A 55303-nucleotide genomic window follows, 5' to 3' on the forward strand; every position below is an offset into this window, starting at 1 on the left:
CCGCGATCACCGACGCGCATGCCCGTCTGCTCGCGATATTCGAACGACGCGGTGATATGGCCGCGATCGAAGACCTTGCCGGCCACGACCGAGGCGCGATAGTTGCGGCCGCCGCCGCCATGCTCGACCGGCTGGTCGGTGAAGACGTCGAAGGTCAGGCCTTCCACCTTCGGGTCGGTGATGACGTTGACGACGCCCGCGATCGCGTCCGAACCATAGACCGACGAGGCGCCTTCGCGCAGCACTTCGATGCGCTGGATCACGCCGGTCGGCAGGACGTTGAGGTCCGCCGCGACGAGCTGCGGGCCGACGCCGGCCGGCGCGAGGCGGCGGCCGTTGAGCAGGACGAGCGTACGCGACGAGGACAGGCCGCGCAGACCGACCGTGCTGGCCGCCGGACCGCCTTCCGAAACGAAGCCGAGGAACGAGCCGTTGATCTGCGACGTGCCCGAGGTGATGCTCGAGCTCTGCAGGACGTCCGCGGTCGAGCGCGAACCCGCCAGAACCGAATCACCGCGGGTGATCACATTGACCTGGTTCGCCGTTTCAAAATTCGGGCGACGAACGCGCGAACCGGTGACGATGATCGTGTCGCCGTCCGACGACGACGCGGTGTCGCTCGTGATCGTGCTATCGGCGTCGCTCTGCGCGAAAGCCACCGACGACGTCAGTGCGATGCACAAGGCGATCGGTGCGGCAGCGGCCCTCAAAACGGCTTGGGTAGAATTTATTTTCACGAGCCAGTTCCCCTGAATCTGTTGGCTGAAATCGATCCGGGAACTAGCGCGCACGGGCAGAATCATCGCCCCTACACTTTATTCCCCGGTTAAGCCGGGGATGGAGCCTCGCTTCCTGCGGGTAAAGGAAAATTGCCGCCATCTCTGCGGTTTCCGGGGCCATTGTGACGAATTTGCAACAGCTTTGAGAAAAGGCGAAACGCAATAACCTTGCGCGCTCCGATTACGACATTTTGTTTCACGCGAAACGAGTTTGCGCTGGTGACAGCGGCGCTTAATTGCTCATCGGCCCAGCGAGCTTGCCGGGATCGAGGCGCGCGTCGCGCCATTTGAGGCCCCAATGAAGATGCGGTCCCGTCGCTCGCCCCGTCCGTCCGACGAGTCCGAGTTGCTGCCCCTGCATCACCCGGTGGCCGACCTTCACGTCGAGACTCTGGCAATGGAGGAAAGCGCTCGACAGCCCCATACCGTGATCGACGATCAGCAGATTGCCCTCGAGCGTGAAGGGCGACGACGCCGCAAGCGTCACCACCCCGTCGGCGGGCGCGAAGAAGGGCGTTCCCGCGGGCACCGCGACATCGGTGCCGCTGTGATAGCTGCCGGGCTTGCCCTGGTAGACGCGCTGCGACCCGAAGAAGCCCGAGAAGCGCCCGGTGACCGGCCAGCGGAATTTTTGCCGCCAGCCGTCCGATTCGACCGGCGTGGCCCGCGCCGCGGCGATCTGCGCGAGCTCGGCCGGGCGCCGCCGCGCAAAGTCGGCGTCGCTCGACGCGCTGCCGCGATACGGCGCGTTGATATGCTCGATCCGCCAGTTTCCCGCGGCGACCGTCAGCGTCCGCTCGACCCGCTGCCCCGACGCGAGCGTCGCGACGAGCAGCGCCGAAGGGCCGGCGTCGCGGTCGAAGGCGATCAGGAAGCTCTCGTCGCTCGCCAGCGGCACGCCCTGGCCGTCGAGCGTCAGCACCTGCGTCCCGCCCGGCGCCTGCCCCAGCATCACCGCGCCCTGTTCGGGCGTTCCGCGCAGCAGGAAATCGGCGCGCATCGGCGGCGCGGCGGGCGGCGGCAACGGCGGCCCGGGGTCGGTGAAGGGCGAAGGCGCGGGCTTCGCCGGCGCGTCCGAAGCCGGCACGCATCCGGCCGCAACCGTCAGCAGCGCCAGCGCGGCGAGCAGGTGCGGCGCCCGCATCGAATGCATCATGCCTTGCTGTCGAGCGCGGCCTGCACCGAAAGCGCGGCGGTCGCATAGGGCTCCTGCCGCGCGACCGACCAATAGCGAAGCTCGTCGAGCCCGATCGGCACCCCGGTCACCGCGCACAACACATGGTCGCCCGGCGACAGCACGCGAAAGCTGTTGGGGCCATAGTGCAGGCGGGCGAGGCGGTTGCGGCTGGCGATCAGCATGATTCAAAATCCGTTGCGAGAGAGAGAGACTATCGTCCCGACTATAGCAGCCGGGCGGACGCGGACCACCCCTGCCGTCACAACACGCCGGTCAGAATAACTCGCCCTGCCCCCGGCCCGGCGCCGGCGGCGCCTTGCGCGTGGGGCGCCGCGCGGGCGGCGGCGCGTCGCCATCGGCGACCTCGGCGGGCACGTCGCCGTCGGCGAACTGCAGCCGCAGATGCCCTGCGGCGCGCGCCTTGGCCGCGCTCGTCACGATCGCCCCCCCGGCATCGCGCACCATCGCATAGCCGCGCGACAGCAGCGCACGCGGGTCGAGCGACGCGAACAGCCGCTCCAGCCCCTCCAGCCGCGCGCGGTCGCGGTCGAGCCTTCGTGCGAGCAGCGACGGCCGCAGCGCCCCCGACCGCGACGCCAGCCGCTCGGCGACCACCGCGAGCCGGTGCCGCTGCGCGCGGTCGAGCCGCCCCTGCGCGTCGTCGAGCCGCTGGCGCTGCGGCGCATAGAGCGCCTCGCGCTTCGGCAGGTGCCGCGCCAGCGCGACCAGCCGCTCGCGCGCCAACGCGGCATGGCGGCTCGCCGCGCCGATCATCCGCCCGCCGCGCGCCGCCAGCTCGGCGGCGAGTTCGGCGCGCACCGGCACCGCCAGCTCAGCGGCGGCGGTCGGGGTCGGCGCACGCACGTCGGCGACATAGTCGGCGAGCGTGACGTCGGTTTCATGCCCCACCGCGCTGATCGTCGGGATGCGGCAGTCGGCGATCGCGCGCACCACCACTTCCTCGTTGAACGCCCACAGATCCTCGATCGACCCGCCGCCGCGCGCGACGATGACCAGATCAGGACGCGGCACCGGCCCGCCGGGCGCGAGCGCGTCGAAGCCGCGCACCGCCTTCGCGACCTGCGCCGCCGCGCCCTCGCCCTGCACCAGCACCGGCCAGACGATCACATGCGTCGGAAAGCGGTCGGCGAGGCGGTGGAGAATGTCGCGGATCACCGCCCCGGTCGGCGAGGTGACGACGCCGATGATCCGCGGCAGGCGCGGCAGCGGCTGCTTGCGCTCGCGGTCGAACAGCCCCTCGCCGCCAAGCCGCGCCTTCAATTTCTCGAAGAGCAGCATCAGCGCGCCTTCGCCCGCGACTTCGAGGCTGTCGACGACGAGCTGATATTTGGAGCGCCCCGGATAGGTGGTGAGCTTCCCGGTCGCGATCACCTCGATCCCGTCCTCGGGCCGGAAAGCCAGACGGCCCGCCTGTCCCTTCCACATCACCATATCGATCAGCGCATTGTCGTCCTTCAGCGCCGCATAGAAATGCCCCGACGCCGCGCGCTTCGCGCCCGACAGCTCGCCGCGCACGCGCACGCGGGAAAATCCGTCCTCGACGGTGCGCTTGATCGCCGCGGACAATTGGCTCACCGACAGCGCGGGAGCATTGTCCCCCGGTGCGGCCTCGGCTAACAGCCGCGCTTCACTCTCGTCGCCGGACGCCATATCGGGAAAAGGGACTGCCATGAATATCCTGCTCATCGGGTCGGGGGGCCGCGAACATGCGCTGAGCTGGCAACTGGCACAATCGCCAAGCTGCGCCAAGCTCTATGCCGCTCCGGGCAACCCGGGGGTCGAACTTCACGCCGAGTGCGTGCCGATCGCCGCCGACGACCTCGACGGGCTGATCGGCTTCGTCCGCGCCCATGCGATCGATTTCGTCGTCGTCGGGCCCGAAGCGCCGCTCGTCGCCGGGCTCGCCGACCGCCTGCGCGAAATCGGCGTGCCGGTATTCGGGCCGGGCGCGGCCGCCGCGCGGCTCGAAGGGTCGAAGGGCTTCACCAAGGACCTCTGCGCGCGCGCCGGCATTCCCACCGCCGCTTACGCCCGCGCGACCTCCGCCGAGGAAGCGCTCGCGCTGCTCGACGGCTTTTCGATCCCCGTCGTCATCAAGGCCGACGGCCTCGCCGCAGGCAAGGGCGTGATCATCGCCGAAACCCGCGCGGACGCCGAGGCCGCTATCGAGGATATGTTCGACGGCGCCTTCGGCGGCGCGGGCGCCGAAGTGGTGATCGAGGAGTATATGACCGGCGAGGAGGCGAGCTTCTTCGCGCTCTCCGACGGCACGAACGTCCTCGCCTTCGGCAGCGCGCAGGACCATAAGCGCGTCGGCGACGGCGACACCGGCCCCAACACCGGCGGCATGGGCGCCTACAGCCCCGCGCCGGTTCTGACCGCCGAACTCGAAGCGGCGGTGATGGACCGCATCGTCCGCCCGACGGTCGCGGCGCTCGCCGCCGAGGGCACACCTTATGTCGGCGTCCTCTTCGCCGGGCTGATGCTCACCGATGCGGGACCGAAGCTGATCGAATATAATTGCCGCTTCGGCGACCCCGAATGCCAGGTGCTGATGATGCGCCTCAAGGGCGATTTCGCCGCGCTGCTCCACGCCGCCGCGACCGGCGCGCTCGCCGATGCCGAACCGCCGGTCTTTTCGCACGATTATGCGCTGACCGTCGTCATGGCGGCAAAGGGCTATCCCGGCACCCCCGAAAAGGGCGGCGCGATCCGCCGCATCGCCGATGCCGAGGCGGGCGGCGTGCGCGTCTTTCACGCCGGCACCGCGCGCGACGACCGCACGCTGGTCGCGGCGGGCGGACGCGTCCTGAACGTCACCGCGACGGGCAAGAGCGTCGCCGAGGCGCAAGCGCGCGCCTATGCCGCGGTCGACAAGCTCGACTTTCCCAGCGGCTTCTGCCGCCGCGACATCGGCTGGCGCGAGGTCGCGCGCGAGACCGAGTAGAGCCAGCCCGTCATCCCGGCGAAGGCCGGGATCCCACCCTATCGCCATGACGCATCGGCGAGATCCCGGCCTTTGCCGGGATGACGAACGGGTAGACGCCGGCAAAGCCCACGAATAAGTTGATGCGAAATCAGGGAGAGCATCATGGCATGGCTTCAGGAAAATATGATCATCGCGGTCGTCGGCCTCGTCGTCGCGGTCGTGCTTCTGTGGTGGCTGTTCGGCCGCAACAGGCCCGAGGAGATCGCTCCCCCGGTCGCGCCGCCCGCCGAACCGAAGAAGCCGCTCGAAGCGGTGAAGCCCGAAATCGTCGCCGCCGAACCCGCGCGCTTCAAGCCGAAGGAACCGGCGCCCGCGCCAGCCGCACCGCCGCCGCCCGCGCCGACGCCCGCCGCACCGGCGCCCGCCGCCGAAACACCGCCTCCTCCCGCGCGCCCCGCACCGGCGGCGGAAATTCCCGAAGAGCCCACCGTCCCCGCCACTCCCGCGCCGGAACCAGCCGCTGCCGCGCCGCCGCCCGCGCCTGCACCAACGCCCGCGGCGAAAACCGACAATCTCCAGCTCCTGAAAGGCATCGGCCCCAAGCTCGCCGGCCTTTTGAACGGCCTCGGCGTCACCAGCTTCCAGCAGATCGCCGACTGGACCGACGCCGACATCGCGGCAATCGATCCGCAGCTCGGCGCCTTCCAGGGCCGCATCGCGCGCGACAATATCGTCGACCAGGCAAGCTATCTCGCGCGCGGCGACAAGGCGGGCTTCGAGGCCAAATACGGCGCGCTGGGTGGGGAATTATAGGGGCCGTGCGGACTTACCTTACATCGTCATCCCGGACTTGATCCGGGATCCATTCTCTCAGCGCCGGATGAATGGATCCCGGATCAAGTCCGGGATGACGAGAATCTGAAAGTCGCGCTCAGCGTCTCTTATCTTCGTCATTCCCGCAAAAGCGGGAACCCAGAGCGTGCGTCGGCTGACCCCACTCTGGGGTCCCGCTTTCGCGGGAATGACGAAAGTCAGGAAGGGGCCGCTCCCCACCCCGAAACGGTCTACCCCTCACCCGCCAGATAATCCTTTCCTACATTGTTCCGCCATGCTCCAAGCTGGCGGATGGAACGCACCGCTTCACCTCCGCCCGCGCGGCTGCTCGCCGATAGCTGCCTCGCCTTCGCTCCGGTGCCGCAGCAGCGCAACCGCGCCGACGGCTGGACGCCCGAAACGCAGGCGCGCTTCGTCCGCGCGCTCGAAGCCATGGGTTCAGTGGGAAAGGCCGCGAAAGCCGTCGGGATGGGCCGCGCCTCGGCCTATCGCCTCCGCGATCGCCCCGAAGCGGCCAGCTTTGCCGCCGCGTGGGACCGCGCGATTTCGATGGGGCGCACGCATCAGTACAGCATCGCGATGGATCGCGCGCTCAACGGCGTGACGACGGTTCGCGTCCTCAAGGGCGGCGCGATCGACGTCAGCGGCGGTCCCGACATGGCCATTATCCACGCCGCCTTGCGCGACGAAGCGACGCCGCCCAATCCCGCTAAAGCGACAAAGGAGACAGAATGACGGCGCACGTCCGTATCTTTTGTCGCTTTAGGCGCGACAAAAGCGGCGCGTCACTCGCCTTCGTCCTCCTTCGGCTTGCGGATTTCGCTGACCAGCAGCTTGTCGATCTTGCGCCCGTCCATGTCGACGATCTCGAACTTCCAGCCGCGATCGGTGAAGCTCTCGCCCTCGGCGGGCAGATGCTTGAGGATCGCCAGCGCATGCCCCGCCGCGGTCGCATAGTCGCGGTCGTCACCCAGTTCGATTCCCAGCCGTTCGGCCATCTGGTCGGCGGGCATCGACCCCGCGATCAGCAGGCTACCGTCGTCGCGCTCGGTGACGAAAGGCTCGCTGCCGATGTCCTGATCCGACGCGAATTCGCCCGCAATCGCCGAGAGCAGGTCGGCGGGCGTCACCAGCCCCTCGAAATGCCCATATTCGTCGTGGACGAGCAGCATCGGCACCTCGGCGGCGCGCAGACCTTCCAGCGCGTCCATCGCGTCGATCTGGTCGTGGATCACCTTCGCCGGGCGAATCAGCTTTTCGAGGTCGAGCGTCTCGCCCCGGAACAGCGCGCCCGCGATGTCGCGCGCCTGGACGATGCCGGCGATATCGTCGACCGAGCCGCGCGCGACGGGCAGCCGCGTGTGCGGGCTTTCGAGCAGCTTCGCGCGCACCGCGTCGTCGTCCGACGCGATGTCGATCCAGTCGACGTCGATGCGCGGCGTCATCACTTCGCGCACCGGCCGGTCGGCAAGGCGGACAACGCCCGAGATGATCGCGCGCTCGCTTTCCTCGATCACGCCCGATTTCGACGCCTCGGCGACGATCAGGTGCAATTCCTCGGCGGTCACCCGATCCTCGGACTCGCGGTTGAGACCGAGCAGGCGGAACACGATCGCCGAGCTGTTGTCGAGCAGCCATACGAGCGGCGCCGCGACGCGCGACAGCCAGAACATCGGCGTCGCCATCGCGATCGCGATCGGTTCGGGCGCGCGCAGCGCGAACTGCTTGGGCACCAATTCGCCCACGATCAGCGAGAAATAGGTGGTAACGCCGATGACGACCGCAAAGCCCGCCGCCTGGGCATGTTCGGCATCGATCCCGAACCATGCCGCGAGCCGGTCGGCGACCGGCTGCCCGAGGCTCGCGCCCGAATAGGCGCCCGCCAATATGCCGATCAGCGTGATGCCGACCTGCACCGTCGACAGGAAGCGCCCCGGATCGGCAGCGAGCTGGCGCGCGATCTTGGCGCCGCGGCTTCCGCGTTTCTCGGCCGCCTGCAAACGCGGCCCGCGCGCCGAGACGATCGCGAGCTCGGACAGGGCGAACAGGCCGTTGAGGAGGATCAGCACCGCGATGATCGCGACGTCGGACCAGGGGAAAGGGCTCATCGGGCGGTCATCGGGGGGCGGCCATGCGGCGCGCGAGCGCCCGGCCCCTGTCGGCTTGGGTCATTTCCGCCCTATAGGCGATAGCGGCGGCAAAGCACAATGACTCCGCTTTGCGGCTCCGCTCAGCGGGGGTTCAGCCGGATTCTGGAACCAGTTGGCGCGGCATATGTTATCGACACGGACGGCGGTGCGCAGGGCCAGCAAGCGGCCGCCACTATAAAGGGAGCCAAAGACATGAACAGCAAGACGATCAAGCTCGCCGCCCTCGCCAGCATCGGCGCACTCGCGCTCACCGGCTGCGTGACCGATCCCGAAACGGGCAAGCAGACGATTTCCAAGGCCGCGATCGGCGGCGTCGGCGGCGCGCTCGGCGGCTATCTGCTCGGCGATCTCGTCGGCGGGCGCCACGACCGCACCGAAAAGATCGTCGGCGCCGGGATCGGCGCGGTCGCCGGCGCGGGCGTTGGCTATTATATGGACCAGCAGGAAAAGAAGCTGCGCGAGCGTACGGCGGGCACCGGCATCGACGTCGAGCGCCAGGGCGACCAGCTTGTGCTCAACATGCCCGGCGACGTCACCTTCGATCTCAACAGCGCGGTGGTGAAATCGCAGTTCCGCAGCGCGCTCGACAGCGTCGCCTCGACCCTGTCCGAATATCCGAGCACCTATATCGACGTCTACGGCCACACCGATTCGCAGGGCAGCGACAGCTATAACCAGGGTCTGTCGGAGCGCCGCGCCTCGTCGGTCGCCGACTATCTCTCCAGCCGCGGCGTCAACCGCGCGCGCATGGCGACGATGGGCTATGGCGAATCGCAGCTCAAATGCGCGCCCGAGCGCAGCGAGGCCGATTATCAGTGCAACCGCCGCGTCGAAATCCGCATCGCCCCGGTGACGCAGAACGACGTCAACAACGCGCGGTAAGCCATTTCCCCGGCTGACGCCGCTTTTCGCTTCGCGGAAAGCGGCGTCAGCCCAAACTCGGGAAGCTCGCCTTCAGCCCGTCGATCACGAACTGCGCCGCGAGCGCCGCGAGCAGAACGCCGAGCAGGCGGGTGATCACCGCCTCGGCCTTGTTACCGATCAGCCGCATCAGCGGCCCCGCCGCAAGCAGCGCCGCAAGTGTCAGCGCGAGCACCAGCAGCAACGCGCCAAAGATCACCAGCGCCCGGTCGAGCCCATTGTTCTTGGCGACGAGCAGCATCACCGAGGCAATCGACCCCGGTCCCGCGAGCATCGGCATCGCCATCGGAAAGACCGAGACATCCTCGACCTCGGGGGTTGCCTTGATCTTCTCGGCGCGCTGCTCGCGTCGCTCGGTGCGCTTCTCGAACACCATGTCGATCGCGATGATGAACAGCATGATGCCGCCAGCGATGCGGAAACTGTCGAGGTCGATGTGCAGGAAGGACAACAAGGCTTCGCCGAACATCGCGAAGAAGATCAATATGCCCCCGGCGATCAGCGTCGCGCGGATCGCCATCGACCGCCGCTGCTGCACGCTCGCGCCGGTCGTCAGGCTGGCATAGATCGGCGCGCAGCCCGGCGGGTCGATGACGACGAACAGCGTCACGAAGGCCGAGATGAAGAGGTCGATCATGGCTGTTTCGGGGCCGCGACCTGATTGTCGATGACGGTCTTCATATCCTTGCCGTCCCACAGACGGACAGTGACGCGCCGCGATTGGTCGGGATGAACGGTCGAGGTCCAGCTCAGCGTCTGGTCGGGCGACAGGCCGACCGCCATGTCGTCGCCTTCCTCGCCCACTTCGATCGGCACCGCCGGGCGCGAGCCGCATTTGGCCTGCTTCGATTCGATGAAATCGGGCGCGGCGAGCGGCGTCGCGAGGTCGTCGCCATGGTCGAGCACCCAGTTGATCTTGCCGCTCATCGGATCGCGGACCCAGGCGGTGGTGAAATAGCCGTTCGCTGGCCCCTTCTGCCACGCGCCGGTCGTCACTCCGGCATTGCCGTCGCAGCTTACATAGACCGCATGCGGTTGCCACCGCACCGCCTCGGCCGGATCCTTCTGTCCTTTCAGCCAGTCGCGGGCCTTGACCCGCTGCGGCACGAACATCACGGCCTCGGGCGCCGCGGTCTCACGGAACGCCGTCCATTGCCCCTTGTCCTGCGCCAGCCGCGCAAAGGCGAGTTCGGCGGCGATATAGCCGCTCGGGTTCGCCGACAGCGGGCGCTTCCGCGGATCGGGCCCGCTCGCGCAGCCCGCGAGGAGCGAGACCATCACGGCGGCGGCGAACATATGGCGCATCAGACCCCCTCCGGATCGGCGAGCCCCGCGCGGCGATGCGCGGCGACGAGCGTGTTGCGCAGCAGGCAGGCGATCGTCGTCGCGCCGACGCCGCCGGGAACGGGCGTGATCGCGCGGACGTGCGGCAAGGCTTCGTCGAAAGCGACGTCGCCGACGATCCGCCCCTTGGCTTCGCCCGGCGCGGGCGGCAGCCGGTTGATCCCGCCGTCGAGGACAACCGCGCCGGCCTTCAGCCAATCGCCGCGAATATATTCGGGCTGGCCGATCGCCGCGATCACGATGTCGGCGCGGCGCAGCACCGCAGGCAGGTCGCGCGTCCGGCTGTGCGCCATCGTCACCGTGCAATTGGCCTGGAGGAGAAGCTGCGCCATCGGCTTGCCGAACAGGATCGAGCGGCCGACGATCACGGCATCGAGGCCGCTCAGGTCGCCGAGCAAATCGCGCAGCATCATCAGGCAGCCGAGCGGCGTGCACGATACGAGTGCGTCGGCGCCGAGCACGAGCCGCCCGGCATTGGTCGGGGTGATGCCGTCGACATCCTTGTCGGGGTCGATCGCCGCGATCACGCGCTTTTCGTCGAAACCCTTCGGGAGCGGAAGCTGGACGAGGATGCCGTCGACCGCAGGGTCGGCGTTGAGCCGGACGACCAGCGCCAGTAGTTCATCCTGCGCCGCGTCGGCGGGCAGACGATACTCGAAGCTCTTCATCCCCGCCGCAACGGTCGCCTTGCCCTTGGCACCGACATAGACTTGGCTCGCCGCATCGTCGCCGACGAGCACGACGGCGAGGCCGGGAACGCGGCCCGTCGCGGCCTCGAATGCCGGGACCGCCTCGGCAATCCGCGCACGCAGCCCCGCCGCGAAAGCCTTGCCGTCGATGACGTCAGCCGTCATTTCAGATCGCTCCCGAATTGACGCCGAGCGTGTAGAGATAGGAAATCACCGGCCCGCGCAGGATGATGATCAGGATCAGCACGACCATCGGCGTCAGGTCGAGCCCGCCGAAGTCGGGCATGATGCGCCGGAACGGGCGATAGAGCGGCTCGGTGATCCTCTCGAGCACATACCAGAGCTGGCCGACGAAATCATTGTGGGTGTTGATGACGTTGAAGGCGATCAGCCACGACATCACCGCCTGCACGATGATGATCCACCACAGCACATTGAGGAGGATCGACAGGATTTGCAGAAACATCAGATACATCAAATTCTCCGGCGAGAAGCGTCGGTCACGGCCCGCACCCTAGCGATGAATCAGCGTGCCCGCACCCCGTGCGGTGAAAATTTCGAGCAGCATCGCGTGCGGGATGCGCCCGTCGAGGATGACTGCCGCCTCGACCCCGGCGTCGACCGCCGCGACGCAGGTTTCGACCTTGGGAATCATGCCGCCGGTGATCGTCTCGTCGGCCTTCAGCGCGTCGATCGCCGCGCGGTCGAGATCGGTGAGCAGCGATCCCGCCTTGTCGAGCACCCCCGCGACGTCGGTCAGCAGGAAGAAGCGCTTCGCCCCCAGCGCCCCCGCGATCGCCCCCGCCATCGTGTCGGCATTGATGTTGTAGGTCGCGCCGTCAGCGCCGAGCGCGACGGGCGCCACCACCGGAATGAAATTGTCGTTCGCAAGGTTGGTGAGGATCGTCGGGTCGACCGCGACCGGTTCGCCGACGAAGCCCAGGTCGACGTGGCGCTCGATCCCCGAATTGGGGTCGGGCTCGCTGCGCGTCACCTTTTCGGCGAGCACCAGATTGGCGTCCTTGCCCGAAATGCCGACCGCGCGGCCGCCGAGTCCGGCGATCCAGCCGACGATCTCCTTGTTGATCTTGCCCGCGAGCACCATCTCGGCGACCTCGGCGGTTGCGGCATCGGTGACGCGCAGCCCGCCGACGAAGGTCGATTCGATCCCGAGCTGCTTGAGCATCCGGCCGATCTGCGGGCCGCCGCCATGGACGACGACCGGGTTGATCCCGACGGCTTTCAGCAACACCACATCCTCGGCGAAGTCGCGCTGCGCCTCGGGGTCGCCCATCGCGTGGCCGCCATATTTGATGACGAAGGTCTCGCCGGCATAGCGTTGCAGATAGGGCAACGCCTCGACGAGCGTTTCGGCCTTGGCGAGCAGGTCGGGCATTTTCGAAGGGTCGGTCACGGGCGTCATCCAGGGTTGTTCGCGTCGAGTTTGCGGCCGATGGCGACGACCGCCATCACGAGCAGCGGCACCATCACCGCCGACAGCACGACCTTGGCGATCATCTGGCCGAGCATCAGGTCGCCGATCGGACGGACGCCGTAAAAGCTGATCGTGATGAAGATCAGCGTGTCGACGATCTGGCTCAAGGCCGCGGCGATGAAACCGCGGAGCGGCAGCAGCCGGCCGTTGTTCGCGGTCATCCGCGCGAAGATCCAGACGTTGAGGCTGACCGAAACGCCATAGGCGATGATTCCGGCCGCCATCATCCGCCAGCTTTGCCCGACGATGATCGGAAAGGCCTCTTTCGCAGGCTCGTACATCCCGGCATCGGTCGGAAGCTGGAGGACGAACAAGGCAAGGATGATTGCGAGCACCAGCGGGATGAAGCCCAGCCGCACCATCCGGTCCGCCACGACGCGCCCGTGCAGTTCGGCGATGCCGCTCGATATGGCGATCAGCGTCAGGAAGGGGAAAATCCCGGCCTCGACCGCGAGCGGCCCGAGCGCGACCTGCTTCGCGCCCAGAAAGCCGCCGAGCGGAACCATGCCGCCATAGAGGATCGCGAACAGCAGCAACGAGGGCGCGATGACGCGCGAAGAGCCAGTTTCCATCGGCGCCCGATAGTCGGTTTTGCGGACGCTGGAAAGACCGGGAAACAATGGCGCGGACACGCGTCGAGACAATGGAGGCTGGCTGGATTGCGAAGCCCCTGCGAATATCCGCCTTGGGGTGGGGAGATGCCCTGCCTTCGTGCGTCGTCGTGGCGCGGAGCCGGTCTGTACGAAGGCGACGTCGCAATTCCAAAGTTCAGGAAAGTTCAGCCTATTGCAGCCTTCGATTGGGGCTTCGCGCTGTGCTGAACGCATCCGGTTCCCGCTTTCGCGGGAATGACGACGATAAGAGATACTGAGCGCGACTTTCAGACTCTCGTCATCCCGGACTCGATCCGGGATGACGATGTAAGGTCGGTCCGCTTCCGGTCGAAAACGGCCGTTCCCAATCTTCGCCTTTCCTGGCGCCATCCCGAACCGGCACCGCGCCATGCCGCACACTCTTGCCCCGCCGCCAAAGCCCGCTAGACAGGGCCAACAAACTTGCGGGGGGACGCACTTTTTTCATGGAACGCCTGATCGGTCTGCTCGGCATCGTCGCACTGCTTGCGATCGCCCTGCTCTTCTCTTCCAACCGCCGCTGGATTCGGCCGCGCATCGTCATTCCCGCCTTTCTGCTGCAGGCCGGTTTCGCACTGCTCGTGCTCGGCACCCCCTGGGGGCGCAGCATCATCCAGGCGATGTCGGGCGGCGTCTCCAACCTGCTCGGCTATGCCAAGGCGGGCACCGACTTCATCTTCGGCCCGCTCGCCGGACCCGAGATGGGCGGAACCAGCTTCGCGATCTCGGCGCTGCCCGTCATCATCTTCTTCGCCTCGATGATCTCGATCCTCTATTATCTCGGCATCATGCAGCTCGTGATCAAATGGGTCGGCGGCGCGATCCAGAAGATCACCGGCATCACCAAGGTCGAAAGCCTGGGCGCCGCGGCGAACATCTTCGTCGGGCAGAGCGAAAGCCCGCTCGTCATCCGCCCCTATCTCGCCAGCCTGACGCCGTCGCAGCTCTTCATGGTGATGACCGTCGGCATGGCAGGGGTCGCGGGGACGATCCTCGGCGCCTATGCGAGCATGATCGGCGAGCAATTGCTGCCTTACCTCCTCGCCGCCAGCTTCATGTCGGCGCCCGGCGGCATCTTGATGGCAAAGATCATGATGCCCGACGATCCCAAGGATCTGGGCATCGAACCCGTGATCATGCCCGAGGCGAGCCACGACGAGGAAAAGCCCGCGAACATCATCATGGCGGCGGCGCAGGGCGCCCAGACCGGCGTCCGGCTCGCGGTCGCGGTCGGCGCGATGGTGCTCGCCTTCGTCGCGCTCGTCGCGCTCGCCAACGGCCTGCTCGCCGGGATCGGCGGCTGGTTCGGATACCCCGACCTGTCGTTCCAGGCGATCATCGGCACGATCTTTCGCCCCGTGATGTGGCTGATGGGGGTGCCGTGGGACGAAAGCGGCGCGGTCGGCGGCTTGTTCGGCACCAAGATCGTGCTCAACGAATTCGTCGCCTTCATCGACCTCGGCAAGATGCAGGCGGGCCTGTCGCCCGCGTCGATCGCGATCGCGACCTTTGCCCTCTGCGGCTTCGCCAATTTCAGCTCGATCGCGATCCAGATGGCGGTAACGGGCGGCCTCGCGCCCGGTCAGCGGCCGATGATCGCCAAGCTGGGCCTGAAAGCGCTGCTCGCGGGCAGCCTGTCGAACCTGATGTCGGCGGCCCTCGCGGGACTGATGCTGGGTATCGCTCCTCCTGCCGCGCCGCCGCCAGCTGCTGCGGCGGCGGCTATCGCGGCTCCGGCCCCGGCCGCCCCTGCAAAGTCACTATAGCGCCATTTTCGCCAGCGCTGTCCGCACCTCTTCCACGAACAGATCGGGCTGCTCCCACGCGGCGAAATGACCGCCGCGGGGCAGTTCGTTCCAATGGACGATATTTTTGTAGCGCCGGTCAGCCCAGCGGCGCGACAGGCGCATGATTTCGTTCGGAAACAGACTGCATCCGGTCGGGACTTGGATTTCGCCCGCTGCGAAGCTGCGGAAACTATGCCAATAGAGCCGTGCCGACGACGCCGCGCTGTTGGTCAGCCAATACAGGCTGACATCGTCGAGCATCGTATCGCGCGACAATGATTTTTCAGGGTGCCCGCCGATCGACTGCCCGCCGGACCCGTGCCCGCAATCGGTCCAACCGTGGAATTTCTCGACGATCCAGCACATCTGCCCGACCGGCGAATCGGCAAGGCCGTAACCGAGGGTCTGCGGCCGCGTCGCCTGCTGCGTCGAATAGCCGCTGTCCTTCGCCTGATACCATTGGAAGCGCGCGAGATAGGTTTTTTCGGCGTCGGTCAGGTCGGCCATCAGATCGGGTGGCGGCGCGCCGACGACCATGTTGACGTGGATGCCCGCGCAATGGTCGGCATGATTCATGCCGATCGCACACGTCACCGCGCTGCCCCAGTCGCCGCCCTGCGCGAAATAGCGCGGATAGCCGAGCGCGCGCATCAGCGCGTCCCACGCCGCCGCGATATGCTCGACGTTCCATTTGGCTTCGGTCGGCTTGCCCGAGAAGCCGTAGCCCGGCAGCGACGGAATCACGAGATGATAGTCGGCCGACAGCGGCGCGATCACGTCGAGGAATTCGAGCACCGACCCCGGCCAGCCATGCGTCAGCACGAGCGGCCGCGCCGCGGGATTGGCCGAGCGGATGTGCAGGAAATGGATGTCGAGCCCGTCGACCGTCGCAAGATAATTGGGCAGCGCATTGAGGCGCGCCTCGACCTTGCGCCAATCATAATCCTGTCGCCAGTAAGCCGCGAGCTGCTGCGCATAGGCGAGCGGGACGCCCTGATCCCAGTCGTCCACCGTCTCCTTCTCGGGCCAGCGCGTGTTCGCGAGCCGCGCCGCAAGGTCGTCGAGCGCCGCCTGCGGCACGTCGATGGTGAAGGGACGGATGTCGGCGACCTGCATCACATTCTCCCCGCTCAGGGCCGCGCCGGAGCCTTGCAGCCACGTTCGAGCCCGACGCCCTTCAAAAAGCCGCGCCGCACCGTCCCGGCATAGACCGCCTCGGCATAGCGGCGGCGTTCGGCATTGGCGCCGGTGACTTCGCCGATCAGCCCGCGCAAGGGGATGACCGAACCCGCGACGCTGCCCGCGACGCGGCCGGCGGTCTCCTCACGCTTCTTGGCCAGACTTTTGTCGACCTGCTGGTTGACGTCGGGGCCGAGCACGGCGTCGAGTTCGGTGATCTCGCGGATGATCGCCGCGCATTTGCCGAGCCCGGCGAGCGAATAGGGCGCCCCGACGACCGCCTGCAGCTTGGGCGGCACCTCCTTGCCGTCGAAGGGTTCGGTGACGCTGTTCGCGGTGCCCTTCACCGTCGAATCCTCGGGCGCACCCTCTTGGGCGTGGAGCGGCGCGGCGGCAGCGAAAGCGAGAAGGGGCAGGCTGGCGGCGAAGACGCGAATCATGGCGAATCTCCCTTTGCCCGTCATCATATCCCCGGCCGCGAAGACCGCGCGCCCTTTTTAGCGCGTCGGCACCGGCTCCAGCCCGGTCCAGTCGTAGAAGCCGCGTCCCGCCTTCTTGCCGACCCAGCCCGCCTCGACATATTGGACGAGCAGCGGGGCGGGGCGGAATTTCGGGTCGCCGGTGCCCGACTGCAACACGCGGATGATTTCAAGGCAGGTGTCGAGGCCGATGAAGTCGGCGAGGGTGATCGGCCCCATCGGATGGTTGAGGCCGAGGCGGCAGCCGGTATCGATGTCCTGCATCGTCGCGACGCCTTCGCCGAGTGCGAAGATCGCTTCGTTGATCAGCGGCATCAGCACGCGGTTGACGATGAACCCCGGCGCGTCGTTCGCATGGACGATCTCCTTGCCAAGTCCGCGACCATAGGCCTCCACCGCCGCGAGCGTTGCGTCGCTGGTGGCGAGGCCGCGGATCAGCTCGATCAGGCCCATCACCGGCACCGGGTTGAAGAAATGAACGCCGATGAAGCGCGCCGGATCGGGCGCTGCCTGCGCAAGGCGGGTAATCGGGATCGAACTGGTGTTGCTGGCGAGGATCGCGGTGTCCGAAAGATGCTGGCCGACGCTGGCGAAGATCGCGCGCTTGATCTCCTCGCGCTCGGTCGCGGCCTCGACGACGAGGTCGGCGGGGGCGAAAGCGGCATGGTCCGCGACCGGCGTGATGCGGCCGAGCAGCGCGTCGGCGTCGGCCTGCGTCATCTTTTCCTTGGCGACAAGGCGGCCGAGCGCCTTTGCGATACCGGCCTTGCCCGCTTCGGCGCGGGCGATGTCGATGTCGGCGAGCAGCACGTCGTGGCCGGCACCCGCCGACACCTGCGCGATCCCCGCGCCCATTTGCCCTGCCCCGATAACACCGACGATCATGATTCAATCTCCCAAAAAAAGAAGCCCTTGTCCGTCATCCCGGCGAAGGCCGGGATCTCACCGATGCGTTCTACGGAAACGGCAAGATCCCGGCCTTTGCCGGGATGACGATAGTGGATGGCTGCCCTAAGTGATCGGTCGATGGCGTCAAGGGGCGGAGCGGAACTCGGTCGCTTCGGCCAGGATCAGCGCGAAAGCAGGATCGACATCGTCCCAGGTCCGCACCGGGGTCCAGCCGCCCGCGCGGAGCAGCAGGTTTGCGTCGCGGGGGCCGTATTTATGGCTGTTCTCGCTGTGGATCGTTTCGCCCTTCGCCATCGCATAGGCGCTTCCGTCGACCGCGAATTCCATGTCGCACGCGGCGACGAGATGCATTTCGATCCGCGCGTGCACATCGTTCCAGCTCGCCCGATGCGTGAAATTATCGACCGGGATCGTCCCGTCCAGCTCGCGATTGATGCGTTCGAGCAGGTTGATGTTGAACGCCGCGGTGACTCCCGCAGGATCGTCATAGGCCAGTTCGAGCGTCGTGACATCCTTGATCCGGTCGACTCCGATCAAGAGCAGCGCCCCGTCGCCGAGCGCGGCGCGCCAGCCGCGCAAGAGGTCGATCGCGGTGCGTGCGACCATGTTGCCGATCGTCGAGCCGGGAAAGAAGCCGAGCTTGGGCAGCGCGGCGATCTCGCGCGGCAAATCGACCTTGTGGGTGAAATCGGCCTCGACCGGATAGATGGGAAGCCCCGGAAAGCGCGCCGCGAGCGCGGTCGCGCTGTCACGCAGGAAGTCGCCCGAGATATCGACCGGAACATAAGCGGCAGGATCGATCGCCTGGAGCAGCAAGGGCGTCTTGGTCGAGCTGCCCGAGCCGAGCTCGACGACCGCGCGGCCCGGCCCGATCGCCGCCGCCATGTCGGCGGCGTGGCGCGTCAGCAGATCGGTCTCGCTGCGCGTCGGATAATATTCGGGCAGCGCGGTGATATCCTCGAACAGCGCCGAGCCGGTCGCATCGTAGAACCAGCGCGCGGGAATCGCCTTCTGCCGCTGCGCCAGACCGGCATGGACGTCGGCGCGGAAAGCGGGGTCGACGCCGCTGTCGTCGGCGGAAATCTGCCGAAGTTGACGCACGATACCCATGATCAGAGGTCTTTCGCGAGCCGAACGCCGGTGAATTGCCAGCGCTGGTGGGGATAGAAGAAATTGCGGTAGCTGGCGCGCATATGCCCGCGCGGGGTCGCGCAGCTCCCGCCGCGCAGCACGAACTGCCCGCTCATGAACTTGCCATTATATTCGCCGACCGCACCCGGCGCGGCGCGGAAGCCGGGATAGGGGCGATAGGCGCTGCCGGTCCATTCCCACACGCTGCCGAACATCTGTTGCAAGCCTGTGTCGGCGGAGGCGGTTTCGGGCTGCACCGGCCCGGCCGCGCCGAGTTGCTGGCCACCCTGCGGGTCGCAGGCCGCCGCCGCGGCCTCCCACTCCTGTTCGGTCGGCAGACGTGCGCCGGCCCAGGTAGCGAAAGCATCGGCCTCGAAAAAGCTGATGTGGGTCACCGGCGCCGCGGGGTCGATCGCCTGCCAGCCCGACAGGGTGAAATAATGTCCGTCGCGCCAATAAGCGGGCGCTTCGACATCCTCCGCCTGCACCCACGCCCAGCCGTCGCTGAGCCACAGCGACGGGGTATGATAGCCGCCGTCGGCGACGAATTCCTGCCATTCGCCGTTCGTCACCGGGCGGCTGGCGAGCGCGTGCGGGGTCAGCAGCGACGAAAAGCGCGGGCGTTCGCAGTCGAATGCGAAGCCATCGCCGTCGTGGCCGACCGACACCACGCCTTCCACGCCGCGGACCCATTGGAGCGCGCCCGCGCTTTTGGCTGCGGGTGTGAGAGGCGCAGAAAACTGCGCAACTTCACTCGCGATTGCGGTTTCGCGCGGCCATACCGCCGGACCGAGCGGGTTCTGCGCGAACAGATGCTTGATATCGGTGAGCAGCAATTCCTGATGCTGCTGCTCGTGGTGGATGCCGAGCTCGACCAGCGCGCGCGCGGCGGGGGGCAGATCGGGCAGCGCGCTCTGCACCGCGGCGTCGACATGCGCGCGCCAGATGCGGACCTCGTCCAGCGACGGCCGCGTCAGCAGGCCGCGGCGCGGGCGCGCATGGCGCGGCCCCTCGGCCTCATAATAGCTGTTAAAGAGATAGGCGTAGCGATCGTCGAACGCGCGATAGCCGGGCAGATGGTCGCGCAGCACGAACGTCTCGAAGAACCAGCTCGTGTGCGCGAGGTGCCATTTCGCGGGCGAAGCGTCGGGCATCGACTGCGCGCTCGCATCGGCATCGGAGAGCGGCGCCACGAGGTCGAGCGACAGCCGCCGGGTCGCGGCGAAGCGCCGGGCCAGGTCGCCCTGCGGGTCAATAGCGGGCGATGCGTCGGTGCGGCTGGCCATAGTGAGACAATCCCCCGGAAGGTGATTCGGTTTCGCTGCGGGGGCGAATATGGTTACGGCGCGGGGGAATGTCTAGAACATTTAGGGAACATGATTCATTGCCCCCCACGCAGTCGGGGGCCACGGCGTGTTTAGCGCGTCGCGCCGGGTTTCCAGAGAATGTCGCCGCCCACGGCGGCGTTGATGTGCCGCGTCAGCACGAAGAGATGGTCCGACAGGCGGTTGAGATAGGAGAGCGCGAGCGGGTTGAGGTCGCGCTCCGCACCGGCGGCGACCGCGGCGCGTTCGGCGCGGCGGGTGACCGCGCGGGCGAGGTGGAGCCGCGCAGCGGCTTCGGTGCCGCCGGGGAGGATGAAGCTGCGAAGCGATTCCAGCGCTTCGTTCATGCGGTCGATCTCTTCCTCCAGTCGCGCGATCTGGCCGGGAACGATGCGCAGCGCCATGTCGTGCGGACCGAAGCCGCGTTCGCTGTCGGGCGGCGTCGCGAGGTCGGCGCCGAGGTCGAACAATTCGTTCTGGATGCGCGAGAGCATCGCTGCCTCGTCGCTCGCCGGGTCGAGCGCGGCGGCGGCGAGGCCGATCGCGCTGTTCGCTTCGTCGACGTCGCCGACCGCCGCCATCAGCGGTGCCGACTTGGCGATGCGCGAGCCGTCGACGAGGCCGGTAGTGCCGCCGTCGCCGGTGCGGGTATAGATCTTGTTGAGTTTGACCATGTCGGACAGTCCGGAAGTTTAGACGATCATCCCACTCCGTTCGCATCGAGCGAAGTCGAGATGCCCCTCGGGCCGGCGCAAGGTCGATGGGTGTCTCGACTTCGCTCGACACGAACGGGAAAAGGAAGCGCCTCGATCAGCTGCCGGCAGCGGTCACGCCGATGATGATGAGCAGGATGATGGTGATCGCCTGCCACTTCACGCGGGCCATCATCATCCGGTTCTGCATCACCTGATTTTCGTGGATCGTGCCGTCGAGCGCGGCCTGATGCCCCTTGGCGAAATAGATGAGCCCGCGCGCAAGCGAGAAGAGGACGAGGCCGGCCGCCACGACGACCGCAAGGACGAGCAAGATCTGCATGAGATCCTATTTAGGGAATTTGCAGCGAATATCCAGCGGGAAGCCGCTCGCGAAGCAAATCGGCCGCGAGCGCCGGCCCATCGACCCCGGCGTCGCGCAATGCGGCCAGCGAGGCGGCGGCGTCGCGCTTCGCGAGCCGCCGTCCGTCGGGACCGCAGACGAGACCATGGTGGCGATAGACAGGGGTCGCGAGCCCCAGCAGCGCCTGGAGCAGCCGGTGGACGTCGGTCGAGGCGACCAGGTCGGCGCCGCGAATGACATGCGTCACCCCCATCGCGGCGTCGTCGATCGTGCTCGCGAGATGATAGCTGGCGGGGGCGTCCTTGCGCGCGAGGACGACGTCGCCGTGCGCGGCGGGATCGGCGGCGCGTGTCCCCCGCCCCGCCTCCTCCCAGCCAAGATCGCCCGCGAGCGCTGCGGCGCGCGCCATGTCGAGCCGCCAGCAATGCGCCTCGCCCGCGAGGCGGCGCTCGCGCTCGACCGCCGGCAAGTGGCGGCAGGTGCCGGGATAGACGGCGGCGCCGTTGGGCGCCCCGTGCGGCGCGGCGAGGCTCGCGGCGATGTCGGCGCGGGTACAGAAGCAGGGATAGACGAGGCCGCGCGCGCGCAGATGGTCAAGCGCCGCGGCGTAGTCGCCGAGATGACGCGACTGGCGCACCGGATCGCCGTCCCAGTCGAGCCCCAGCCATTCGAGGTCGGCGAGTGCGGCGGCGATATGATCTTCGCGCGAGCGGCTGCCGTCGATATCGTCGATGCGGATGCGGAAACGCCCGCCCGCCTCGCGCGCCGCACCGTGGGCGAGCGCCGCGCTATAGGCATGGCCGAGGTGCAGTTCTCCCGTCGGGCTGGGCGCGAAACGGGTCAGCATGGGCGCGCGCGCGAATCCATATGCTGTGCCGCGCCTGCGCGAATCATTCCATATCTTGCGGCAGATGCCCCCTTGACGTCAGAATCATATGCGTGATGTAATGACGCTGTCACTTGGGAACGGCAGTGGCGCGCCATCCCGCGCAGCAAAGGGGGCAGCGTCGTAAAGCCATGTTCCATCCCGATCTCGCCCGGCATCCCGATTCGTGTCCCGCGCTGGTGCTCAACGCCGATTATACGCCGCTCAGCTATTACCCCTTGAGCCTGTGGCCGTGGCAGACCGCGGTCAAGGCGGTTTTCCTCGACCGCGTCACCATCGTCGAGAATTACGAGCGCGAAATCCATTCGCCGACGCGAACGATGCCGATCCCCAGCGTGATCGCGCTCCGCCAATATGTGAAGCCGTCGCAGCACCCGGCCTTCACCCGCTTCAACCTGTTCCTGCGCGACCGTTTCGCGTGCCAATATTGCGGGTCGGGCAAGGATCTGACCTTTGACCACGTCGTGCCGCGTCGGCTCGGCGGGCGGACGACGTGGGAGAATGTCGCAACCGCCTGCGCCCCGTGCAACCTCAAAAAGGGCGGGCGCACGCCGCAGCAGGCGCACATGCCGCTTTATCGCCAGCCGTGGCGGCCGACGAGCTGGCAGCTTCAGGACAATGGCCGCGCCTTTCCGCCGAACTATCTGCACGAAAGCTGGATCGACTGGCTTTACTGGGATGTCGAACTGGAAGGCTGACGGGAACCCGAACGGGGCGGACAGAAGGATATTCGCGCAGAGGCCGCAGAGAATTTTGGTTCACGCGGAGACACGGAGACGCGGAGATTTTGGCTCAGGCTGACAGGCCTCTTTCCTGTCTCTCCATCCCGGTCTTCCAATAGGTCGCAAGATAAGGCCGCTTCGCGGCAGGCCCTAACCTCTCCGCGCCTCCGCGTCTCCGCGTGAACCAAATCCAACCTCTCTGCGATCTCTGCGTCTCTGCGCGAATATCGTCCTCTTCACTCCTGTTCCCTGCCGTTCACGCCGCAGAAGGGTTACGCAGAGCATAAGCAGGCAGGAAAGGAAAAGATCATGCTCCGTTTCGCCGCCGCCCTCGTCACCCTGCCGCTTGCCGCCTGCGCGACGCTCATGCCGTCCGAGCGGCCGGTCTCGGTGACCGGCACCATCACCTATCGCGAGCGCATGGCGCTGCCGCCGACCGCGCAGGTCGAAATCCGGCTCGACGACGTCAGCCTGATGGACGCGCCGTCAAAGACGATCGCACAGCAGTCGTTCACCGCCGACGGGCGGCAAGTGCCGTTCGCCTTTTCGCTGACCGTCGATCAGCGCCTCCTCGACCCGCGGCACAGCTATGCCGTCTCGGCGCGGATCAGCGATGCGTCGGGGCGGCTCATGTTCATCACCGACACGCGCAACTCCGTTACGTTCGACGGTCGGCCGACGATCGACATGGGTATGTTGACCCTCGTCAAGACGAACTGATCTTTCGCGGCATAGCTATGCGCCGCTTGACGTAGCGTCTGCTGCGGTGCAGCAACCTCGGCCCATGGGCCCACCAATCCAGATCAGCCAGAACCCCGACATCCGCTATCTCGGGCGCATCCTCGGCGACGTCATCCGCGCCTATGGCGGCGAGAAACTGTTCCGGCAGACCGAATATATCCGCTCGTCGAGCGTCGACAGGCATCGCGGCATCGCGGGGGCGGAGGCGATCGATCCGGGGCTCGACGCGCTGAGTCTTGACGACACGATCGCTTTCGTGCGCGGCTTCATGCTCTTTTCGATGCTCGCCAACCTTGCCGAGGACCGGCAGGGCGTCGCCGCCGAGCCCGAGGCGACCGTCGCCGCGGCACTCGACAAGTTGAAGGGTGACGGGATCGGCCGCGACGCGGTGGCGGCGCTGCTGGACGCCGCGCTCGTCGCGCCGGTGCTGACCGCGCACCCGACCGAGGTGCGGCGCAAGTCGGTGCTCGACCACAAGAACCGCGTCGCCGAATTGATGCGGCTGCGCGACGCAGGGCATGAGGAGACCCCCGAAGGCGATGGGATCGAGGATGCGATCCGCCGCCAGATCGTGCTGCTGTGGCAGACGCGGCCGCTACGCACCGAGAAATTGTTCGTCGCCGACGAGATCGACAATGCGCTCACTTATTTGCGCGATGTCTTCCTGCCCGTGGTGCCGCGGCTCTACGCGCGCTGGGAAAAGGAGCTGGAGACGCGCCCGGCGAGCTTCCTGCGCGTCGGGAGCTGGATCGGCGGCGACCGCGACGGCAACCCCTTTGTCACCGCCGAGACGCTGCACATGGCAACGAGCCGCAATGCCGCCGCGGTGCTCGGCCATTATGCCGACGCGGTCCATGCGCTCGGCGCCGAGCTGTCGGTGTCGTCGGCGCTGGCGCCGGTTCCCGCCGCGGTCGAGGCGCTGGCCGAGACGAGCGGCGACACCGCGCCGAGCCGCAGCGACGAGCCCTACCGCCGCGCGCTGTCGGGCATTTACGCGCGGATATGCGCCACTTATGCTGGCATCGTCGGCGCTGCGCCGCCGCGCCCGTCGGCGCTGGCGGGCGACGCCTATCGCACCCCCGCTGATTTTCGCCGCGACCTCGTCACCATCGCCGACGGCCTGTCGGCGAGCGGCGAGGGGCAGCTTGCGGGGATCGGCGCGCTCGGGCGGCTGATCCGCGCGGTCGAGGTCTTCGGCTTCCACCTCGCGACGCTCGACATGCGGCAGAACAGCGCGGTGCACGAGCGCGTGCTCGCCGAACTCCTCAAGGTGTCGGGGGTCGAGAGCAACTATCTCGCGCTGGACGAGGAAGCGCGCGTCGCGCTGCTGCGCCGCGAGCTCGGCGTCAACCGCCCGCTCGCGGCGCCGTGGCACCAGTGGAGCGACGAAAGCGCGGGCGAACTCGCGATCGTCCACGCCGCCGCCGCGATCCGCGCCAGGCTGGGCCCCGACGCGATCGTGCAATGGATCATCAGCAAGGCCGAAAGCCTGTCCGACCTGCTCGAAGTCCATGTCCTCGCGCGCGAGGCGGGGCTGTGGTCGGCCGAGGGCGCCGACACGCTGATGGTCGTGCCCCTGTTCGAGACGATCGCCGACCTCGATGACGCGCCCGCGATCATGGCGCGCTATTTCGCGCTGCCCGAAATCGCGCCGCAGGTCGCCGCGCGCGGGCATCAGGAAGTGATGATCGGCTATTCGGATTCGAACAAGGACGGCGGCTATCTGACCTCGACCTGGGGCCTGCACCAGGCGTCGGACGCGCTGACGCCGGTGTTCGACGCCGCGGGCAGCGCGATGCAGCTTTTCCACGGCCGCGGCGGCGCGGTCGGGCGCGGCGGCGGCAGCGCCTTCGCGGCGATCCGCGCGCAGCCCGCGGGAACGGTGCAGGGCCGCATCCGCATCACCGAGCAGGGCGAGGTGATCGCGGCCAAATATGGCACCGCCGACAGCGCGGCGACCAATCTGGAGGCGATGGTGTCGGCGAGCCTGCTCGCTAGCCTGGAACCCGAAGGGCTGAACGCCGCCAACTGCGACCGCTTCACCGCGGCGATGGACGCATTGTCGGACACCGCGTTCGGGGCGTATCGCGGCCTTGTCTACGACACACCGGCGTTCAAGGATTTCTTCCGCGCGATGACCCCGATCGCCGAGATCGCAGGGCTCAAGATCGGATCGCGCCCGTCGAGCCGCACCAAATCGACCGCGATCGAGGATCTGCGCGCGATTCCCTGGGTGTTCAGCTGGGCGCAGGCGCGCACGATGCTGCCCGGCTGGTACGGGACGGGCGAGGCCTTCGCGGCGTTCGGCGACCAGGCGCTGCTCGCCGACATGGCGCAAAGCTGGCCCTTCTTCGCCGCGCTGCTCGACAATATGGAGATGGTGCTCGCGAAATCCGACATGGGAATCGCGGCGCGCTATGCCGAGCTGGCGGCGCATGTCGACGGACATGACACGATCTTCACGCGCGTCCGCGACGGCTGGAACCGCGCACACGACGGCCTGCTGACGATTACCGGCCAGTCGCGGCTGCTCGAGAAGAATCCGGCGCTGGAGGCGTCGATCCGGCTACGGCTGCCCTATATCGAACCGCTCAACCTGCTCCAGATCGAACTGATGAAGCGCCACCGTGCCGGGGAGACCGACCCGCGCATCGCCGAGGGCATCCAGCTCACGATCAACGCGATCGCAACGGCGCTCAGGAACAGCGGGTAGACCCTTCCTTCCGTCATCCCGGCGAAGGCCGGGATCTCGCCGGTGCGTCAACACGATAAGGCGAGACCCCGGCCTCCGCCGGGGTGACAACCAAGCATAAAGCGCAGATCAGCTCTTCGTAATCAGCACCTTGCCCTTGGCGTTGGCGCCATCGGGGGCGAAGTCGATCGTGAAATCGTCGCCGTCCTTCGATCGGCCCGCGAGCGTGTCGCCGGTGCGGGTGACCTTGACGCCCTTCTTGGCGAATTCGCCCGCCATCCAGTCGGCCGCCTTCGTCGGCGCCGCGGGCGCAGTAAAGCCGAGTTCGACCTTTGCCTTGTCGCTATCGTCCTTGGCCATCGCATCGACGTTGACCGTCGTGACCTTGCTGCCGGGATAAAGCTTCACCCCGTCGATGTCGAAATCGCTCTCGATATCGAGGTTGGCGAAATCGGGGAGCTTCATGTCGATCCCGGCGCCGTCGCCGCCGATCTTGATCCGGCCGCCGTCCTTGTCGGCGCTGATGTGGACGCCGCCCTTTTCGTCGCCGGCGTTGATCGAAACTTCGGGCTGGTCTTTCTTCTCGCTCTGCCCGCAGGCGGCGAGGAGCATCATCGGGGGGAGCAGATAGGCGAAACGCATCGGGCATCTCCTTGGTGCATTGTTTGAATAATACACCTTGGAGATTGGCGGGTCAACGTCTCATCCATCGTCATGCTGAACTCGATTCAGCATCCATTCGCCCTCACCTGCAAGGCGAGCGCCGAATGGACCCCGGATCAAGTCCGGGGTGACGAAGACAATAAGGGACGGGTCAGGCGTCGATGCTGGTCTTGAGGTCGCCGTGCACCAGCCCGCCGTCGACCGCGATCGTGTCGCCGACGACATAGTCGCCCGCCTTCGACGCGAGGAAGATCGCGGCGCCCGCCATGTCCTCGGGATTGCCGATGCGCTTGACCGGAATGCTTTTCGCCACGGCATCGCCATGGTCGCGCGCGGCCTTGTTCATGTCCGACTGGAAGGCGCCCGGCGCGATCGCGGTGACGAGGATATGGTCGGTCACCAGCCGCGCCGCGAGGCGCTTGGTGAGATAAAGGATCGCCGCCTTCGACGCATGGTAGCTATAGGTTTCCCAAGGATTGAGGCGCAGACCGTCGATCGAGCCGATGTTGATGATCTTCGCCGGACGCTCGGCGGTGCCCGCGGCCTTGAGCAGGCCGTGGAGCGCCTGCGTCAGGAAGAAGGGCGACTTGACGTTGATGTCCATCACCTTGTCCCAGCCCGCCTCGGGGAAGCCTTCAAAGGGTTCGCCCCACGCGGCGCCGGCGTTGTTGACGAGGATGTCGAGCCGCTCCTCGCGCGCTTCGAGCTCCTTGGCGAGCGCGCGGCAACCCTCGACGGTCGAGAGGTCGACGGGAAGCCCGATGACCTTGCCCGGATAGCGCGTTTCGAAATCGGCAACGGCTTCCTCGATCTGCGCGGTCTTGCGCGCCGAGATATAGACGCGCGCGCAGCCCGCGGCGAGATAGCCCTCGACGATCATCTTGCCGATGCCGCGCGAGCCGCCGGTGACGAGTGCGATGCGGCCATCGAGGCCGAACATGTCCTGAAGATTCATTGTCGTTCTCCGATATTCCCCTCCCGCTTGCGGGAGGGGTTAGGGGTGGGCCAGCAACGGTGCGGTTGCCCACCCCGCTGCGAGTAGCGAGCAAGCTCGCAACTCTCGCTGCCCCTCCCGCCAGCGGGAGGGGATGGGTTCAACTCAGTAGCCGTTCATCCGCGCAACCTGGTCGATGTGATAATGCACATCGCCCATATATTCGGCGAGCGCGCGGTCGCGTTTCATATAGAGGCCGATGTCATATTCGTCGGTCATGCCGATACCGCCGTGCATCTGCACGCCCTCACGCACCGCGAGGTTGGCGGCGCGGCCGGCCTTGGCCTTGGCGACCGAGACCATCAGCTTCGCGCCCTCGCTGCCTTCGTCGAGGAGCTGCTGCGCCTTCATCACCGTGGCGCGCGCCACCTCCATCTCGCCATAGAGATGCGCGGCGCGGTGCTGGAGGCCCTGGAACTCGCCGATCAGCTTGCCGAACTGCTTGCGTTCCTTGAGGTAGGTGACGGTCCGATCCATCGCGCCCTGACCGACGCCGACCATTTCGGCCGCAGCGCCGGTGCGCGTCGCGGCGAGCAAAGCGTCGAGGATGTCGCCGCCCGCATCGACCTCGCCGATCACCGCGTCGGCGTCGACTTCGACGCCATCGAGGGTGACGTGGCTCGCGAGACTGCTGTCCACGAGGCGGCGCGGGTCGGCGGTCAGGCCCTTCGCGTCCTTGGGCACTGCGAACAAGGTGATGCCGCCATCGGTCTTGGCGGCGACGATGCTCATGTCGGCAACATGGCCGTGAAGAACGAAGCTCTTCTTGCCGTCGAGGCGAAAGCCGTTGCCAGCGCGGGTCGCGGTGGTGGCGATGCGGTCGGGGCGGTGCTTGGCGCCTTCGTCGATCGCGAGCGCGACGATCGCTTCGCCGCTGGCGATCGCGGGGAGCCAGCGGCCCGCCTGCGTGCCGCCCGCCTTCGCGAGTGCGGCGACCGCGCCGACGCTGGTCGCGAGGAACGGCGACGGGGTCAGGTTGCGGCCGATCTCCTCGAGCACGATGCCCGCCTCCATATGCCCCATGCCGAGCCCGCCGTGCGCTTCGGGAACGAGCATGCCGGGCAAGCCCATTTCGGTGAACTGGGCCCAGAGGTCGCGCGAGAAGCCGGTGGCGTCGGCGCTGTCGCGAAGCTGGCGAAGGTGCGAAACCGGGGCCTGTTCAGCCACGAAGGGCGCGACACTATCCTTGAGCATCGCCTGGTCGTCGTTGTGATAAAGCGGCATGAATCAGGCTCCGGGCAAATCAAGGATGCGCTTGGCGATGACGTTGAGCATCACTTCGCTCGTTCCGCCTTCGATCGAATTGGCCTTGGTGCGAAGCCAGGTCCGCGCACGGGCGCCGCCCTTGCTTTCCTCGCTGTCCCATTCGAGCGCGTCGCTGCCGCCACCCGACATCACCAGTTCGTGGCGACGCTTGTTGAGTTCGGTGCCGACATATTTCATCATGTTCGACGACGCGGGATGCGCACGACCGGTCTTCCACATGTCCATGAAGCGCTCGCCCATCGCACGGTAGGCAAAGACGTCGACGTCGAACGCCGCCATCTCGGCGCGAAGGATCGGATCGTCGAGTTCGCCGGCCGCATTCTTGCCGAACGCCTTGGCGAAGGCGCCGCCGATGCTGACCATGTCGCCGCCCGCGCCGCCGCCCGAGATCATCTCGCGTTCGTGACCGAGCAGATATTTGGCGACGTCCCAGCCGCGGTTGATCTCGCCGACGAACTGCGTCTTCGGCACCTCGACATCGTCGAAGAAGGTTTCGCAGAAGGGCGAGTTGCCCGAAATCAGCAGGATCGGCTTGGTCGTGACGCCCTTGCTCTCCATATCGAAGAGCATGAAGGTAATGCCCTGATATTTGTTCGCCTTGTCGGTGCGGACGAGGCAGAAAATCCAGTCGGCCTTGTCGGCATAGCTGGTCCAGATCTTCGACCCGTTGACGACCCAATGATCGCCCTTGTCCTCGCCAAACGTCTGGAGCGAGACGAGGTCGCTGCCCGAGCCGGGTTCCGAATAGCCCTGGCACCAGCGGATTTCGCCGCGCGCGATCGGGTTCAGATAATGGACCTTCTGTTCCTCGGTGCCGAATTGCAGCAGCGCGGGGCCGAGCATCCAGATACCGAAGCTGTCGAGCGGCGAGCGCGCGTGGATGCGCTTCATTTCCTGTTTGAGGACCTTGGTCTCTTCGGGGGTCAGCCCGGCGCCGCCATAGGGCTTCGGCCAGTCGGGGACGGTATAGCCCTTGGCTACGCAGGCATCGAGCCACTGCTTCTGCGCGGCATTCTTGAACTTAAATTTGCGTCCGCCCCAGCAGACGTCGTCTTCGTCGCGGATCGGTTCGCGCATTTCGGGGGGACAATTGGCTTCCAGCCACGCGCGCACTTCGATGCGGAAGGCGTCCAGATCGCTCATCTCAAAGGCTCCTCTTCTGGGCACGAAACTAAGGCCTGATCGCTCCTTTACGCAAGCGTCAACTTGAGTGCGGGAACCGACGCTACGGCGCCGTAACGGAAGGTCGAGAGCCGTTGACGATGGCCGCTTCGCGCCTAAGCTAGGTGGCAAAAGAAAACGGGAGCAGAGATATGCGATTCGCAGGCAAGGTCGCCGTGATTACCGGCGCGGCATCGGGCATCGGCAAGGCGGCGGTGCTGAAACTCGCGGGCGAAGGCGCGCACGTCTTCGCCGCCGATATCGACGAAGCGGGCGGCAAGGCGCTCGCCGAGCAATCAAACGGCAAGATCGATTTCGTCCGCTGCGACGTCACCGTGCCGAGCGACATCGAGGCGCTGATGAACACCGCCGCCGAAAAGACGGGCGGGATCGACATCGTCTTCAACAACGCCGCTGCGGGCGGCGATCGCGCCCCGATCGACGAGATCACGCCAGAGGGCTGGGACCGCTCAATGGACCTGATTCTGAAATCGGTCGCAATGGGCATCCGCTATGCGAGCCCGCACATGAAGGGGCGCAAGGGCGCCAGCATCGTCAACACCGCGAGCGTTGCGGCGCTCGGCGCCGGCTATTCGCCGACCGCCTATGCGGTCGCCAAGGCGGGAGTGCTCCACTTGACCAAGGTCGCGGCGACCGACCTTGCGCAATATGGCATCCGCGTGAACGCGATCTGCCCCGGCTTCATCAACACCAATATCTTCACCTCGTCGCTCGAGGTGCCCGACGCGAGCAAGGACGCGGCGAAGGCGATCATCGCCGACATGAGCGCGCACGCGCAGCCGGTCGCGCGCGGCGGCCAGCCCGAGGATATCGCCAACGCCGTCGCCTATCTGGCGAGCGAGGACAGCTCGTTCATGACCGGCACCCACATGCTCGTCGACGGCGGGCTGACGATCGGCCAGCGTCACGCCTGGGATCCCGAGGCGCCGGGGATGTTCGACGCGCTGACCGCGATGGAGGAAGCCGCTCAGGCCGGAACCGCCGCGTGAGCGCCGACACGCCGCCGCAGACGCGGCTGCCGCTGGGCCTCAAGCTCTATCACGGGCTCGGCAGCGTCGCCTATGGCGTCAAGGACAACGGCTTTTCGACCTTCCTGCTGATCTTCTACAGCCAGGTGGTCGGGCTCGACGCGAGCCTTGTTTCGCTCGCGCTGATGTTCGCGCTGCTCGCCGACGCGTTCGTCGATCCGCTGATCGGCTATTTCTCCGACCGCACCTATACGCGCTGGGGACGCCGCCATCCGTGGCTCTATCTGGCGCCGCTGCCGCTCGGGCTCGCGTGGATGCTGCTGTGGTCGCCGCCGGCCGACCATACGCATATCTTCGCCTATCTGGTCGTGGTCGCGATGCTGGTGCGCACGCTCGTCTCGTGCTGCGAAGTGCCGTCGCAATCGCTCGTCGCCGAACTGACGAGCGACTATGACGAGCGCACCGCGCTCGTCCGCTTTCGCTTTCTCTTCGCCTGGGGTGGCGGGCTGCTCGTCTTCTTCCTCGCCAACACCGTCTTCCTGCGCGCCGACGCGACGCACGAGTTCGGCCAGCTCAACCCGTCCGGCTATTGGCTCTATGGCCTCTGCGGCGCGCTGATCATGGGGGTGACGGTGATCGTCTCGGCGCTCGGCCAGCATCGCCGCGTCGCGCATTGGCCGGCGACGAAACCCGAGCCCGCATCGCCGAAACAGGCCTTTGCCGAGATTTTCGAGGCGCTGCGCCATCCCGCCGCGCTGATCCTGCTCGGCGCCTCGCTGATCGCGATTTCGAGCACGCAGATGACCTTCACCATCTCGAACTTCCTCTATCTTTATGTCTGGCGCTTTTCCGAAGGCGCCTTCGCGGCGCTGCCATGGCTGCTGATGGTGAGCGTGATGATCGCCTTCGTGATCGTGCAGCCGCTCCATCACCGCTTCGGCAAGAAGAAGGTCGCGGTGGTGTGCGGGGTGATCAGCACGATCTTCTGGACCGTGCCCTTCGCGCTGTTCCTGTCGGGGCATTGGCCGGCGATCGGGTCGGCCTTTTCGAGCAATCTGCTGATGGCCTTCATCCTTATATCGAACGTCAATGCGGTGATGGTGATGATCTCGGGCCAGTCGATGCTGGCCGACGTCGTCGAGGCGTCGCAGGTCGAGACCGGACGCCGCACCGAGGGAATTTTCGCCGCCGGCTGGATGTTCGTCCAGAAATGCGCGACCGCGGTCGGCATCGGGCTGACCGGCCTGCTGATCAGCCTGTCGGGACTGCCCTCGAAAGCGGTTCCGGGTCAGGTCGCACCCGACGTGATCGACTGGCTCGTGGTCAGCTACAGCCTGATCGTCGTCGTCGCGACAATCGCCTCGACCTGGACCTTCGCCCGCTTTCCGATCAACCGCGCCGACCATGAAGCCCGCGTCGCGGCGCTGGCTGCGTCGGAAGCCGCCGGGCTTCAATGACCGCTACCGCATCAACCGCCCCGCTGCCGACGCGGATCAAGCTCGCGCACGGGCTGGGCAGCGTCACCATGGGCGTGAAGGAGGCGGGGCTCACCACCTTCTTCATGATCTATTACAATCAGGTGCTCGGCTTCGACCCGCGGGTCGTGTCGCTGGTGCTGATCGGCGCGATGCTGGTCGACGCGCTCGTCGATCCGCTGATCGGCCGCCTGTCCGACGCGACGCGGACGCGGCTCGGGCGGCGGCTGCCGTGGCTCTATGGCGCGGCGCTGCCGATGGCGATCGCCTGGGCACTGCTCTGGGTGTCGCCCGACGTCGCCCGCCATTCGACCCTCGGTCTGATCCTCAACGTCGTCGCGGTGCGCGTGCTCGTCTCGGCGTGCGAGATTCCGTCGGTGTCGCTCGTCGCCGAGCTGACGCGCGATTATGACGAGCGCACCACGCTGATGCGCTTTCGTTTCCTGTTCGGCTGGCTCGGCGGGCTCGCCGCGACCGCGCTCGCCTATGGCTATTTCCTGAAGTCGGACGACCCGGCGAAGAGCGGCCTGCTTGATCCGTCGGGCTATGCCGCCTTCGGCCTGTTCGGCGCGGTGCTGATCCTCGTCTCGACGCTCGGCTCGGCGGCGGGGCAGCAGCGGCGCATCCTGGCGCTGCCGCCGCCGCCCGTGCGGGCGCACGGCGCATCGATGCTGACCGACATCGCGCTCGCCTTTCGCAATCCCGCCTTCATAGCGCTGGCGAGCGGGGCGCTGTTCGTCGTCACCGGCTATGCGACGACGATCGCCGCGACCAATTACACGATGCTCTATATCTGGCGGCTGAGCGACGACCAGCTCGCGCTCTATCCGATCGGCCTCGCGGTCGCGGTGTTCGGCGCCTTTGCTGCGGTGGGCCTCGCGCATCGCCGCTTCGGCAAGCGCGACACGGCGATCGCCGCGGTGCTGTTCAGCGGTGTGGTCGCCTTCCTGCCCTATGCGGCGCGCAACCTCGGCTGGTGGCCCGAGCTCGGCGGCTGGCCGTCGATGGTGCTGCTCCTCACGCTCCAGACCATTTCGCTGTTCGGGCTGGTCGTCGGCCATATCTCCTGCTCGTCGATGGTCGCCGAGATCGTCGAGGCGCACGAAGTCGAGCATGGCACGCGGATCGAGGGGGTCTTCTTCGCGGGCTATCTGATGACGCAGAAATTCGGCCAGGCGCTCGGCATCTTCACCGTCGGCCAGCTCGTCGCCTATGTCGGGCTCGGCGAGCGCGTGCGACCCGACGACTGGCCCGCGAGCGCCGCGGCAACGATGGGCTGGATCTTCGCCGGGCTGATGATTTTGATCGCAATCATGGCGGCCGCCGGGCTGCGCCGCTACGCAATCGACCGGGCCGGCCACGAGGCGCGACTCGCGGCGCTTGCCGACAGGATCGACGAGGCGCCGCGGTCCTAGCGGAACAGGGGGCGGAGGATTGCGCGACTCGCCGCGCGGGAGCAACTTTCTGCGCGGCGGGACTTGGCAAGGCGGGCGAATCGGTCCAAGGGTTTACGTAAACGTAAAGGGAAAGGAACGCAGATGGATTTCGATCTCACCGACCGGCAGAAGCATTGGCAGGGCCGGGTGCGCGAGTTCATCGAGCGCAAGGTGCGCCCGGCGGTTCCGACCTACAAGGAACAGGACGAGGCGGGCGACCGCTGGAAGGTGATCCAGGTCGTCGAGGATCTGAAGGCCGAAGCGAAGGCCGCGGGCATCTGGAACCTGTTCATGCCCCCGCGCAGCGGCGCGCACCATCATGTCGACGAGACGTTCGAGTTCGAAGGCCCCGGCCTCACCAATCTCGAATATGCGCTGTGCGCCGAGGAGATGGGCCGCGTCGGCTTCGCGAGCGAGGTGTTCAACTGTTCGGCGCCCGACACCGGCAATATGGAGGTCTTCCACCGTTATGGCACGCGCGCGCAGAAGGATAAATGGCTCGGCCCCCTGATGAACGGCGAGATTCGCTCGGCCTTTCTGATGACCGAGCCGCAGGTCGCCTCGTCCGACGCGACGAATATCGAGACGCGGATCGAGCTCGACGGCGACGATTATGTCATCAACGGCACCAAATGGTGGTCGTCGGGCGCGGGCGATCCGCGCTGCAAGGTCGCGATCGTGATGGGCAAGACCGATTTCGGCGCCAGGCGCCACCAGCAGCAGTCGATGCTTGCGGTGCCGATGGACACGCCCGGCATCCACATCAAGCGCCACCTGCCCGTCTTCGGCTATGACGACGCGCCGCACGGCCATATGGAAATCGAACTCAAGGACGTGCGCGTCAATGCCGAGGATGCGATGCTGCTCGGCGCGGGCCGCGGCTTCGAGATCGCGCAGGGCCGCCTCGGGCCGGGCCGCATCCACCATTGCATGCGCACGATCGGCGTCGCCGAGGAAGCGCTGGAAAAGATGTGCAAGCGGCTCCAGTCGCGCACCGCCTTCGGCAAGACGATCGCCGAGCACAGCATCTGGGAACAGCGCATCGCCCGCGCGCGCATCGATATCGAGATGACGCGCCTGCTCTGCCTCAAGGCCGCCGACATGATGGACAAGGTCGGCAACAAATCGGCGGCGGCCGAGATCGCGATGATCAAGGTGCAGGCGCCGAACATGGCGCTGCAGATCATCGACGACGCGATCCAGGCGCACGGCGGCGGCGGCGTGTCCGAAGATTTCGGCCTCGCCAAGGCTTATGCGCACCAGCGCACGCTGCGCCTCGCCGACGGGCCCGACGAGGTCCATGCGCGCGCGATTTCGCGCATCGAGCTGGCGAAGCATTCGCCCGCTAGCGATCCCGGTTTCTCGTCGGGCGACATCGGGGTGTCACGTTAAATCTTGATCCGTTCGCCCTGAGCCTGTCGAAGGGCCGTTCTTTTCTTTTGACGACATGAGAAGGAAGAACGGTGCTTCGACAAGCTCAGCACGAACGGCAATGAGGGAAGCATAGAATGACCAAAGCCGCCGTCCTGATCGAACCGGGCAAACCGCTGCAGATCGAAGAGATCGTCGTCGACAAGCCCGGCCCGCATGAAGTGCGCATCCGCACCGCAGCGTGTGGCCTCTGCCATTCGGACCTGCATTTCATCGACGGCGCCTATCCGCATCCGCTGCCCGCGATCCCCGGCCATGAGGCGGCGGGGATCGTCGAGGCGGTCGGCAGCGAGGTCCGCACGGTGAAGCCGGGCGACGCGGTCGTCACCTGCCTCAGCGCCTTCTGCGGCCATTGCGAGTTCTGCGTCAGCGGCCGCATGTCGCTGTGCATGGGCGGCGACACGCGCCGCCCCGTTGGATCGGCACCGCGCATCACGCGCCCCGACGGATCGCCGGTCAATCAGATGCTCAATCTCTCGGCCTTCTCCGAGGTCATGCTGGTCCACGAACATGCGTGCGTCGCGATCGACCCCGACATGCCGCTCGACCGCGCCGCGGTGATCGGCTGCGCGGTGACGACGGGCGCGGGGACGATCTTCAACGCCTGCAAGGTGACCCCGGGCGAGACGGTCGCGGTCGTCGGCTGCGGCGGCGTCGGGCTCGCGACGATCAACGCCGCGAAGATCGCGGGCGCGGGGCGCATCATCGCCGCCGATCCGGTTCCCGAAAAGCGCGCGCTGGCGCAGAAGCTGGGCGCGACCGACGTCGTCGACGCGCTCGCCGACGATGCCGCGAAGCAGATCGTCGAGCTGACGAAGGGCGGCGTCGATCATGCGATCGAAGCGGTCGGGCGTCCGGCCTCGGCGAGCCTCGCGGTCGCCTCGCTCCGCCGCGGCGGCACCGCGACGATCCTCGGCATGATGCCGCTTTCGGAAAAGGTCGGGCTCGGCGCGATGGACCTGCTCTCGGGCAAGAAGCTTCAGGGCGCGATCATGGGCGGCAACCGCTTCCCGGTCGACATTCCGCGCCTCGTCGATTTCTACCTGCGCGGGCTGCTCGACCTCGACAGCATCGTCGCGGAAACGATTCCGCTCGAAAAGATCAACGAAGGATTCGACAAGATGAAGAAAGGCGATGCCGCGCGGTCGGTGATCGTGTTCGACCAATGACGACGGGTCTCGACGCGCAAAAGGCCTTCAGCGGCACCGTCGCACCCGAAGGTTCCGACCGCCTCGACGAGGCGAAGCTGACGGCGTGGATGGAAGCGAATGTCGCTGGCTTTCAGGGCCCGCTGACGCAAGGCAAGTTCGCCGGCGGCCAGTCGAACCCGACCTACAAGATTTCGGCGCCGTCGGGCAATTATGTCCTCCGCCGCAAACCCTTCGGTCCGCTGCTCCCCTCGGCGCACGCGGTCGACCGCGAATATAAGGTGCAGGCCGGCCTTCATAAGGTCGGCTTCCCGGTCGCGCGCCAATATGGGCTGTGCACCGACGACAGCGTCGTCGGCAGCTGGTTCTATGTCATGGGAATGGTCGACGGCCAGACCATCTGGGACGGGTCGATGCCCGGCTCGACCCCCGAAAACCGCCGCGCGACCTATGATGCGATGATCGACACGCTCGCCGCGCTGCACAACGTCGATGTCGAGGCGGCGGGGCTGGCGGACTTCGGCAAGCCCGGCAATTATTTCGGCCGCCAGGTCGACCGCTGGACGAAGCAGTACAAGCTGTCCGAAACCGAGACGATGGACGAGATGGAGCGGCTGATCGCCTGGCTGCCCGCGACGCTGCCCGAGCAGACGCGCACCAGCGTCGTCCATGGCGACTATCGCATCGACAATATGATCTTCGCGAAGGACCGGCCCGAGGTGCTCGCGGTGCTCGACTGGGAACTGTCGACGCTCGGCGATCCGCTCGCCGATTTCACCTATGTCGCAATGGCATGGGTGACCGAGAATGGCGGGCGATCGGGCGTCATGGACCTCGACCGCAAGAGCCTCGGCATTCCCGAGCTCGACGAGGTCGTCGAGCGTTATTGCGCCGCCACCGGCCGCGACGGCGTGCCCGACATGAACTGGTATTTCGCCTATAATTTCTTCCGCCTCGCCGGAATCATGCAGGGGATCAAGAAGCGCGTCATCGACGGCACCGCGTCATCGGCGCACGCCAAGGCGATGTCCGAACGCGTCCTGCCGCTCGCCGAAAAGGCCTGGGACTTTGCGCGAAAGGCCGGCGCATGAGCCTGTTCGACATGACGGGCCAGGTCGCGCTGATCACCGGGTCGTCGCGCGGCATCGGCAAGGCGATCGCCGAAGCGATGGCCGAACAGGGCGCAAAGGTGGTGATATCGAGCCGCAAGCAGGACGCGTGCGACGCGGTCGCGGCCGCACTGAACGCGAAATATGGCGACGGAACCGCGATCGCGGTCGCCGCGAACATCTCGTCGAAGGACGATCTGCAGCATCTGGTCGATGCGACGACCGCAGCCTTCGGCCCGGTCACCGCGCTCGTCTGCAACGCCGCTTCAAACCCCTATTACGGCCCGTCGGCGGGGATCAGCGACGAGCAGTTCCGCAAGATCCTCGACAATAATATCGTCGCCAATCACTGGCTGATTCATATGTGCGCGCCGGCGATGCTCACGGCGGGCAAGGGGTCGATCACGATCATCAGCTCGATCGGGGGCCTCAAGGGGTCGTCGATCCTCGGCGCCTATGCGATCTCCAAGGCCGCCGACATGCAAATGGCGCGCAACCTCGCCGATGAATTCGGGCCGCAGGGCGTGCGCGTGAACTGCATCGCGCCCGGCCTCATCAAGACCGACTTCGCGCGGGCGCTGTGGGAAAATCCCGACACGCTGGAAATATCGACGCGCCGCTCGTCGCTTCGCCGCATCGGCGAGCCCGAGGAAATCGCGGGAGCCGCGGTCTTTCTCGCGAGCCGCGCAGGCGGCTTCACCACAGGTCAGACGATCGTCATCGACGGCGGCAATACTTCGAGCGGAGGATGAACATGGGCGCATTGGACGGCAAGATCGCGATCATCACCGGCGCGGGCAGCGGCATCGGCCGCGCAAGTGCGCTGCGCTTCGCCGCCGAGGGCGCGAAGCTCGTCATCGGCGACAAGACCGCGGCGGTGCACGACACCGCCAGGGCGGTGAAGGACGCGGGCGGCGAGGTCGTCGCGCTGGAAATCGACGCCGGGGTCGAGGCCGATGTCGCGAAGCTGGTCGCGACCGCAAAGGACAGTTTCGGCGGGCTCGACGTGGCTTTCGCCAACGCCGGGATCATCGGCGACATGGGCGGCATCTTCGATTTCGACCCCGCCGCCTGGGCCGAGACGTTGCGCGTCAACCTGATCGGCCCGGCGCTGATGGTGAAGCACGCCGGCAAGGCGATGGTGGATCAGGGCCGCGGCGGCGCGATCGTCCTCACGGCCAGCGTCGCGGGGCTCAATTCGGGCGCGGGGCCGGGCGCCTATTCGGCGTCGAAGGCGGGCGTCATCAACCTCGCCAAGGTCGCGGCGCAGCAGCTTTCCACGAGCGGCGTGCGCGTCAACGCGGTCTGCCCCGGGCTCACTGAAACCGGGATGACCAAGCCGACCTTCGATTATGCGCGCGCCAAGGAGGTCACGCACAAGCTCGGCCAGCTCAACCCGCTCCGCCGCGCCGCGCAGCCCGAAGAGCTCGCGAATGTCGCGCTCTTCCTCGCGAGCGATCAGGCGAGCTATGTCAATGGACAGGCGATCGCGGTCGATGGCGGCCTCACCAGCTCGCACCCGGTGACGCGCCAGCTTCTGGGCCAGACCTCGCACTAGGGAGGAGCGTCCAAGGAAAGGATTTGGCGATGCAGTATCGACAGCTCGGCGACAGCGGAATCGAGGTTTCGGCGATCTGCCTCGGCAGCTGGCTGACTTACGGGGTCGGCGTCGACGACAGCGCGGGCCGCGCCTGCGTCGATGCATCGTTCGATGCCGGGATCAATTTCATCGACACCGCGAACATCTATGGTCGCGGCGCCGCGGAGAGCTTCCTCGGCGACGCGCTGAAAGACCGCCCGCGCGACTCCTATGTGCTCGCGACCAAACTCTTCTTCCCGATGACCGACACCGATAAGGGGCTGTCGGCCGCGCAGGTGGCGAAGCAGATCGATGCCAGCCTGACGCGGCTTCGCACCGACTATGTCGATCTCTATCAATGCCATCGCTACGACCCCGACACCCCGCTCGAAGAGACGATGGAGGCGCTGTCCGACGTCGTGCGCAACGGCAAGGCGCGCGCGATCGGATTTTCCGAATGGTCGCCCGAACAAATCGAGGCGGCGCTCGCGCTGGCACCGCCGTCGGTCAAATTCGTGTCGAGCCAGCCGCAATACAGCCTGCTCTATCGCCGCGCCGAAAAGAAGGTCATCCCGATCAGCATCGCGAACGGCATCGGCCAGATCGTCTGGTCGCCGCTCGCACAGGGCGTGCTCAGCGGCAAATATCGCCCCGGCGCCGCGCTGCCCGAGGGAAGCCGCGCGACGAGCGACGACGCGCATTTCATGCAGCAGTTCCTGACCGACCCGGTGCTCGAAGCGGTGCAGGGATTGAAATCGGTCGCCGACAAGGCGGGATGCTCGCTGGCGCAGCTCGCGATTGCGTGGGTGCTCGCGCAGCCGGGCATCACGAGCGCGATCGTCGGCGCGAGCAGACCCGACCAGCTTCGCGAAACCGCCAGGGCGGCCGACCTCGCGATCGATCCGGCGTTGCTTGCCGAAGCCGCCGCCATTCTCGAAGGAGTCCGCATTTCGTGAGTCATTCTGTCATTCAGGGCTTCGATACAAAGCGCCTCGACCGCATTCCCGCCTTCCTGCAGGCGAAATATGTCGATAGCGGCCGCCTGCCGCACGCGGCGACTTTGGTGTCGCGGCGCGGCGAGATCGCGCATCTGTCGTGCATCGGCGAAGCGCGGCCGGGCGAAGCGCTGAAGGAGGATGCGATCTTCCGCATCGCCAGCATGACCAAGCCGATCACCAGCATCGCCTTCATGATGCTGCTCGAAGAAGGCAAGGTCGCGCTGTCCGATCCGCTGATAAAGTTCTGCCCCGAGTTCAAGGACACCGGCGTCTTCGTCGCGGGCGGCGGCAACGCCCCCTTCCTGACGCGGCCGCCGGTGCGCCCGATCCTGATGGTCGATCTGCTCCGCCATACCTCCGGGCTGACCTATGGCTTTCAGGAGCGCACCCCGGTCGATGCCGCCTATCGCAAGACCAAAATCGACGATTTCGATGCCGCGTTCACGATGGACAGCTTCATCGAGGGACTGGCGAAGATTCCGCTGCAATTCGACCCCGGCGCGCACTGGAATTATTCGATGGCGACCGACGTGCTCGGCGCGGTCATCGAGCGAATCGAGGGCAAGCCCTTTGCGCAGGTGCTGCAGGATCGCATCTTCGGGCCGCTCGGCATGGCCGATACGGGCTTCAAGGTGCCCGCCGACCAGCAGCACCGGCTGACCGATGCCTATGCCTTTCACCCGAAGGACAAGATGCAGCAGTTCGACGCGGGCGGCCGCAGCCGCTGGGCGAAGGACCGCAGCTTCCATTCGGGCGGCGGCGGGCTCGCCTCGACGCTCCACGACTATCACCGTTTCTGCCTGATGCTGCTCGGCGGGGGCAAGCTCGGCGACACGCGGATCATCAGCCGCAAGACGCTGGACCTGATGACGTCGAACCATCTCGTCGGCGGCGGCGACCTGACCCAGCACAGCGTCGGCATTTTTTCGGAGGACGAGAATGCCGGGGTCGGCTTCGGCCTCGGCTTCGCGGTGACGCTCGATCCGGCGGCTGCGGGGATTCCGGGCTCGGCGGGCGACTTCTATTGGGGCGGCATGTTCTCGACCGGCTTCTTCGTCGATCCGGTCGAGGAAATCTGCATGGTGTTCATGACCCAGCTCATGCCCTCCTCCACCTATCCCGTGCGGCGTGAGGTCAAGACGCTCGTCCACGCCGCGATCGACGACTGAAATGCAACACCCCTTTCCGTTCGTGTCGAGCGAAGTCGAGACACCCAGAGGCGTGAGCCGACGATGGGCATCTCGACTTCGCTCGATGCGAACGGGTTCTTGATTGAAGGAGTTCTCCCATGTCCGATGAAACCCCCGTCAGCGTGACGATGCAGAAGGACGGCGACGTCGCCGTCGTCATCGTCAACAATCCCCCGGTGAACGCGCTGTCGTGGCACGTCCGCCAGGGCCTGAAGGATCATTTCGAGGCCGCGCTCGCCGACGACGGCGTCAAGGCGATCGTGCTGCGCTGCGACGGCGGCACCTTCATCGCCGGCGCCGACATCAGCGAATTCGGAAAAGCCCCGCGCGGGCCCGATTTCAATGCCGTGCTCAACATGATCGAGGCGGCGTCGAAGCCCGTCGTCGCGGCGATCCACGGCACTGCGCTCGGCGGCGGGCTGGAGACCGCGCTCGTCTGCCATTATCGCGTCGCGGTGCCCTCGGCGAAGCTCGGCGTCCCCGAGGTGAAGCTCGGCCTGCTGCCCGGCGCGGGCGGCACGCAGCGCCTGCCGCGCGTCGTCGGGGTCGAGGCCGCGGCGACGATGACCTCGCTCGGCGAACCGCTTCCCGCCGCGAAGGCGAAGGAGCTCGGTCTGGTCGATGAACTGGCGGGCGAGGACAACCTCGCCGCCGACGCGATCGCCTTTGCGCGCGCGAAGATCGCCGACGGCCCGCGCCCGACGCGCGAGCGCAAGGTGTTCGGCGACGTCGCGGTGATCGAGCAGCTCAAGACCGCCAACGCCAAGCGCTGGCGCGGCTATGACGCTCCCTATGCTAACCTCGCCTGCGTCGAGGCGGCGACGCGGCTGCCCTTCGACGAAGGTCTGGCGTTCGAGCGTCAGGAATTCATGAAGCTGATGATGGGCAGCCAGTCGGCGGCGCAGCGCCACATCTTCTTTGCCGAGCGTCAGGCGGCGAAGATCGACGGCCTGCCCAAGGACATCAAGCTGCGCGACATCAAGCATGTCGGGATCATCGGCGCCGGCACGATGGGCGGCGGCATCATGATGAACTTCCTCCAGAAAGGCTTTCGCTGCACGATCGTCGAGATGCAGCAGGACGCGCTCGACCGCGGGCTCGGCGTCGTGCGCAAGAATTACGACGCGAGCGCCGCGAAGGGCCGCTTCAAGCCCGAACAGGTCGACCAGATGATGGGGCTGATCACTCCCGCGCTCGAACTCGACGCGCTCGCCGACTGCGACCTGATCATCGAGGCGGTCTATGAGGATATGGGCGTCAAGAAGGAGATCTTCGGCAAGCTCGACACAATCGCCAAGCCCGGCGCGATCCTCGCCTCGAACACCAGCTATCTCGACGTCAACGAGATTGCGGCGTCGACCAGCCGCCCCGGCGACGTGCTGGGTATGCACTTTTTCTCGCCTGCGAACGTGATGAAGCTGCTTGAGGTGGTGCGCGGCGACAAGACCGCCGACGATGTGCTCGCGACCGCGATGGCCGTTGGCAAGAAGATCGGCAAGGTCGCGGTCGTCGCGGGCGTCTGCCACGGCTTCATCGGCAACCGTATGCTCGCGCCGCGCCAGATCGAGGCGCAGAAGCTGCTGCTCGAAGGCGCGACTCCTGCGCAGGTCGACAAGGTGCATGTCGATTTCGGCATGCCGATGGGCCCGTTCCAGATGAGCGACCTTGCCGGCGTCGATATCGGCTGGCACCGCGACCCCAACCGCATCGAAAGCATCCGCGACGCGCTCTGCGCCGAGGGCCGCTGGGGCCAGAAGAAGCAGGCGGGCTTCTACGACTATGACGAGAAGCGCACCCCCACGTCGAGCGCGCGGGTCGAGGAGATCATCGACGAGTTCCGCAAGAAGGCGGGGGTCGAAAAGCGCGCGATCACCGATCAGGAGATCATCGAACGCACCCTCTATCCGATGGTCAACGAGGGCGCGCTGATCCTTAGCGAAGGCAAGGCGCAGCGTGCGAGCGACATCGATGTCGTGTGGATCTATGGCTATGGCTGGCCGGTCTACCGCGGCGGCCCGATGTTCTGGGCGGGCATCGAAGGCACCGACAAGATCGCCGCGGCCCTGGAAAGCCACGGTTTCGAGGTGGCCCCGCTGCTGAAGGAAAAGGCGGCGGCGAAGAGCGGGTTCTGAGTCTTTAACCGCCAAGCAAAGCAGGGCCGCCTGTCCCACACCGGGGCAGACGGCCTTTCTTTTGCTTGCGCACCGCCGCAGGCGTGAGCGAAAACTTGCGATTCAGGGTTAAGATGGTGGCAATGGCCGTCGTTAGGGCAGAGCATGAATGCCATGTCCCTGATTGCCGCCCTGCTGCTTGCCGGAAGCGCTGTGTCGCCGCCCGCTGCGACACCGCCGCAGGCGACTGCGGTCGGCGTGGCGCGAGCGCGCATCTTGGCGCCCGCGGAGGTTCGGCGTGTGGGCGATCGGCTGGAGATCAAGACCGGCGATCGCCGCACGCCGACGCAGCTTCATCGCACCGAACGCCGCGACGGCGGCGAGACGGCGGATTTTTATTGAGCGTGCCGCATCGTCGAGTGGGCCGCTCTCGACCGATTGTCGCCGTTTGCCGACGGCGCTATGTGATCGAAATGAGCCCTCTAGCCCGAGCTATGGAAATCGTGTTCATCTGCGCGTGGTTCGTCGCGCTGGGTGGGCATCTCTACGGAACCCGCTATTGGATACCGATGTGGGCGGCGGGGTTCCGCAAGCTTGATAAACACCACGGATATCGACGTAAAGCGGCGATAGGGTACGGCATATTCTTTGCTGCAATCCTCGTCGGCTTCGCGGCCGGCGGTATTGCCGAATATTGGGGCGGTGGCTGGTGATGACAGCTAAGGACCGGAAGTTGCCCTATCCTTCTTCGTCACCCTGGACCCTTCGACAGGCTCAGGACAGGCTTGATCCGGGGTCCATTCATCCGGCGCTGAGAGAATGAATCCCGGATCAAGTCCGGGATGACGAGAGTCTGAAAGTCGCGCGCGGCATCTCATCTTTGTCATTCCCGCGAAAGCGGGAACCCAGAGCGTGCGTCGGCTAACCCCACACTGGGTTCCCGCTTTCGCGGGAACGACAAAGGTGGGGAGGGGGCAGCTCTCCAACCCCAAAACCGGCACCCGCAGCAGCGTTGCCTATGTCTGCAACGTCCGGATGATCGCCGAAAAATCATGGCCGCCTTCGTCCGCCGCGACGAAGGCTTCATAGAGTTCGCGGGCCTTCGACCCCATCGGGACGTCGGCGTCGACGCTCGCCGCGGCCTCCATCGCGAGGCGCAGGTCCTTGAGCATCAGCGCCGCGGCGAAACCGCCCTTGTAATCATTGTCGGCGGGGCTCGTCGGTCCGACGCCGGGGAGCGGCGCGTAGCTGGTCAGCGACCAGCATTGCCCCGACGAGACGCTGGCGATGTCGAAGAAAGTCTGCGGGTCGAGCCCGAGCCTCTGCGCGAGCGCGAGGCTTTCGCACGTCGCGATCATCGACGCGCCGAGCAGCATGTTGTTGCAGATCTTCGCCGCCTGCCCAGCGCCTGCGCCGCCGGCATGGATCACCGCCTTGCCCATCTTCGCAAGAATCGGCTCGGCGCGCGCAAAGCCTTCGTCGGTGCCGCCGACCATGAAGGTCAGCGTCCCCGCATTGGCGGCGGCGATACCGCCCGACACCGGCGCATCGGCCGCGACGAGGCCTTTCGCGGTCGCCGCCTCGATATTCGACCGCGCGGTCGCGACGTCGATCGTCGAGCAGTCGAGCAGCAAGGTGCCCGGCGCGGCGTTCGGGAAGACGTCGCTTTCGTATACGCCCGCGACATGCTTGCCCGCGGGGAGCATCGTCACCACCGCCTCGGCGCCGGTGACCGCGTCGGCGGCCGATGCGGCGCGGGTGCAGCCAGCTTCGACGGCGCGCCCGAGGGCTTCCTCGCTGAGGTCGAAGGCGCGGACGTCATGGCCCGCCTTGGCAAGATTCGCGGCCATGCCGCCGCCCATATTGCCGAGTCCGATGAACGCGATTTTCATATATTCTCTCCATGAGCCCTCTCCCCTTCAGGGGAGAGGGTTGGGAGAGGGGGGAGGTCAGCAGGCCCCTCTCCAACTCCGGCTAGCGAACAAGTTCGCAAGCCTCCATATCCTCTCCCCTGAAGGGGAGAGGGCCGGGCGATCATCGCCCCTTCCACACGCCTTCGCGCTTCTCGATGAAGGCGGCCATGCCTTCGGCCTTGTCCTCGGTCGCGGCGAGGATCTGGAACAGGCGGCGTTCGTAGAGCAGCCCCTGATCGAGCGTGGTCTCGAAGGCGGCATTGACCATGTCCTTGTTCACCATCGCCGCCATCGGCGGCATGGCGGCGATCGTCGCGGCGGTCTTCACCGCTTCGTCGACCAGCGTCTCGTGCGCGACGACGCGCGCGACGAGCCCCGAGCGTTCGGCTTCGGCGGCGTCCATCATCCGGCCGGTGAGGCACATCTCCATCGCCTTCGCCTTGCCGACCGCGCGGGTCAGCCGCTGCGACCCGCCCATGCCCGGCGCGACGCCGAGCTTGATTTCGGGCTGGCCGAATTTCGCTTTTTCGCTGGCGATGATGAAGTCGGCCATCATCGCAAGTTCGCAGCCGCCGCCGAGCGCGAAGCCGTTCACCGCGGCGATCCACGGCTTGCGGACCTTCTTCACGAAGTCGCTCGTCCATTTCGAGAAGAAGTCTTCGAGGTAGAAATCGGCCGCCGGCTTGTCGGCCATTTCCTTGATGTCGGCGCCCGCGGCGAACGCCTTGTCGCCCGATCCGGTGAGCACGGCGCAGCGCTGGCCGGGGTCGGCCTCGAAAGCCGCGAAGGCCGCGATCAGATCGTCGAGCACCGACGAGTTGAGCGCGTTCAGCGCCTGCGGGCGGTTCAATGTCACCAGCGTGACGGCGCCGCGCTGCTCGACGAGGAGGGTTTCGTATGTCATTCGGCAATCTCCTTCGTCATTCCGGCGAAAGCCGGAATCTCGACGGCGAGACCCCGGCCTTCGCCGGGGTGACGGTTTAGGTTAGAGGGGTCCATTTCTCGTTTTCCGGCAGCGGCGCGAAGATCGCGTCGATCCAGGCGTCGGTGACCGCCTCGGGCGTCGGCGGGTCCCATTTCGGGCTGTTGTCCTTGTCGATGATCAGGGCCCGGACGCCTTCGATGAAGTCGTGCATCGCGACGACATGGCTGCCGATCGCATATTCCTGGCGCATCTGGCTCGCGAAGTCGGGCATCGCGCCGCCTTCCTTGAGCTGGCGCAGCGCGACCTTGCAGGTCTGCGGGCTCTTGGTGCGGAGCGCATCAAGCTCCTTCGCCGCCCATTCGCCGCCATCGGTCTCGAGCGCGGCAAGGATATCCTCATAGCGGTCGCTGGCGAACAGGCGGTTGATCTTGTCGACCTGGCCGGTGATCGCGGCAGGCGGAGCAGTGACCGACAGTTCGCCCAGGATGCCGCCGATGCGGTCGGGGTGCTGCGCGATCCGCGCCTTCGCTTCGGCGAGCTTTTCCGACGGAAGATAATGAGTCGCGAGACCCAGCGCCAAACATTCGGCGCCGTCGAGCCGCGCGCCGGTGAGCGCGAGAAAAACCCCGACACGACCTTCGAGCCGCGGCAGATACCAGCCGCCGCCGACGTCGGGGAAGAGGCCGATCCCGGTCTCGGGCATCGCGAAGCGGGTGTGCTCGGTCGCGACGCGATAGGGTGCGGGCTGCGAAATGCCGACTCCGCCGCCCATCGTGATGCCGTCCATGAAGGCGACGACGGGCTTCGGATAGGTGAAGAGCAGATGGTTGAGGCGATATTCGGTGTGGAAGAAGGCGCACGCCTCCTTCCCATCCTTCGCGCCGCTTTCCGCGAGCATGCGGATATCGCCGCCCGCGCAGAAGCCGCGTCCCTCGCTATGGTCGATGATCACCGCCTCGACGGCGCCATCCTCGCGCCACCCGACGAGCGCGTCGATCATCGCCTCGCACATCGGCAGGTTGAGCGCGTGAATCGCCTTGGGGCGATTGAGCGACAGGCGACCGACGCGACCGTCGGTGCTGATCAGAACATCTTCGGTCATTGGCGCAGCAGGTCCCTTCCCACGATCATCCGCATCACCTGGTTCGTCCCTTCGAGGATCGAATGGACGCGCAGGTCGCGCCAGAAGCGCTCGATCGGATAATCCTTCAAATAGCCGTAGCCGCCGAACAATTGCAGGGCGTCGTTGACGATCTTGCTGCCATTGTCGGTCGCGAGCCGCTTCGCCATCGCCGAGAAGCGCGACTTGTCGGGAGCGTTCGCGGTCACCTTCGCCGCGGCGAGATAGAGCAGGGCGCGCGCGGCTTCGAGGTCGGTCGCCATGTCGGCGAGCATGAACTGGGTGTTCTGGAAATCGGCGATCGGCTGCCCGAACTGCTGGCGATCCTTCGTATAGGCGATCGCCTCGTCGAGGCAGCGCTGCGCGCCGCCCAGCGAGCAGGCGCCGATGTTGAGCCGCCCGCCGTCGAGCCCCGCCATCGCGAAACGAAAGCCGTCGCCCTCGGCCCCGACCCGGTTTTCGACCGGCACGCGGCAATCCTCGAAAATCACCTGCGCGGTCGGCGAGGCGTTCCAGCCGAGCTTCTTCTCGGGCGCGCCGAAGCTGAGGCCAGGCGCATCCTTCTCGATGACGAGGCAAGAGATGCCTTTCGACTTCTCTTCACCGGTGCGGACCATGCAGACATAGATGTCGTTGGTACCCGCCCCCGAAATGAACTGCTTGGTGCCGTTGAGCACATAATGGTCGCCGTCCCTTTTCGCCGTGGTCTTGAGCGCCGCGGCGTCCGACCCCGACCCCGGCTCGGTCAGGCAATAGGAGGCGATCTTCTCCATGCTGACGAGTTGCGGCAGGAAGCGCGCCTTGATCTCCGCGCCGCCGAAGCGGTCGATCATCCACGTCGCCATATTGTGGATCGAGACATAAGCGCTGGTCGCGGGGCAGCCATAGGCCATCGCCTCCATGATCAGCGCCGCCTCGAGCCGGCCGAGCCCGATGCCGCCCGATTCCTCGGCCACGTAAATCGCGCCGAAGCCGAGCTCGCCCGCCGCCTTCCAGACATCGACAGGATAATGATGCGTCTCGTCCCACTCGGCCGCGAAAGGTGTGATGCGATCGGCGGTGAATTTGCGCGCCATGTCCTGAATGGCGAGCTGGTCGTCGGTAAGCTGGAACTGGTCGGTCATGGTCACTTCTCTAGGATGGCCTCGGCCTCGATTTCGACTTTCCACTCGGGGCGGATCAGTGCGGGGATTACGAGCATCGTCGCGGCCGGGCGGATGTCCTTGAACACCGCGCCATGGGCATGGCCGACGCGGTCGGCATCGGCGGCGTCGGTGATGTACATGCGGGTGCGGACGACGTCGGCGAAGCTGCCGCCGAGCGCCGCGAGCGCTTCGCCGATGATCGCCAGGCAGCGCGCCGCCTGCACCCCGGCGTCGCCGGGGGTCGACGAGCCGTCGGGTTCGATCGGCGCACAACCGGCGACGTCGATGCGATTCCCCACCCGAACCGCACGGCTGTAGCCGTAAACGGGTTCGAACGGGGAGGCCGAGCTGTGATTGCGTCGAGAATCGTCAGCCACACGTGACCTGCGTGATCTTGTACGCATCGTCGTACATCACATTCACCCGGTCCTGCCGATAATCCATCGTCATCGCCGAGCGCGGCGGGCCCCAGCGCAGCGTGCGCGCGCCGGTCGCCTTGACGATTGCGCCGCCCAGATCGGGCGTCGCGGTCTGACCGACGAAGCTCGCGCCCGCATCGGCGTTGCACGTCATTTCGGCGGGCGGCGGCGGGGTCGATTCGGCGGGGGCTTCGCTGGCCGCGCAGGCGGCGAGCGGCAGGGCGGCGGCGGCGATTGCGATCAGGCGAATGTCCATCGTGAATCTCCCTTTCTGGCCATCAGGCACAACGGCTATAGCGCATCGGTTCGGGCGCGGCACCCTCGCCATAATCGCGGCGGACGAGTATCTTGCCGCCATCCTGCACCGTGAGTTGCATCAGCCGGTCCCAATCCTCGCCTTCGCCGCTGAACTTGTAATCGGCGACAAGGCGCGTTGCACTGCGTTCGCGGATATGCGCGAGGATTCCCTGCGATTCATAGAAACGCAGGTCGGCCGCGCCGATCGTCAGCAGTCCCTTTGCGTCCCCCTTGGTCGAGGTGCAGTCGGCCGCGACCAATCCCCAGCGCCCCTGAAGCGCGACGGGAATCGCCGCGTCACCCTGGCCGATACCAGGGTCAGGCTTTGCAGGCGGCTTCACCGCCGGGTCGGCGACATAGTCGGGCGCGCTTTCCTGCGCCGCGGCGGGCGCCGCGGGGGCGGCCTCGGGAACCGTCGGCACCGCGGGCACCTTGTCGGCTTCGGCCTGCTCATCCTTGTCGCCGCCACTACAGGCGGCGAGCAGCAGCAGCGCCGCCGGCATCGTCCATCGCATCATCATCCTTCTCCTTCGACAGGAGAAATGGTCGACCCGGCGCAAGGGTTGCCTAGCCCATCGTCGGGATGACGAAGGCGTTGCCGCCGTCGGGCGAGCCGTCGGGCCAGCGCGCGGTGACGGTCTTGACCTTGGTCCAGAATTTGACGCCTTCCATGCCGTGCTGGTTGGTGTCGCCGAACGCCGAGCGCTTCCAGCCACCGAACGTATGGTAGGCGACCGGCACCGGGATCGGCACGTTGATCCCGACCATGCCGACATTGACGCGCGCCGCAAATTCGCGCGCCGCGTGGCCGTTGCGGGTGAAGATGGCGACGCCGTTGCCGTACTGATGCTTCGACGGCAGGTCGAGCGCGGTTTCGAAATCAGGCGCGCGGACGATCTGGAGGACGGGGCCGAAGATTTCTTCCTTGTAGCTTTCCATGTCGGGGGTGACGTGGTCGAACAGCGTCGGGCCGACGAAGAAGCCCTTCTCATGCCCCTGCAGCGTGAAACCGCGGCCGTCGATGACGAGCTCGGCGCCCTCGTCGGCGCATTTCTGGATCCAGCCCTCGACCTTCTGCTTGTGCGCTTCGGTGACCACCGGGCCGTAATGCGCCTCGGCATCGGTCGACACGCCGACGCGCAACGCCTCGATCGCGGGGACGAGCTTGTCGCGGAGGCGGTTCGCGGTGTCCTCGCCGACCGGCACGACGACCGGCAGCGCCATGCAGCGTTCGCCGGCCGAGCCGAAGGCGGCGCCTGTGAGATCATTCACCACCTGGTCGAGGTCGGCGTCGGGCATGACGATGCCGTGGTTCTTCGCGCCGCCCATCGCCTGGACGCGCTTTCCGTTCGCGACGCCGCGGTTGTAGACATAATGCGCGATGTCCGACGAGCCGACGAAGCTGACCGCGCCGATATCGGGGTGGTCGAGGATCGCGTCGACCATCTCCTTGTCGCCGTGGACGGTCTGGAAGATGCCTTCGGGCATCCCCGCCTCGAGGAACAATTCCGACAGGCGCACGGGAACCGACGGGTCGCGTTCGCTGGGCTTGAGAATGAAAGCGTTGCCGACGACGGTCGCGATCGCGCCCATCCACAACGGGATCATCGCGGGAAAGTTGAACGGGGTGATGCCCGCGCCGATGCCGATCGGCTGGCGCATCGAATAGACGTCGATGCCGGGACCGGCACCGATCGTATAGTCGCCCTTCAGCACATGCGGCGCGGCGCAGGCGAATTCGACGACGTCGAGCCCGCGCTGGACGTCGCCGCGCGCGTCGGCGATCACCTTGCCATGCTCGGCCGAGAGCATCTGCGCCAGCTCTTCCATATTGGCCTCGACCAGCCGCTTGAATTCGAACATCACGCGGGCGCGGCGCTGCGGATTGGTCGTCGCCCAGCCGGGCTGCGCGGCCTTCGCGGCGGCGACGGCGCGGTCGAGCACGGCGCGATCACCCAGCGCGACCCGCGCCTGCACGCCGCCGTTGTTGGGGTCGAGGATGTCGCCGAAGCGAGCGCTACCGCCGGCGCCGCCGGCGATGTGGTGGTCGATCTGTCGCATGAGGGGGTTTCCTTTCCCTATTTTCTGCGGCGCGCCCACAAACGCCCGTTCGTGCTGAGCTTGTCGAAGCACCGTTCTTCTTCACCAGGCGTCTGAATGAAAGAACGGCCCTTCGACAAGCTCAGGGCGAACGGAGAGAGAATGGCTCCAGTTTGACGCGCGCCGCTCTCGAAACGGTCTATCGGACCAGTTGGGACCCGATTGCAAGGGATAGACTTGCAGGACGATGCTGCATATTTGCAGGCAAATGGATTGGGACGAGCTGCAATATTTCCTGTTCGTCGCGCGCCACGGCACGCTCGCGCGGGCGGGGGCGGCGCTGCACGTCGATGCAACCACGGTCAGCCGCCGGGTGAGCGCGCTCGAAACCGCGCTCGGCCAGACCTTGTTCGAGCGCGCGCCCACCGGCTTCGTCCTGACCGCGGCGGGCCGCGCGCTCGTGCCGCACGCCGAAGCGATGGCGGCGGCGGCGGCGCGCATTCATACACGCGACGAGGAAACGGGCCTGTCAGGGCAGTTGCGGGTCAGCGTTTCCGAAGGCTTCGGCAACAGCTTCATCGCGCCGCGGCTCGGCCGTTTCGTCGCCGCGCATCCCGAGCTCGAGATCGACCTCGTCGCCTCGTCGGGCTTCCTCGACCCGTCGCGGCGCGAGGCCGATATGGCGATCCTGCTCGCGCGACCCCGAAAAGGCCCGCTGATCACGCGCAAGCTGTCGGATTACAGTCTGGGCCTCTATGCGCCCGCCGACCGGCCCGAATGGCGGGACGCGGCCGAGCGGACCCCGCTGGCGCGCGCGGGGATTCCGGTGATCGGCTATATGCCCGACATCCTCTATGCGCCCGAACTCGACTATCTGGGCGAGATCGAGCCGGGGCTGCGCGCCACCGTGCGCTCATCGTCGATCCTCGCGCAGCGGCGGATGATCGCCGGCGGCGCCGGGGTCGGCGTCCTGCCCTGTTTCCTGGCCGCGGACGACCCCGCGCTGGTGCGCGTCCGGCCCGATCAGGTCATCGCGCGCGCCTTCTGGCTCGCGCTCCACCGCGACGTCGCGCCGCAACCGCGGATTCGTGCGTTCATCGAATGGCTCGATGCCGAGGTGCGCGAGAATCGGGGCCTGCTGGTCCCGGACTGATGCCGCGCGCGCCGCTCAGAACTGATAGGCGAGCCCGCCGCCCATCAGCCACTGGTCGCGGCTGCCGGCGACATCGACGATCGGCGAAGCCCCGAACCGGCTCGTCATCCGGCCATATTGCGCGCCGCCGATCAGCACGAAGCCCTTGCGAAGGTCACCCGACAGCGAATAGGCGCCGGCCATGCCGATCGTATATTTGCCGAGCGTCGCCTTGCGGCCGGCGCCGGTATAGACGGGCAACCCGCTCGCGGCGCTGCCCACGGGGTCGACGTCGAAATAATAGCGGCCGAAGCCCTTGCCATAGACATTGAACGACGCCGAAAGGCCGATATAGGCGCGCTTCGACAGCGGCGTGCCATAATCGATCGTCGGCGAGACGACCCAGCTTCCGTGCCGGCCGCTGATGTCCTTGACCCCGACGACGCGAAAACCGATCTGGTCGTAGCGGCTGGTGATGATGCCCGATTGCGTGATCCCCGCCGAAATGCCGAGCTCGACCGCCATCTTGCGGTCACCGAGCGCCTCGACCTGCGCGTCCTTGATGCGGCCGGTACGGTCGCTGCGCAGGTTGATGATCGGGCCGAACTTGAAGTCGGTCCGCTGCCCGCGCTTCTGACGGATCAGGTCGACCTGAAAATTGGTGCCGCGGGTCGAGAAGCTGTACCCCTTGTAGCGCCCGCGGAAATAGAAGGCGGGAAGGACGTTGCGCTCGTCCGAACCATTATAGCTCGGCACGGTGATCACCCCCGCGGCAAGCGCGAAATAGTCGCGCGCATAGCGGCGGTCCTCACGATCGTCCTGCGGCCGTGCGGCGGGGAGCAAGATATTGTCATCGATGTCGCCGCTGTCCTGCACGAAGCGCGCCGGCGCATCGGCGGGCGCAGCGACCGGCGACGGATCGGCAGTGAGCGGCAGATCGTAGGGAAGCGCGACCTCCTCGGCCGCGGCGGGCGCCGCGAAGCCCGCGAGGGCAGCAAGGATCGGCGCCAGGCGGAGGAAGCGGAAGAGCGACGTCAAATCGGGCATATCCATCCTATGTTCTTGCCCCTCTGGCAGCGGGTGTATGGGATTGTCACCGCAATGCAAAGACTTCGTCTTGCCGGGGGAGGCTTTTCGCTTCATCGTGGCTTTCATGCATCGCTCCGTCCTGCCTTCCCTTCTATCCGCGCAAGCGCGCATCGGTTCCCGATGAGCCGCGCGGGACGGTTCGCGGGCTATGCGCTGCTCGCGAGCGCGGCGCTGATCGCGGCGGTGATGCGGCGCGAGGCGATCGCGACGATCGGGCCGTTTCCGGTGATCGCGGTCGTGCTGCTGCTTGCGATGGTCGGGGCGATGCTGGTGTTCACCGACCTGATGGTGCGCGGGCTGTACGCGCAGATCGGTACAGCGAAAGGGCGCGAGGAAGAGGAAGAATAGCTCCCCTCCCTGCAAGGGAGGGGCTGGGGGTGGGTCGCCGCAGGCGTTCTTTCCTTCGGAGTTCCTTCGGGTCGCTTACCCACCCCGCTGCGACTAGGCAGCGAGCTGCCAAGTCTTCGCACCCCTCCCTTGCAGGGAGGGGAGGCTTTTTATTCGACAGTATCTGCGGTTACCAGTATGACGCCGCGATGACCGATCGTCCGCATACGCCGCTGCTCGACACGGTGGATGTCCCCGCCGACCTCCGCAAGCTGAAGCCCGAAGACCTCCGCCAGTTCGCCGACGAACTGCGCGCCGAGATGATTTCGGCCGTCGGTACCACCGGCGGGCACCTGGGCTCGGGGCTCGGCGTCGTCGAGCTGACGGTCGCGCTCCATTATGTGTTCGAGACGCCGCGCGACAAGATCGTCTGGGACGTCGGGCATCAATGCTATCCGCACAAGATCGTCACCGGGCGCCGCGACCGTATCCGCACGCTGCGAACCGGCGGCGGGCTTTCGGGCTTCACCAAGCGCAGCGAGAGCGAATATGACCCGTTCGGGGCGGCGCATTCGTCGACCTCGATCAGCGCCGCGCTCGGCTTCGCGATCGCCAACAAGCTGAAGGACGAGCCCGGCCGGGCGATCGCGGTGATCGGCGACGGATCGATGTCGGCGGGCATGGCCTATGAGGCGATGAACAATGCCGCCGCCGCGGGCAACCGGCTGATCGTCATCCTCAACGACAACGACATGTCGATCGCGCCGCCGGTGGGCGGCCTGTCGGCCTATCTCGCCAAGCTCGTCTCGTCGCGGCCGTTCGTCGAGCTTCGCGAGATCGCGCGGCGCTTTGCGCGCAAACTGCCGCAGCCGCTCCACAAGGCGGCGAAGAAGACCGACGAGTTCGCACGCGGCATGGCGATGGGCGGCACCTTGTTCGAGGAGCTGGGCTTTTATTATGTCGGGCCGATCGACGGGCATAATCTCGACCATCTGATCCCGGTGCTCGAAAATGTCCGCGACAGCGACCATGGCCCGGTGCTGATCCATGCGGTGACGATGAAGGGCAAGGGCTATGCCCCCGCCGAGGCCGCGGCCGACAAATATCACGGCGTGCAGAAATTCGACGTCATCACCGGCGTGCAGGCGAAGGCGCCGCCGGGGCCGCCCGCCTATCAGAACGTCTTTGGCGAGACGCTGGCCAAGCTTGCCGAGACCGACAAGCGGATCGTCGCGATCACCGCGGCGATGCCGTCGGGGACCGGGGTCGACAAATTCGCCAAGGCGCACCCCGAACGCAGCTTCGATGTCGGCATCGCCGAGCAACATGCGGTGACCTTCGCCGCCGGGCTCGCCGCGCAGGGAATGCGGCCGTTCGCGGCGATCTATTCGACCTTCCTCCAGCGCGCCTACGACCAGGTCGTCCACGACGTCGCGATCCAGAATCTGCCGGTGCGCTTCGCGATCGA

At 66.6% G+C, this 55303-nt stretch carries 56 protein-coding genes (2 of these 56 running past the window's edge); 24 read left to right on the forward strand and 32 right to left on the reverse strand.

Annotation, left to right across the window (positions count from 1 at the left end):
- From ACVENA_RS17800 to xseA, 4 genes are all read right to left on the reverse strand, one after another.
- A protein-coding gene (locus tag ACVENA_RS17800) for a TonB-dependent receptor domain-containing protein (protein ID WP_449326468.1) crosses the window boundary here: on the reverse strand, positions 1–737 show its 5' end (the start). Its footprint begins 2380 nt before the window's first position; only the first 737 of its 3117 coding nucleotides appear in the window; the start codon lies at positions 735–737; its stop codon lies off the left edge, out of view.
- 274 nt (positions 738–1011) lie between these two features.
- On the reverse strand, positions 1012–1935 hold the full coding sequence (locus ACVENA_RS17805) for a M23 family metallopeptidase (RefSeq protein ID WP_449326469.1): 924 nt from the start codon (positions 1933–1935) through the stop codon (positions 1012–1014).
- Positions 1932–2138 carry a DUF2093 domain-containing protein gene (locus ACVENA_RS17810; protein ID WP_449326470.1) on the reverse strand — a complete coding sequence of 69 codons (207 nt, stop codon included), beginning with the start codon at positions 2136–2138 and terminating at the stop codon, positions 1932–1934. Before ACVENA_RS17810 ends, ACVENA_RS17805 begins: the two co-directional genes overlap by 4 nt.
- A gap of 91 nt (positions 2139–2229) precedes the next feature.
- Positions 2230–3648: an exodeoxyribonuclease VII large subunit gene (gene xseA / locus ACVENA_RS17815; RefSeq protein WP_449326471.1), complete on the reverse strand. Its 1419-nt coding sequence runs from the start codon at positions 3646–3648 to the stop codon at positions 2230–2232.
- Here xseA and purD point away from each other — a divergent pair.
- The 3 genes from purD to ACVENA_RS17830 all read left to right on the forward strand — a co-directional run bounded on the left by purD (position 3647) and on the right by ACVENA_RS17830 (position 6475).
- Positions 3647–4924 (forward strand): phosphoribosylamine--glycine ligase, encoded by a 1278-nt coding sequence (purD, locus tag ACVENA_RS17820; RefSeq protein WP_449326472.1) that lies wholly within the window; start codon positions 3647–3649, stop codon positions 4922–4924. The two genes, xseA and purD, sit on opposite strands and share 2 nt — an antisense overlap.
- Positions 4925–5068: 144 nt before the next feature.
- The gene (locus ACVENA_RS17825; RefSeq protein ID WP_449326473.1) at positions 5069–5719 is read left to right on the forward strand and encodes a hypothetical protein; all 651 of its coding nucleotides are present in this window, start codon (positions 5069–5071) and stop codon (positions 5717–5719) included.
- A gap of 312 nt (positions 5720–6031) precedes the next feature.
- Positions 6032–6475 (forward strand): hypothetical protein, encoded by a 444-nt coding sequence (locus ACVENA_RS17830; RefSeq protein ID WP_449326474.1) that lies wholly within the window; start codon positions 6032–6034, stop codon positions 6473–6475.
- A 50-nt stretch (positions 6476–6525) separates the two neighbouring features.
- Here ACVENA_RS17830 and ACVENA_RS17835 read toward each other — a convergent pair whose 3' ends face one another.
- Entirely contained in the window at positions 6526–7848 is a 1323-nt protein-coding gene (locus tag ACVENA_RS17835; RefSeq protein WP_449326475.1) for a hemolysin family protein, read from the reverse strand.
- Positions 7849–8082: 234 nt separating this feature from the next.
- Here ACVENA_RS17835 and ACVENA_RS17840 point away from each other — a divergent pair, with 234 nt between their 5' ends.
- A complete protein-coding gene (locus tag ACVENA_RS17840) occupies positions 8083–8772 on the forward strand; it encodes an OmpA family protein (RefSeq protein ID WP_449326476.1) in 690 nt (229 codons plus the stop codon).
- Between the two features lie 46 nt (positions 8773–8818).
- Here the strand turns inward: ACVENA_RS17840 and ACVENA_RS17845 are convergent, their stop codons facing one another.
- From ACVENA_RS17845 to ACVENA_RS17870, 6 genes are read right to left on the reverse strand one after another with little or no spacing between them, the layout of a single operon-like run.
- Complete coding sequence (locus ACVENA_RS17845) at positions 8819–9448, reverse strand: MarC family protein (protein WP_257545642.1); 630 nt, start codon at positions 9446–9448, stop codon at positions 8819–8821.
- Complete coding sequence (locus ACVENA_RS17850) at positions 9445–10116, reverse strand: hypothetical protein (protein ID WP_449326477.1); 672 nt, start codon at positions 10114–10116, stop codon at positions 9445–9447. Before ACVENA_RS17850 ends, ACVENA_RS17845 begins: the two co-directional genes overlap by 4 nt.
- Positions 10116–11009 (reverse strand): bifunctional methylenetetrahydrofolate dehydrogenase/methenyltetrahydrofolate cyclohydrolase FolD, encoded by an 894-nt coding sequence (folD, locus tag ACVENA_RS17855; protein ID WP_449326478.1) that lies wholly within the window; start codon positions 11007–11009, stop codon positions 10116–10118. Before folD ends, ACVENA_RS17850 begins: the two co-directional genes overlap by 1 nt.
- Position 11010: 1 nt before the next feature.
- Positions 11011–11319: a YggT family protein gene (locus ACVENA_RS17860; RefSeq protein ID WP_449326479.1), complete on the reverse strand. Its 309-nt coding sequence runs from the start codon at positions 11317–11319 to the stop codon at positions 11011–11013.
- A gap of 39 nt (positions 11320–11358) precedes the next feature.
- Positions 11359–12267: an acetylglutamate kinase gene (gene argB / locus ACVENA_RS17865; protein ID WP_449326480.1), complete on the reverse strand. Its 909-nt coding sequence runs from the start codon at positions 12265–12267 to the stop codon at positions 11359–11361.
- A complete protein-coding gene (locus ACVENA_RS17870; protein WP_449326481.1) occupies positions 12264–12911 on the reverse strand; it encodes a queuosine precursor transporter in 648 nt (215 codons plus the stop codon). Before ACVENA_RS17870 ends, argB begins: the two co-directional genes overlap by 4 nt.
- A 506-nt stretch (positions 12912–13417) precedes the next feature.
- Between ACVENA_RS17870 and ACVENA_RS17875 the strand changes: the two genes are divergently transcribed.
- On the forward strand, positions 13418–14737 hold the full coding sequence (locus ACVENA_RS17875) for a NupC/NupG family nucleoside CNT transporter (RefSeq protein WP_449326482.1): 1320 nt from the start codon (positions 13418–13420) through the stop codon (positions 14735–14737).
- Here the strand turns inward: ACVENA_RS17875 and ACVENA_RS17880 are convergent.
- From ACVENA_RS17880 to gluQRS, 8 genes are all read right to left on the reverse strand, one after another.
- Positions 14732–15874 (reverse strand): epoxide hydrolase family protein, encoded by a 1143-nt coding sequence (locus ACVENA_RS17880; protein ID WP_449326483.1) that lies wholly within the window; start codon positions 15872–15874, stop codon positions 14732–14734. The two genes, ACVENA_RS17875 and ACVENA_RS17880, sit on opposite strands and share 6 nt — an antisense overlap.
- Positions 15875–15888: 14 nt before the next feature.
- A complete protein-coding gene (locus tag ACVENA_RS17885) occupies positions 15889–16377 on the reverse strand; it encodes a hypothetical protein (RefSeq protein ID WP_449326484.1) in 489 nt (162 codons plus the stop codon).
- Positions 16378–16434: 57 nt separating this feature from the next.
- Positions 16435–17301, reverse strand: a complete 867-nt coding sequence (locus tag ACVENA_RS17890) for a 3-hydroxyacyl-CoA dehydrogenase NAD-binding domain-containing protein (RefSeq protein ID WP_449326485.1) — start codon at positions 17299–17301, stop codon at positions 16435–16437.
- Positions 17302–17448: 147 nt separating this feature from the next.
- Positions 17449–18435, reverse strand: a complete 987-nt coding sequence (gene egtD / locus ACVENA_RS17895; RefSeq protein ID WP_449326486.1) for an L-histidine N(alpha)-methyltransferase — start codon at positions 18433–18435, stop codon at positions 17449–17451.
- A 2-nt stretch (positions 18436–18437) separates the two neighbouring features.
- On the reverse strand, positions 18438–19742 hold the full coding sequence (gene egtB / locus ACVENA_RS17900; RefSeq protein ID WP_449326487.1) for an ergothioneine biosynthesis protein EgtB: 1305 nt from the start codon (positions 19740–19742) through the stop codon (positions 18438–18440).
- 131 nt (positions 19743–19873) lie between these two features.
- Positions 19874–20455 carry a cob(I)yrinic acid a,c-diamide adenosyltransferase gene (locus ACVENA_RS17905; protein ID WP_449326488.1) on the reverse strand — a complete coding sequence of 194 codons (582 nt, stop codon included), beginning with the start codon at positions 20453–20455 and terminating at the stop codon, positions 19874–19876.
- 136 nt (positions 20456–20591) lie between these two features.
- The gene (locus tag ACVENA_RS17910) at positions 20592–20816 is read right to left on the reverse strand and encodes an HIG1 domain-containing protein (RefSeq protein ID WP_297664209.1); all 225 of its coding nucleotides are present in this window, start codon (positions 20814–20816) and stop codon (positions 20592–20594) included.
- 10 nt (positions 20817–20826) lie between these two features.
- A complete protein-coding gene (gene gluQRS, locus ACVENA_RS17915; protein WP_449326489.1) occupies positions 20827–21684 on the reverse strand; it encodes a tRNA glutamyl-Q(34) synthetase GluQRS in 858 nt (285 codons plus the stop codon).
- A 170-nt stretch (positions 21685–21854) separates the two neighbouring features.
- On the opposite strand from gluQRS, the gene ACVENA_RS17920 reads away from it, so the two are divergent.
- The 3 genes from ACVENA_RS17920 to ppc all read left to right on the forward strand — a co-directional run bounded on the left by ACVENA_RS17920 (position 21855) and on the right by ppc (position 25899).
- Positions 21855–22421, forward strand: a complete 567-nt coding sequence (locus ACVENA_RS17920; RefSeq protein WP_257545671.1) for an HNH endonuclease — start codon at positions 21855–21857, stop codon at positions 22419–22421.
- Positions 22422–22754: 333 nt separating this feature from the next.
- Entirely contained in the window at positions 22755–23165 is a 411-nt protein-coding gene (locus tag ACVENA_RS17925) for a YbaY family lipoprotein (protein WP_449326490.1), read from the forward strand.
- Positions 23166–23229: 64 nt separating this feature from the next.
- Positions 23230–25899, forward strand: coding sequence for a phosphoenolpyruvate carboxylase (ppc, locus tag ACVENA_RS17930; protein ID WP_449326491.1), 2670 nt, complete (start codon positions 23230–23232; stop codon positions 25897–25899).
- 108 nt (positions 25900–26007) lie between these two features.
- Here ppc and ACVENA_RS17935 read toward each other — a convergent pair whose 3' ends face one another.
- The 4 genes from ACVENA_RS17935 to ACVENA_RS17950 all read right to left on the reverse strand — a co-directional run bounded on the left by ACVENA_RS17935 (position 26008) and on the right by ACVENA_RS17950 (position 29944).
- Positions 26008–26520 (reverse strand): hypothetical protein, encoded by a 513-nt coding sequence (locus tag ACVENA_RS17935; protein WP_449326492.1) that lies wholly within the window; start codon positions 26518–26520, stop codon positions 26008–26010.
- 172 nt (positions 26521–26692) lie between these two features.
- Positions 26693–27496 carry an SDR family oxidoreductase gene (locus ACVENA_RS17940; RefSeq protein WP_449326493.1) on the reverse strand — a complete coding sequence of 268 codons (804 nt, stop codon included), beginning with the start codon at positions 27494–27496 and terminating at the stop codon, positions 26693–26695.
- 144 nt (positions 27497–27640) lie between these two features.
- Positions 27641–28759, reverse strand: coding sequence for an acyl-CoA dehydrogenase family protein (locus tag ACVENA_RS17945; protein WP_449326494.1), 1119 nt, complete (start codon positions 28757–28759; stop codon positions 27641–27643).
- A gap of 3 nt (positions 28760–28762) precedes the next feature.
- A complete protein-coding gene (locus ACVENA_RS17950; RefSeq protein WP_449326495.1) occupies positions 28763–29944 on the reverse strand; it encodes an acyl-CoA dehydrogenase family protein in 1182 nt (393 codons plus the stop codon).
- 170 nt (positions 29945–30114) lie between these two features.
- On the opposite strand from ACVENA_RS17950, the gene ACVENA_RS17955 reads away from it, so the two are divergent.
- The 13 genes from ACVENA_RS17955 (at position 30115) to ACVENA_RS18015 (ending at position 44141) form a co-directional block, all read left to right on the forward strand.
- On the forward strand, positions 30115–30972 hold the full coding sequence (locus ACVENA_RS17955) for an SDR family NAD(P)-dependent oxidoreductase (protein ID WP_257545689.1): 858 nt from the start codon (positions 30115–30117) through the stop codon (positions 30970–30972).
- Complete coding sequence (locus ACVENA_RS17960) at positions 30969–32408, forward strand: MFS transporter (protein ID WP_257545691.1); 1440 nt, start codon at positions 30969–30971, stop codon at positions 32406–32408. The genes ACVENA_RS17955 and ACVENA_RS17960 overlap by 4 nt, the downstream gene beginning before the upstream one ends.
- The gene (locus tag ACVENA_RS17965; protein ID WP_449326496.1) at positions 32405–33841 is read left to right on the forward strand and encodes an MFS transporter; all 1437 of its coding nucleotides are present in this window, start codon (positions 32405–32407) and stop codon (positions 33839–33841) included. The genes ACVENA_RS17960 and ACVENA_RS17965 overlap by 4 nt, the downstream gene beginning before the upstream one ends.
- 123 nt (positions 33842–33964) lie before the next feature.
- Entirely contained in the window at positions 33965–35254 is a 1290-nt protein-coding gene (locus ACVENA_RS17970; RefSeq protein ID WP_449326497.1) for an acyl-CoA dehydrogenase family protein, read from the forward strand.
- A 116-nt stretch (positions 35255–35370) separates the two neighbouring features.
- Positions 35371–36462: a Zn-dependent alcohol dehydrogenase gene (locus ACVENA_RS17975; RefSeq protein WP_297661200.1), complete on the forward strand. Its 1092-nt coding sequence runs from the start codon at positions 35371–35373 to the stop codon at positions 36460–36462.
- The gene (locus ACVENA_RS17980; RefSeq protein ID WP_449326498.1) at positions 36459–37532 is read left to right on the forward strand and encodes a phosphotransferase family protein; all 1074 of its coding nucleotides are present in this window, start codon (positions 36459–36461) and stop codon (positions 37530–37532) included. Before ACVENA_RS17975 ends, ACVENA_RS17980 begins: the two co-directional genes overlap by 4 nt.
- Positions 37529–38302 (forward strand): SDR family NAD(P)-dependent oxidoreductase, encoded by a 774-nt coding sequence (locus ACVENA_RS17985; protein WP_257545703.1) that lies wholly within the window; start codon positions 37529–37531, stop codon positions 38300–38302. Before ACVENA_RS17980 ends, ACVENA_RS17985 begins: the two co-directional genes overlap by 4 nt.
- Positions 38303–38304: 2 nt before the next feature.
- Positions 38305–39108, forward strand: coding sequence for an SDR family NAD(P)-dependent oxidoreductase (locus tag ACVENA_RS17990; protein ID WP_449326499.1), 804 nt, complete (start codon positions 38305–38307; stop codon positions 39106–39108).
- Between the two features lie 29 nt (positions 39109–39137).
- Positions 39138–40085: an aldo/keto reductase family protein gene (locus ACVENA_RS17995; RefSeq protein ID WP_449326500.1), complete on the forward strand. Its 948-nt coding sequence runs from the start codon at positions 39138–39140 to the stop codon at positions 40083–40085.
- Entirely contained in the window at positions 40082–41296 is a 1215-nt protein-coding gene (locus ACVENA_RS18000; RefSeq protein WP_449326501.1) for a serine hydrolase domain-containing protein, read from the forward strand. The genes ACVENA_RS17995 and ACVENA_RS18000 overlap by 4 nt, the downstream gene beginning before the upstream one ends.
- A gap of 119 nt (positions 41297–41415) precedes the next feature.
- Positions 41416–43449, forward strand: coding sequence for a 3-hydroxyacyl-CoA dehydrogenase NAD-binding domain-containing protein (locus tag ACVENA_RS18005; RefSeq protein ID WP_449326502.1), 2034 nt, complete (start codon positions 41416–41418; stop codon positions 43447–43449).
- Between the two features lie 144 nt (positions 43450–43593).
- Positions 43594–43830, forward strand: coding sequence for a hypothetical protein (locus tag ACVENA_RS18010; protein ID WP_449326503.1), 237 nt, complete (start codon positions 43594–43596; stop codon positions 43828–43830).
- Positions 43831–43922: 92 nt separating this feature from the next.
- Positions 43923–44141 (forward strand): hypothetical protein, encoded by a 219-nt coding sequence (locus tag ACVENA_RS18015; protein WP_449326504.1) that lies wholly within the window; start codon positions 43923–43925, stop codon positions 44139–44141.
- 303 nt (positions 44142–44444) lie between these two features.
- Here ACVENA_RS18015 and mmsB read toward each other — a convergent pair whose 3' ends face one another.
- The 8 genes from mmsB to ACVENA_RS18055 all read right to left on the reverse strand — a co-directional run bounded on the left by mmsB (position 44445) and on the right by ACVENA_RS18055 (position 51308).
- Positions 44445–45320, reverse strand: coding sequence for a 3-hydroxyisobutyrate dehydrogenase (mmsB, locus tag ACVENA_RS18020; RefSeq protein ID WP_449326505.1), 876 nt, complete (start codon positions 45318–45320; stop codon positions 44445–44447).
- 142 nt (positions 45321–45462) lie between these two features.
- Positions 45463–46245, reverse strand: coding sequence for an enoyl-CoA hydratase-related protein (locus tag ACVENA_RS18025; protein ID WP_449326506.1), 783 nt, complete (start codon positions 46243–46245; stop codon positions 45463–45465).
- A gap of 76 nt (positions 46246–46321) precedes the next feature.
- A complete protein-coding gene (locus tag ACVENA_RS18030; RefSeq protein WP_449326507.1) occupies positions 46322–47368 on the reverse strand; it encodes an enoyl-CoA hydratase/isomerase family protein in 1047 nt (348 codons plus the stop codon).
- Positions 47365–48510 carry an acyl-CoA dehydrogenase family protein gene (locus ACVENA_RS18035; RefSeq protein WP_449326508.1) on the reverse strand — a complete coding sequence of 382 codons (1146 nt, stop codon included), beginning with the start codon at positions 48508–48510 and terminating at the stop codon, positions 47365–47367. The genes ACVENA_RS18030 and ACVENA_RS18035 overlap by 4 nt, the downstream gene beginning before the upstream one ends.
- Before the next feature lie 2 nt (positions 48511–48512).
- Positions 48513–48908: a RidA family protein gene (locus ACVENA_RS18040; RefSeq protein WP_449326509.1), complete on the reverse strand. Its 396-nt coding sequence runs from the start codon at positions 48906–48908 to the stop codon at positions 48513–48515.
- Complete coding sequence (locus ACVENA_RS18045; RefSeq protein WP_449326510.1) at positions 48901–49206, reverse strand: I78 family peptidase inhibitor; 306 nt, start codon at positions 49204–49206, stop codon at positions 48901–48903. Before ACVENA_RS18045 ends, ACVENA_RS18040 begins: the two co-directional genes overlap by 8 nt.
- Before the next feature lie 22 nt (positions 49207–49228).
- Positions 49229–49768, reverse strand: coding sequence for a hypothetical protein (locus ACVENA_RS18050; protein WP_449326511.1), 540 nt, complete (start codon positions 49766–49768; stop codon positions 49229–49231).
- Positions 49769–49814: 46 nt separating this feature from the next.
- Complete coding sequence (locus ACVENA_RS18055; RefSeq protein WP_449326512.1) at positions 49815–51308, reverse strand: CoA-acylating methylmalonate-semialdehyde dehydrogenase; 1494 nt, start codon at positions 51306–51308, stop codon at positions 49815–49817.
- 247 nt (positions 51309–51555) lie between these two features.
- Between ACVENA_RS18055 and ACVENA_RS18060 the strand changes: the two genes are divergently transcribed.
- A complete protein-coding gene (locus ACVENA_RS18060) occupies positions 51556–52440 on the forward strand; it encodes a LysR family transcriptional regulator (protein ID WP_449326513.1) in 885 nt (294 codons plus the stop codon).
- A gap of 15 nt (positions 52441–52455) precedes the next feature.
- Here the strand turns inward: ACVENA_RS18060 and ACVENA_RS18065 are convergent, their stop codons facing one another.
- Positions 52456–53466: a MipA/OmpV family protein gene (locus ACVENA_RS18065; protein ID WP_449326514.1), complete on the reverse strand. Its 1011-nt coding sequence runs from the start codon at positions 53464–53466 to the stop codon at positions 52456–52458.
- A 162-nt stretch (positions 53467–53628) separates the two neighbouring features.
- On the opposite strand from ACVENA_RS18065, the gene ACVENA_RS18070 reads away from it, so the two are divergent.
- Together ACVENA_RS18070 and dxs are read left to right on the forward strand one after the other, a co-directional pair.
- On the forward strand, positions 53629–53856 hold the full coding sequence (locus ACVENA_RS18070) for a hypothetical protein (RefSeq protein WP_449326515.1): 228 nt from the start codon (positions 53629–53631) through the stop codon (positions 53854–53856).
- Positions 53857–54044: 188 nt separating this feature from the next.
- Positions 54045–55303, forward strand: the 5' portion of a protein-coding gene (gene dxs, locus ACVENA_RS18075; RefSeq protein WP_449326516.1) for a 1-deoxy-D-xylulose-5-phosphate synthase. 670 nt of this gene lie beyond the right edge of the window; only the first 1259 of its 1929 coding nucleotides appear in the window; its start codon is at positions 54045–54047; the stop codon falls past the right edge of the window.

The organism is Sphingopyxis sp. 550A, assembly GCF_053569535.1.

What these genes read in the sequence shown, in the direction of transcription:
- ACVENA_RS17805 (WP_449326469.1), bottom strand. Translation starts at nt 1,935, where the DNA reads ATGATGCATTCGATGCGGGCGCCGCACCTGCTCGCCGCGCTGGCGCTG.
- ACVENA_RS17905 (WP_449326488.1), bottom strand. Translation starts at nt 20,455, where the DNA reads ATGGTCAAACTCAACAAGATCTATACCCGCACCGGCGACGGCGGCACT.
- ACVENA_RS17910 (WP_297664209.1), bottom strand. Translation starts at nt 20,816, where the DNA reads ATGCAGATCTTGCTCGTCCTTGCGGTCGTCGTGGCGGCCGGCCTCGTC.
- ACVENA_RS18055 (WP_449326512.1), bottom strand. Translation starts at nt 51,308, where the DNA reads ATGCGACAGATCGACCACCACATCGCCGGCGGCGCCGGCGGTAGCGCT.
- ACVENA_RS17970 (WP_449326497.1), top strand. Translation starts at nt 33,965, where the DNA reads ATGGATTTCGATCTCACCGACCGGCAGAAGCATTGGCAGGGCCGGGTG.
- ACVENA_RS17875 (WP_449326482.1), top strand. Translation starts at nt 13,418, where the DNA reads ATGGAACGCCTGATCGGTCTGCTCGGCATCGTCGCACTGCTTGCGATC.
- ACVENA_RS17880 (WP_449326483.1), bottom strand. Translation starts at nt 15,874, where the DNA reads ATGCAGGTCGCCGACATCCGTCCCTTCACCATCGACGTGCCGCAGGCG.
- ACVENA_RS17845 (WP_257545642.1), bottom strand. Translation starts at nt 9,448, where the DNA reads ATGATCGACCTCTTCATCTCGGCCTTCGTGACGCTGTTCGTCGTCATC.
- ACVENA_RS17885 (WP_449326484.1), bottom strand. Translation starts at nt 16,377, where the DNA reads ATGATTCGCGTCTTCGCCGCCAGCCTGCCCCTTCTCGCTTTCGCTGCC.
- folD (WP_449326478.1), bottom strand. Translation starts at nt 11,009, where the DNA reads ATGACGGCTGACGTCATCGACGGCAAGGCTTTCGCGGCGGGGCTGCGT.
- ACVENA_RS18070 (WP_449326515.1), top strand. Translation starts at nt 53,629, where the DNA reads ATGAGCCGCGCGGGACGGTTCGCGGGCTATGCGCTGCTCGCGAGCGCG.
- ACVENA_RS18010 (WP_449326503.1), top strand. Translation starts at nt 43,594, where the DNA reads ATGAATGCCATGTCCCTGATTGCCGCCCTGCTGCTTGCCGGAAGCGCT.
- ACVENA_RS18045 (WP_449326510.1), bottom strand. Translation starts at nt 49,206, where the DNA reads ATGGACATTCGCCTGATCGCAATCGCCGCCGCCGCCCTGCCGCTCGCC.
- ACVENA_RS17950 (WP_449326495.1), bottom strand. Translation starts at nt 29,944, where the DNA reads ATGAGCGATCTGGACGCCTTCCGCATCGAAGTGCGCGCGTGGCTGGAA.
- ACVENA_RS17945 (WP_449326494.1), bottom strand. Translation starts at nt 28,759, where the DNA reads ATGCCGCTTTATCACAACGACGACCAGGCGATGCTCAAGGATAGTGTC.
- ACVENA_RS18030 (WP_449326507.1), bottom strand. Translation starts at nt 47,368, where the DNA reads ATGACCGAAGATGTTCTGATCAGCACCGACGGTCGCGTCGGTCGCCTG.
- argB (WP_449326480.1), bottom strand. Translation starts at nt 12,267, where the DNA reads ATGACGCCCGTGACCGACCCTTCGAAAATGCCCGACCTGCTCGCCAAG.
- ACVENA_RS17985 (WP_257545703.1), top strand. Translation starts at nt 37,529, where the DNA reads ATGAGCCTGTTCGACATGACGGGCCAGGTCGCGCTGATCACCGGGTCG.
- egtB (WP_449326487.1), bottom strand. Translation starts at nt 19,742, where the DNA reads ATGGCCAGCCGCACCGACGCATCGCCCGCTATTGACCCGCAGGGCGAC.
- ACVENA_RS17835 (WP_449326475.1), bottom strand. Translation starts at nt 7,848, where the DNA reads ATGAGCCCTTTCCCCTGGTCCGACGTCGCGATCATCGCGGTGCTGATC.
- mmsB (WP_449326505.1), bottom strand. Translation starts at nt 45,320, where the DNA reads ATGAAAATCGCGTTCATCGGACTCGGCAATATGGGCGGCGGCATGGCC.
- ACVENA_RS17890 (WP_449326485.1), bottom strand. Translation starts at nt 17,301, where the DNA reads ATGATCGTCGGTGTTATCGGGGCAGGGCAAATGGGCGCGGGGATCGCG.
- ACVENA_RS18025 (WP_449326506.1), bottom strand. Translation starts at nt 46,245, where the DNA reads ATGACATACGAAACCCTCCTCGTCGAGCAGCGCGGCGCCGTCACGCTG.
- ppc (WP_449326491.1), top strand. Translation starts at nt 23,230, where the DNA reads ATGGGCCCACCAATCCAGATCAGCCAGAACCCCGACATCCGCTATCTC.
- purD (WP_449326472.1), top strand. Translation starts at nt 3,647, where the DNA reads ATGAATATCCTGCTCATCGGGTCGGGGGGCCGCGAACATGCGCTGAGC.
- ACVENA_RS17850 (WP_449326477.1), bottom strand. Translation starts at nt 10,116, where the DNA reads ATGCGCCATATGTTCGCCGCCGCCGTGATGGTCTCGCTCCTCGCGGGC.
- ACVENA_RS17810 (WP_449326470.1), bottom strand. Translation starts at nt 2,138, where the DNA reads ATGCTGATCGCCAGCCGCAACCGCCTCGCCCGCCTGCACTATGGCCCC.
- gluQRS (WP_449326489.1), bottom strand. Translation starts at nt 21,684, where the DNA reads ATGCTGACCCGTTTCGCGCCCAGCCCGACGGGAGAACTGCACCTCGGC.
- ACVENA_RS17940 (WP_449326493.1), bottom strand. Translation starts at nt 27,496, where the DNA reads ATGAATCTTCAGGACATGTTCGGCCTCGATGGCCGCATCGCACTCGTC.
- ACVENA_RS17980 (WP_449326498.1), top strand. Translation starts at nt 36,459, where the DNA reads ATGACGACGGGTCTCGACGCGCAAAAGGCCTTCAGCGGCACCGTCGCA.
- ACVENA_RS18060 (WP_449326513.1), top strand. Translation starts at nt 51,556, where the DNA reads ATGGATTGGGACGAGCTGCAATATTTCCTGTTCGTCGCGCGCCACGGC.
- ACVENA_RS17840 (WP_449326476.1), top strand. Translation starts at nt 8,083, where the DNA reads ATGAACAGCAAGACGATCAAGCTCGCCGCCCTCGCCAGCATCGGCGCA.
- xseA (WP_449326471.1), bottom strand. Translation starts at nt 3,648, where the DNA reads ATGGCAGTCCCTTTTCCCGATATGGCGTCCGGCGACGAGAGTGAAGCG.
- egtD (WP_449326486.1), bottom strand. Translation starts at nt 18,435, where the DNA reads ATGGGTATCGTGCGTCAACTTCGGCAGATTTCCGCCGACGACAGCGGC.
- ACVENA_RS17925 (WP_449326490.1), top strand. Translation starts at nt 22,755, where the DNA reads ATGCTCCGTTTCGCCGCCGCCCTCGTCACCCTGCCGCTTGCCGCCTGC.
- ACVENA_RS17825 (WP_449326473.1), top strand. Translation starts at nt 5,069, where the DNA reads ATGGCATGGCTTCAGGAAAATATGATCATCGCGGTCGTCGGCCTCGTC.
- ACVENA_RS18065 (WP_449326514.1), bottom strand. Translation starts at nt 53,466, where the DNA reads ATGCCCGATTTGACGTCGCTCTTCCGCTTCCTCCGCCTGGCGCCGATC.
- ACVENA_RS18035 (WP_449326508.1), bottom strand. Translation starts at nt 48,510, where the DNA reads ATGACCGACCAGTTCCAGCTTACCGACGACCAGCTCGCCATTCAGGAC.
- ACVENA_RS17965 (WP_449326496.1), top strand. Translation starts at nt 32,405, where the DNA reads ATGACCGCTACCGCATCAACCGCCCCGCTGCCGACGCGGATCAAGCTC.
- ACVENA_RS17990 (WP_449326499.1), top strand. Translation starts at nt 38,305, where the DNA reads ATGGGCGCATTGGACGGCAAGATCGCGATCATCACCGGCGCGGGCAGC.
- ACVENA_RS18005 (WP_449326502.1), top strand. Translation starts at nt 41,416, where the DNA reads ATGTCCGATGAAACCCCCGTCAGCGTGACGATGCAGAAGGACGGCGAC.
- ACVENA_RS17870 (WP_449326481.1), bottom strand. Translation starts at nt 12,911, where the DNA reads ATGGAAACTGGCTCTTCGCGCGTCATCGCGCCCTCGTTGCTGCTGTTC.
- ACVENA_RS18050 (WP_449326511.1), bottom strand. Translation starts at nt 49,768, where the DNA reads ATGATGATGCGATGGACGATGCCGGCGGCGCTGCTGCTGCTCGCCGCC.
- ACVENA_RS17995 (WP_449326500.1), top strand. Translation starts at nt 39,138, where the DNA reads ATGCAGTATCGACAGCTCGGCGACAGCGGAATCGAGGTTTCGGCGATC.
- ACVENA_RS18015 (WP_449326504.1), top strand. Translation starts at nt 43,923, where the DNA reads ATGGAAATCGTGTTCATCTGCGCGTGGTTCGTCGCGCTGGGTGGGCAT.
- ACVENA_RS17860 (WP_449326479.1), bottom strand. Translation starts at nt 11,319, where the DNA reads ATGTATCTGATGTTTCTGCAAATCCTGTCGATCCTCCTCAATGTGCTG.
- ACVENA_RS17975 (WP_297661200.1), top strand. Translation starts at nt 35,371, where the DNA reads ATGACCAAAGCCGCCGTCCTGATCGAACCGGGCAAACCGCTGCAGATC.
- ACVENA_RS17830 (WP_449326474.1), top strand. Translation starts at nt 6,032, where the DNA reads ATGGAACGCACCGCTTCACCTCCGCCCGCGCGGCTGCTCGCCGATAGC.
- ACVENA_RS17955 (WP_257545689.1), top strand. Translation starts at nt 30,115, where the DNA reads ATGCGATTCGCAGGCAAGGTCGCCGTGATTACCGGCGCGGCATCGGGC.
- ACVENA_RS17935 (WP_449326492.1), bottom strand. Translation starts at nt 26,520, where the DNA reads ATGCGTTTCGCCTATCTGCTCCCCCCGATGATGCTCCTCGCCGCCTGC.
- ACVENA_RS17920 (WP_257545671.1), top strand. Translation starts at nt 21,855, where the DNA reads ATGTTCCATCCCGATCTCGCCCGGCATCCCGATTCGTGTCCCGCGCTG.